The 57,283-nt window shown below is 52.3% G+C and carries 53 protein-coding genes and 3 pseudogenes (1 of these 56 only partly in view); 28 read left to right on the top strand and 28 right to left on the bottom strand.

What is annotated here, in order from left to right; all coding sequences use genetic code 11:
- The 3 genes and pseudogenes from fes to H2P46_RS11540 all read left to right on the top strand — a co-directional run.
- Window positions 1–489, top strand: a pseudogene (gene fes / locus H2P46_RS11530) (enterochelin esterase); it begins 728 nt to the left of the window's first position.
- A gap of 40 nt (window positions 490–529) precedes the next feature.
- Window positions 530–751: an MbtH family protein gene (locus tag H2P46_RS11535; protein ID WP_193405190.1), complete on the top strand. Its 222-nt coding sequence runs from the start codon at window positions 530–532 to the stop codon at window positions 749–751.
- Window positions 744–4,669 (top strand): annotated as a pseudogene (locus tag H2P46_RS11540) (amino acid adenylation domain-containing protein). The gene H2P46_RS11535 and the pseudogene H2P46_RS11540 overlap by 8 nt, the downstream one beginning before the upstream one ends.
- Before the next feature lie 29 nt (window positions 4,670–4,698).
- Here the strand turns inward: H2P46_RS11540 and H2P46_RS11545 are convergent.
- Genes H2P46_RS11545 through fepD form a run of 3 tightly spaced genes read right to left on the bottom strand, consistent with a single transcriptional unit; the run spans window position 4,699 to window position 7,459 of the window.
- Window positions 4,699–5,496 carry an ATP-binding cassette domain-containing protein gene (locus H2P46_RS11545; RefSeq protein WP_193405191.1) on the bottom strand — a complete coding sequence of 266 codons (798 nt, stop codon included), beginning with the start codon at window positions 5,494–5,496 and terminating at the stop codon, window positions 4,699–4,701.
- A complete protein-coding gene (gene fepG / locus H2P46_RS11550) occupies window positions 5,493–6,473 on the bottom strand; it encodes an iron-enterobactin ABC transporter permease (protein ID WP_193405192.1) in 981 nt (326 codons plus the stop codon). The genes H2P46_RS11545 and fepG overlap by 4 nt, the downstream gene beginning before the upstream one ends.
- On the bottom strand, window positions 6,470–7,459 hold the full coding sequence (fepD, locus tag H2P46_RS11555) for a Fe(3+)-siderophore ABC transporter permease (RefSeq protein ID WP_193405193.1): 990 nt from the start codon (window positions 7,457–7,459) through the stop codon (window positions 6,470–6,472). Before fepD ends, fepG begins: the two co-directional genes overlap by 4 nt.
- A gap of 146 nt (window positions 7,460–7,605) precedes the next feature.
- Here fepD and entS point away from each other — a divergent pair, with 146 nt between their 5' ends.
- A complete protein-coding gene (gene entS, locus H2P46_RS11560; protein ID WP_193405194.1) occupies window positions 7,606–8,853 on the top strand; it encodes an enterobactin transporter EntS in 1,248 nt (415 codons plus the stop codon).
- Here the strand turns inward: entS and fepB are convergent.
- Entirely contained in the window at window positions 8,848–9,816 is a 969-nt protein-coding gene (gene fepB / locus H2P46_RS11565) for a Fe2+-enterobactin ABC transporter substrate-binding protein (RefSeq protein WP_193405195.1), read from the bottom strand. The genes entS and fepB overlap by 6 nt on opposite strands.
- A gap of 177 nt (window positions 9,817–9,993) precedes the next feature.
- On the opposite strand from fepB, the gene H2P46_RS11570 reads away from it, so the two are divergent.
- From H2P46_RS11570 to H2P46_RS11590, 5 genes and pseudogenes are all read left to right on the top strand, one after another.
- Window positions 9,994–11,172 (top strand): isochorismate synthase, encoded by a 1,179-nt coding sequence (locus H2P46_RS11570; protein ID WP_193405196.1) that lies wholly within the window; start codon window positions 9,994–9,996, stop codon window positions 11,170–11,172.
- 10 nt (window positions 11,173–11,182) lie between these two features.
- Window positions 11,183–12,799 carry a (2,3-dihydroxybenzoyl)adenylate synthase gene (locus tag H2P46_RS11575; RefSeq protein WP_193405197.1) on the top strand — a complete coding sequence of 539 codons (1,617 nt, stop codon included), beginning with the start codon at window positions 11,183–11,185 and terminating at the stop codon, window positions 12,797–12,799.
- Between the two features lie 18 nt (window positions 12,800–12,817).
- On the top strand, window positions 12,818–13,672 hold the full coding sequence (locus H2P46_RS11580; protein ID WP_193405198.1) for an isochorismatase family protein: 855 nt from the start codon (window positions 12,818–12,820) through the stop codon (window positions 13,670–13,672).
- Complete coding sequence (gene dhbA, locus H2P46_RS11585) at window positions 13,669–14,427, top strand: 2,3-dihydro-2,3-dihydroxybenzoate dehydrogenase (RefSeq protein ID WP_193405199.1); 759 nt, start codon at window positions 13,669–13,671, stop codon at window positions 14,425–14,427. The genes H2P46_RS11580 and dhbA overlap by 4 nt, the downstream gene beginning before the upstream one ends.
- A 3-nt stretch (window positions 14,428–14,430) precedes the next feature.
- A pseudogene (locus tag H2P46_RS11590) lies at window positions 14,431–14,846 on the top strand (hotdog fold thioesterase).
- Between the two features lie 50 nt (window positions 14,847–14,896).
- Here the strand turns inward: H2P46_RS11590 and cgtA are convergent.
- The 3 genes from cgtA to rplU form a co-directional block, all read right to left on the bottom strand.
- Window positions 14,897–16,072 (bottom strand): Obg family GTPase CgtA, encoded by a 1,176-nt coding sequence (gene cgtA / locus H2P46_RS11595; protein WP_193405200.1) that lies wholly within the window; start codon window positions 16,070–16,072, stop codon window positions 14,897–14,899.
- A 244-nt stretch (window positions 16,073–16,316) separates the two neighbouring features.
- Entirely contained in the window at window positions 16,317–16,574 is a 258-nt protein-coding gene (rpmA, locus tag H2P46_RS11600) for a 50S ribosomal protein L27 (protein WP_006121751.1), read from the bottom strand.
- A gap of 15 nt (window positions 16,575–16,589) precedes the next feature.
- Window positions 16,590–16,901 (bottom strand): 50S ribosomal protein L21, encoded by a 312-nt coding sequence (rplU, locus tag H2P46_RS11605; protein WP_193405201.1) that lies wholly within the window; start codon window positions 16,899–16,901, stop codon window positions 16,590–16,592.
- 255 nt (window positions 16,902–17,156) lie between these two features.
- Here rplU and ispB point away from each other — a divergent pair, with 255 nt between their 5' ends.
- Both ispB and H2P46_RS11615 read left to right on the top strand, forming a co-directional pair.
- Window positions 17,157–18,128, top strand: coding sequence for an octaprenyl diphosphate synthase (ispB, locus tag H2P46_RS11610; protein WP_193405202.1), 972 nt, complete (start codon window positions 17,157–17,159; stop codon window positions 18,126–18,128).
- Window positions 18,129–18,374: 246 nt separating this feature from the next.
- A complete protein-coding gene (locus H2P46_RS11615) occupies window positions 18,375–18,716 on the top strand; it encodes a helix-turn-helix domain-containing protein (protein ID WP_193405203.1) in 342 nt (113 codons plus the stop codon).
- 56 nt (window positions 18,717–18,772) lie between these two features.
- Here H2P46_RS11615 and murA read toward each other — a convergent pair whose 3' ends face one another.
- From murA to mlaF, 7 genes are all read right to left on the bottom strand, one after another.
- Window positions 18,773–20,032 carry a UDP-N-acetylglucosamine 1-carboxyvinyltransferase gene (gene murA, locus H2P46_RS11620; RefSeq protein WP_193405204.1) on the bottom strand — a complete coding sequence of 420 codons (1,260 nt, stop codon included), beginning with the start codon at window positions 20,030–20,032 and terminating at the stop codon, window positions 18,773–18,775.
- A gap of 67 nt (window positions 20,033–20,099) precedes the next feature.
- Window positions 20,100–20,357, bottom strand: a complete 258-nt coding sequence (ibaG, locus tag H2P46_RS11625; RefSeq protein ID WP_193405205.1) for a BolA family iron metabolism protein IbaG — start codon at window positions 20,355–20,357, stop codon at window positions 20,100–20,102.
- A 113-nt stretch (window positions 20,358–20,470) separates the two neighbouring features.
- A complete protein-coding gene (mlaB, locus tag H2P46_RS11630; RefSeq protein WP_193405206.1) occupies window positions 20,471–20,776 on the bottom strand; it encodes a lipid asymmetry maintenance protein MlaB in 306 nt (101 codons plus the stop codon).
- A gap of 2 nt (window positions 20,777–20,778) precedes the next feature.
- Window positions 20,779–21,408 carry a phospholipid-binding protein MlaC gene (gene mlaC / locus H2P46_RS11635; RefSeq protein ID WP_193405207.1) on the bottom strand — a complete coding sequence of 210 codons (630 nt, stop codon included), beginning with the start codon at window positions 21,406–21,408 and terminating at the stop codon, window positions 20,779–20,781.
- Between the two features lie 17 nt (window positions 21,409–21,425).
- The gene (gene mlaD, locus H2P46_RS11640) at window positions 21,426–21,968 is read right to left on the bottom strand and encodes an outer membrane lipid asymmetry maintenance protein MlaD (RefSeq protein ID WP_193405208.1); all 543 of its coding nucleotides are present in this window, start codon (window positions 21,966–21,968) and stop codon (window positions 21,426–21,428) included.
- A gap of 4 nt (window positions 21,969–21,972) precedes the next feature.
- Entirely contained in the window at window positions 21,973–22,755 is a 783-nt protein-coding gene (gene mlaE / locus H2P46_RS11645; protein WP_193405209.1) for a lipid asymmetry maintenance ABC transporter permease subunit MlaE, read from the bottom strand.
- 4 nt (window positions 22,756–22,759) lie between these two features.
- The gene (mlaF, locus tag H2P46_RS11650; protein ID WP_193405210.1) at window positions 22,760–23,575 is read right to left on the bottom strand and encodes a phospholipid ABC transporter ATP-binding protein MlaF; all 816 of its coding nucleotides are present in this window, start codon (window positions 23,573–23,575) and stop codon (window positions 22,760–22,762) included.
- 226 nt (window positions 23,576–23,801) lie between these two features.
- Here mlaF and H2P46_RS11655 point away from each other — a divergent pair, with 226 nt between their 5' ends.
- The 11 genes from H2P46_RS11655 to npr all read left to right on the top strand — a co-directional run bounded on the left by H2P46_RS11655 (window position 23,802) and on the right by npr (window position 31,779).
- Complete coding sequence (locus H2P46_RS11655; protein WP_193405211.1) at window positions 23,802–24,782, top strand: calcium/sodium antiporter; 981 nt, start codon at window positions 23,802–23,804, stop codon at window positions 24,780–24,782.
- Window positions 24,783–24,798: 16 nt separating this feature from the next.
- Window positions 24,799–25,785 carry an arabinose-5-phosphate isomerase KdsD gene (gene kdsD / locus H2P46_RS11660; protein ID WP_193405212.1) on the top strand — a complete coding sequence of 329 codons (987 nt, stop codon included), beginning with the start codon at window positions 24,799–24,801 and terminating at the stop codon, window positions 25,783–25,785.
- Between the two features lie 13 nt (window positions 25,786–25,798).
- Window positions 25,799–26,365 (top strand): 3-deoxy-manno-octulosonate-8-phosphatase KdsC, encoded by a 567-nt coding sequence (gene kdsC / locus H2P46_RS11665; protein ID WP_193405213.1) that lies wholly within the window; start codon window positions 25,799–25,801, stop codon window positions 26,363–26,365.
- On the top strand, window positions 26,362–26,940 hold the full coding sequence (gene lptC, locus H2P46_RS11670) for an LPS export ABC transporter periplasmic protein LptC (RefSeq protein WP_193405214.1): 579 nt from the start codon (window positions 26,362–26,364) through the stop codon (window positions 26,938–26,940). Before kdsC ends, lptC begins: the two co-directional genes overlap by 4 nt.
- Complete coding sequence (gene lptA / locus H2P46_RS11675; RefSeq protein WP_193405215.1) at window positions 26,909–27,454, top strand: lipopolysaccharide ABC transporter substrate-binding protein LptA; 546 nt, start codon at window positions 26,909–26,911, stop codon at window positions 27,452–27,454. Before lptC ends, lptA begins: the two co-directional genes overlap by 32 nt.
- A 5-nt stretch (window positions 27,455–27,459) precedes the next feature.
- Complete coding sequence (gene lptB, locus H2P46_RS11680) at window positions 27,460–28,185, top strand: LPS export ABC transporter ATP-binding protein (protein ID WP_193405216.1); 726 nt, start codon at window positions 27,460–27,462, stop codon at window positions 28,183–28,185.
- 47 nt (window positions 28,186–28,232) lie between these two features.
- Complete coding sequence (gene rpoN, locus H2P46_RS11685; RefSeq protein WP_193405217.1) at window positions 28,233–29,666, top strand: RNA polymerase factor sigma-54; 1,434 nt, start codon at window positions 28,233–28,235, stop codon at window positions 29,664–29,666.
- A gap of 21 nt (window positions 29,667–29,687) precedes the next feature.
- The gene (gene hpf / locus H2P46_RS11690) at window positions 29,688–29,975 is read left to right on the top strand and encodes a ribosome hibernation promoting factor (RefSeq protein WP_193405218.1); all 288 of its coding nucleotides are present in this window, start codon (window positions 29,688–29,690) and stop codon (window positions 29,973–29,975) included.
- Between the two features lie 153 nt (window positions 29,976–30,128).
- Window positions 30,129–30,608, top strand: coding sequence for a PTS IIA-like nitrogen regulatory protein PtsN (gene ptsN / locus H2P46_RS11695; protein ID WP_193405266.1), 480 nt, complete (start codon window positions 30,129–30,131; stop codon window positions 30,606–30,608).
- Between the two features lie 47 nt (window positions 30,609–30,655).
- A complete protein-coding gene (rapZ, locus tag H2P46_RS11700; protein WP_193405219.1) occupies window positions 30,656–31,510 on the top strand; it encodes an RNase adapter RapZ in 855 nt (284 codons plus the stop codon).
- Entirely contained in the window at window positions 31,507–31,779 is a 273-nt protein-coding gene (gene npr / locus H2P46_RS11705) for a PTS phosphocarrier protein NPr (protein WP_193405220.1), read from the top strand. The genes rapZ and npr overlap by 4 nt, the downstream gene beginning before the upstream one ends.
- 3 nt (window positions 31,780–31,782) lie before the next feature.
- Here npr and mtgA read toward each other — a convergent pair whose 3' ends face one another.
- The gene (gene mtgA, locus H2P46_RS11710) at window positions 31,783–32,499 is read right to left on the bottom strand and encodes a monofunctional biosynthetic peptidoglycan transglycosylase (RefSeq protein WP_193405221.1); all 717 of its coding nucleotides are present in this window, start codon (window positions 32,497–32,499) and stop codon (window positions 31,783–31,785) included.
- Between the two features lie 877 nt (window positions 32,500–33,376).
- Entirely contained in the window at window positions 33,377–35,713 is a 2,337-nt protein-coding gene (arcB, locus tag H2P46_RS11715) for an aerobic respiration two-component sensor histidine kinase ArcB (protein WP_193405222.1), read from the bottom strand.
- Window positions 35,714–36,606: 893 nt separating this feature from the next.
- Here arcB and H2P46_RS11720 point away from each other — a divergent pair.
- Window positions 36,607–42,138 carry a glutamate synthase-related protein gene (locus H2P46_RS11720; protein WP_193405223.1) on the top strand — a complete coding sequence of 1,844 codons (5,532 nt, stop codon included), beginning with the start codon at window positions 36,607–36,609 and terminating at the stop codon, window positions 42,136–42,138.
- Between the two features lie 177 nt (window positions 42,139–42,315).
- Window positions 42,316–44,073, top strand: coding sequence for a sulfite reductase subunit alpha (locus H2P46_RS11725; RefSeq protein WP_193405224.1), 1,758 nt, complete (start codon window positions 42,316–42,318; stop codon window positions 44,071–44,073).
- 136 nt (window positions 44,074–44,209) lie between these two features.
- On the opposite strand, the gene sspB is transcribed toward H2P46_RS11725, so the two are convergent.
- The 5 genes from sspB to zapE form a co-directional block, all read right to left on the bottom strand.
- Window positions 44,210–44,695 carry a ClpXP protease specificity-enhancing factor gene (sspB, locus tag H2P46_RS11730; RefSeq protein ID WP_193405225.1) on the bottom strand — a complete coding sequence of 162 codons (486 nt, stop codon included), beginning with the start codon at window positions 44,693–44,695 and terminating at the stop codon, window positions 44,210–44,212.
- Between the two features lie 3 nt (window positions 44,696–44,698).
- A complete protein-coding gene (gene sspA / locus H2P46_RS11735; RefSeq protein WP_193405226.1) occupies window positions 44,699–45,340 on the bottom strand; it encodes a stringent starvation protein SspA in 642 nt (213 codons plus the stop codon).
- A gap of 329 nt (window positions 45,341–45,669) precedes the next feature.
- A complete protein-coding gene (rpsI, locus tag H2P46_RS11740) occupies window positions 45,670–46,062 on the bottom strand; it encodes a 30S ribosomal protein S9 (RefSeq protein ID WP_193405227.1) in 393 nt (130 codons plus the stop codon).
- A 15-nt stretch (window positions 46,063–46,077) separates the two neighbouring features.
- On the bottom strand, window positions 46,078–46,506 hold the full coding sequence (gene rplM, locus H2P46_RS11745; protein ID WP_067427471.1) for a 50S ribosomal protein L13: 429 nt from the start codon (window positions 46,504–46,506) through the stop codon (window positions 46,078–46,080).
- Window positions 46,507–46,741: 235 nt separating this feature from the next.
- On the bottom strand, window positions 46,742–47,869 hold the full coding sequence (gene zapE / locus H2P46_RS11750; RefSeq protein ID WP_193405228.1) for a cell division protein ZapE: 1,128 nt from the start codon (window positions 47,867–47,869) through the stop codon (window positions 46,742–46,744).
- A 178-nt stretch (window positions 47,870–48,047) separates the two neighbouring features.
- Here zapE and zapG point away from each other — a divergent pair, with 178 nt between their 5' ends.
- The 3 genes from zapG to degS all read left to right on the top strand — a co-directional run bounded on the left by zapG (window position 48,048) and on the right by degS (window position 51,087).
- On the top strand, window positions 48,048–48,452 hold the full coding sequence (gene zapG, locus H2P46_RS11755; protein WP_193405229.1) for a Z-ring associated protein ZapG: 405 nt from the start codon (window positions 48,048–48,050) through the stop codon (window positions 48,450–48,452).
- 110 nt (window positions 48,453–48,562) lie between these two features.
- Window positions 48,563–49,936: a serine endoprotease DegQ gene (degQ, locus tag H2P46_RS11760; protein WP_193405230.1), complete on the top strand. Its 1,374-nt coding sequence runs from the start codon at window positions 48,563–48,565 to the stop codon at window positions 49,934–49,936.
- Window positions 49,937–50,025: 89 nt separating this feature from the next.
- On the top strand, window positions 50,026–51,087 hold the full coding sequence (gene degS / locus H2P46_RS11765; RefSeq protein ID WP_193405231.1) for an outer membrane-stress sensor serine endopeptidase DegS: 1,062 nt from the start codon (window positions 50,026–50,028) through the stop codon (window positions 51,085–51,087).
- Window positions 51,088–51,239: 152 nt separating this feature from the next.
- Here the strand turns inward: degS and epmA are convergent, their stop codons facing one another.
- From epmA to efp, 4 genes are all read right to left on the bottom strand, one after another.
- Complete coding sequence (gene epmA / locus H2P46_RS11770) at window positions 51,240–52,217, bottom strand: elongation factor P--(R)-beta-lysine ligase (protein ID WP_193405232.1); 978 nt, start codon at window positions 52,215–52,217, stop codon at window positions 51,240–51,242.
- Between the two features lie 378 nt (window positions 52,218–52,595).
- Window positions 52,596–52,730, bottom strand: coding sequence for an entericidin A/B family lipoprotein (locus tag H2P46_RS11775; protein ID WP_193405233.1), 135 nt, complete (start codon window positions 52,728–52,730; stop codon window positions 52,596–52,598).
- A gap of 102 nt (window positions 52,731–52,832) precedes the next feature.
- On the bottom strand, window positions 52,833–52,964 hold the full coding sequence (locus tag H2P46_RS11780; protein WP_193405234.1) for an entericidin A/B family lipoprotein: 132 nt from the start codon (window positions 52,962–52,964) through the stop codon (window positions 52,833–52,835).
- Window positions 52,965–53,018: 54 nt separating this feature from the next.
- A complete protein-coding gene (gene efp, locus H2P46_RS11785; protein ID WP_193405235.1) occupies window positions 53,019–53,585 on the bottom strand; it encodes an elongation factor P in 567 nt (188 codons plus the stop codon).
- 43 nt (window positions 53,586–53,628) lie between these two features.
- Between efp and epmB the strand changes: the two genes are divergently transcribed.
- The gene (gene epmB, locus H2P46_RS11790; RefSeq protein WP_193405236.1) at window positions 53,629–54,657 is read left to right on the top strand and encodes an EF-P beta-lysylation protein EpmB; all 1,029 of its coding nucleotides are present in this window, start codon (window positions 53,629–53,631) and stop codon (window positions 54,655–54,657) included.
- Window positions 54,658–54,712: 55 nt separating this feature from the next.
- Here the strand turns inward: epmB and H2P46_RS11795 are convergent, their stop codons facing one another.
- The 3 genes from H2P46_RS11795 to H2P46_RS11805 all read right to left on the bottom strand — a co-directional run bounded on the left by H2P46_RS11795 (window position 54,713) and on the right by H2P46_RS11805 (window position 57,251).
- Window positions 54,713–55,066, bottom strand: a complete 354-nt coding sequence (locus H2P46_RS11795; protein WP_193405237.1) for a DUF4156 domain-containing protein — start codon at window positions 55,064–55,066, stop codon at window positions 54,713–54,715.
- A gap of 193 nt (window positions 55,067–55,259) precedes the next feature.
- The gene (gene groL / locus H2P46_RS11800) at window positions 55,260–56,909 is read right to left on the bottom strand and encodes a chaperonin GroEL (protein WP_193405238.1); all 1,650 of its coding nucleotides are present in this window, start codon (window positions 56,907–56,909) and stop codon (window positions 55,260–55,262) included.
- Between the two features lie 48 nt (window positions 56,910–56,957).
- Window positions 56,958–57,251: a co-chaperone GroES gene (locus H2P46_RS11805; RefSeq protein ID WP_193405239.1), complete on the bottom strand. Its 294-nt coding sequence runs from the start codon at window positions 57,249–57,251 to the stop codon at window positions 56,958–56,960.
- Window positions 57,252–57,283 lie beyond the last annotated feature (32 nt).

The following is a 57,283-nucleotide window of genomic DNA, read 5'->3' on the forward strand; positions in this document are numbered from 1 at the left end:
TGACATCATCGATCGTGAGCACCGCACCCGTGAACTGACCTGTAATCCCGATTTCTGGCTGGCGATTCAGGAAGAGCTGCTACCACAAGTCCAGCAATGGGCCGCGCATCGTCGCGACGCAGTTAATACCGTCGTCGCAGGACAAAGCTTTGGTGGATTGTCATCGGTCTATGCGACGTTGCGTTGGCCTGACACCTTTGGCGCAGCGGTCGCTTATCGGGCTCTTTCTGGTGGCCCGAGCGTGGCAATGCCAACGGCTGGCTACCGCAACAGTTACAACAAGGTTTACTGGCCGCCGCGCCGCGCCGCTTTTATCTTGAAGCGGGCAAGCGCGAGCGCCTGATACTGGCGGCGAATCAACAACTTCAAAAAGACCTGATTTCCACCGGACATCAGGTTAATTATCATCCGGTCGAAGGCGGCCACGACGCGCTTTGCTGGCGCGGCGGCCTGCTGAACGGACTGAAAGCAATGTGGCAATACCTGTAATTCGCTTATCTCGCTCGCCTTTTACGAGCAGGAGACAGACATGCAACACCTGAACCCGTTTGACGATCCGCAACTGGATTGTCACGTGCTGCAAAATGCGCAGCAGCAATACAGTTTGTGGCCCGCCTTTAAGGCGCTTCCACTCGGATGGCAAACCGTATTTGGTCCGCAACCGCAGGCAATCTGCCTGAGCTGGTTGAATGAGAACTGGCGCGACATTCGTCCGGTGACTGAAAACACAAACCGGAGCGACAATGTCTGAAACTCTGATGAGCCGAAACCGCACCAAAATCAATACGCTGCCGTTGGTTGCCGCGCAGCCTGGGATCTGGATTGCCGATCAGCTGTCGAAGCATCACAACGCCTATGCGGTGGCGCACTTTATTGAGTTGCGTGGCGATTTGGACAGTGCGCTGTTAGCTAAAGCTATCGTTGCCGGCATGAAGGAAGCGGATACGCTGAATATGGCGTTTGGCGAACAGGATGGCGAGCCACAACAGTGGTCTGCCCCCCAGGCGTTTAGCGAGCCGAAAATCATTGATTTGCGTCATGAAGCCCATCCCGATACTGCTGCGCGTGCGCTGATGCGTCAGGATATGTCCAGCGATCTGCGCGTGTTAAGCGGTGCGCCACTTTATCATCACAGCCTGATACGCCTGGGCGATCAACACTGGTATTGGTATCAGCGTTATCACCATCTGGTGGTCGATGGTTTTAGTTTTACCGCTCTGACTCGCCGTATCGCCAGTCTGTATAGCGCCTGGCAGCGTAAAGACCTGCCGGAACCCACCCCTTTTGTGGCCTTCAGTGAAGTGGTTGAGGAGTATCAGCGCTATCAGGAATCCGCCACCTGGCAGCGCGACCGTGCGTTCTGGCGCGAAAAAGGCGCTCAGCTACCGCCCCCCGCCTCGCTGTCTACGCAGCCATTAGCCGGGCAAAGCGCCAGCACCGATCTGCTGCGTCTGGAACTGGCGCTGGATCGCCCTTTCTTCCAGACGCTGTTATCACACACCCAACAACATCATCTCAGCGCAGCAGATACCGCCTTTGCGCTGGTGGCGCTGTGGCTGGCGCGCCTGAGCGGGCAAAACGATTTTGCCGCAGGCTTTATCTTTATGCGCCGTATTGGCTCGGCCGCGCTGTGCGCCACCGGTCCGGTGATCAACGTGCTGCCAATGGCACTGCATTACGATCCCGCACAGCCATTAAGCGCGCTGGCCATGCAGCTGGCGAAGGAAGTAAAGAAAATGCGTCGCCATCAGCGCTTTGACGCTGAACAGGTACAGCGCGATTTAGGTCGTCTGGGTGATAGCGATCCGCTTTATGGCCCGGTAATCAACCTTAAAATGTTTGATTACCGGCTGGATTTCGCTGGCATTAAGGGTATCACGCATCAGCTGGCTTCCGGCCCGGTACGCGATTTAGAAATCGCCATTTACCTCAGCGAACAGGGTGATTTAACGATTGAGCTGCTGGCAAATGCCGAACGCTACAGCGAAAGCATGCTGAAGCAGCATCTTAACCGCTTCCCTCTGCTGCTGAAACAGCTAGCGACACAGCCAGAACGAGCCTGTGGCGAGCTGGATCTGTTGATGCCGGATGAACATCAGCAGCTGACAGCGATCAATCAAACCGGGGTAGCCTTACCCGCCGAAACCTTATGCAGTCTGCTTATCAGGCAGGCGCAGCGGACCCCCTATGCACCGGCGCTGTCTGATGCGTGTCACCAGCTAAATTATCAGGAAATGCAGCAACAGGTTCAGGCGCTAGCGCAGCAACTTATCGCCAGAGGCGTTCAGCGCGGCGATATTGTCGCCGTGGCGCTGCCGCGCTCGGTATTTCTGTCGCTGTCATTGCAGGCGATCATTCGCGTTGGCGCAGCCTATTTACCCCTGGATACCGGCTATCCAGACGATCGTCTACAGCTAATGCTGGCAGACGCCGCACCAAAAACGCTGATTACCAGCCGTGAATTAGCCGATCGTCTGGCTGCTATTTCGCCGGTAGAAGCGATGTTCTACGATGCACTGCTGACGCCCGTAGCTGAGAGCATGTCACAAATGCCGCGCCCGCAGGATGGGGCTTACATTATTTATACCTCCGGCTCTACGGGGCGCCCGAAAGGCGTGCTGGTGGGCCATGAAGCGATTGTCAATCGACTGATGTGGATGCAGGATCACTATCCGCTCGCCGCTGACGATGTGGTATTACAAAAAACTCCAGGCAGTTTCGACGTTTCTGTCTGGGAGTTTTTCTGGCCGTTAACGGTAGGTGCACAACTGGTGATGGCCCCGCCGGATGCGCACCGTGATCCAGAAGCGTTGCAACAGCTATTCGCCCATTTTCGCGTTACCACGACACACTTTGTGCCATCAATGTTAGCGGCCTTTGTTGCCTCGTTGCAGGACAAAACCGCCGTGGCGCATTGTGCCAGCTTGCGGCGCGTATTCTGTAGCGGCGAAGCGTTGCCAACCGAGCTGTCACGGCAATGGCAAGCGCTTACGCAAATCGAGCTGCATAATTTGTATGGCCCAACCGAAGCGGCGGTGGATGTCAGTTATTATCCGGCCTTCGGTGCTGAACTGGCCGCGGTTGAGGGCGCCAGCGTGCCCATCGGCTTCCCGGTCTGGAATACCGGCTTACACATTCTTGATGCAGGCTTACAGCTCGTTCCGCCGGGCGTGGCAGGCGATCTTTATCTGACCGGTATCCAGTTGGCGCACGGGTATCTTGATCGCCCCGATCTGACTGCCAGCCGCTTTGTCGCCGATCCTTATAGTAACGGCACGCGCATGTACCGCACAGGCGATGTGGCGCGCTGGCTGTCAAATGGTGCGGTGGAATATCTGGGCGTAGCGACGATCAGTTAAAGATCCGTGGTCAGCGTATTGAACTGAATGAGATCGACCATGCGCTTGCTGCCCTGCCTGGCGTGGAGCAAGCGGTTACGCACGCCGTGGTGCTGGGCGGCAGCTCAGCGCAGCAAGGCGATGCGCGACAGCTGGTTGGCTATGTCGTCGCCAACCAGCCAGTTGATCAAGAAGCAATGCGTAAAGCCCTTGCCGCGCAATTACCCGCGCACATGGTGCCGGTAGCCATCGTGCAGCTAGAGGTTTTCCCGCTCAGCAGCAACGGCAAGCTGGATCGCAAAGCGTTGCCGCTGCCGCAAAGCCGTGCCGCAGAAGCGGGGCGCCCACCCCATCCTGGCCTGGAAACCACGCTTGCAAAGGCGTTTGCAGCCTTGCTGGAACGTGACAATATTGGCGCTCAGGACGACTTTTTTGCCCTTGGTGGTCATTCGCTGTTAGCAATGCGCCTCGCAGCACAGTTGCGACGTAGCCTGAATCAGCCCGTTTCTGTCGGGCAAATTATGGTGGCCTCGACAGTGGAAAAACTCGCCGCCTTGCTGAGCAGCGAAGATGCCGCAGCTGGACGCGCAGGGTTTGAAGCGGTGCTGCCGCTACGAAAAGGCGCTGGCCCAACGCTGTTCTGCTTCCACCCCGCCTCCGGTTTTGCCTGGCAATTCAGCGTATTACAACGTTATCTGGATAAACGCTGGTCGCTGATGGGCATACAATCACCCGATGTTGACAGTCCACTCAATCAGGGCGGACATCTAGATGAGATGTGCGATGCGCATCTGGCCACAATTTTACAGCAGCAGCCTCATGGTCCTTACTATTTCATCGGCTATTCCCTGGGTGGCACTTTAGCGCAAGGTATTGCGGCTCGTCTTGAGGCGCGCGGGGAAGACGTTGCGTTTCTTGGCCTGCTCGATACCTGGCCACCAGAAACCCAGAACTGGGACGAGAAGCGCGGTGAAAACGTGCTGGATCCGGCGGTACTGGAAGAGGTCAATCGCGAGCGCGAGCAGTTTATCGCTGCACAGCGTCAGCAGGCGGGTGAAGGCATGGAGGCAATGTTTAATACCATTGAAGCTAACTACGCCAGCTCGGTACGCTTGCTGGCAACGGCGCGCAGTGCGCGTTTCAATGGTCGCGCTACGCTATTCTTAGCCAGGCAGACACAGCAACCAGGCCAGGATGCGCATCGCGCCTGGGCGCCATATGTGGCAGAGCTGGAAGTATGGCCGCTGGATTGTGCGCATGTTGATATTATCTCGCCACGCATGTTTGAACAGATTGGTCCGCGCTTGCAGCAGCTGTTAGCCCGGTTTTGATTATTACGGGCGGAGATTTCCGCCCTTTTTCATTCATTCTGTCGTCCCAGCGGCACAATCATTGGGGTGTGAGCGACCGGATCCTCAATAATCACGCAGCGTAAGCCATAAATGGATTCAATCAGCGTCGGCGTAATAATTTCGCTGGGCCTGCCTTCGGCAATGATTTTTCCGTGACGCATCGCAATCAGATGCGTGGCATAACGGCAAGCCTGATTAAGATCATGCAGTACTACCACGAGCGTGCGTCCGTGCTGTTGATTCAAATCCTGCATTAATTCCAGCAGTTCAATCTGATGGGTAATATCCAGCCAGGTGGTGGGTTCATCCAGCAGCAGCAGCGGCGTTTGTTGTGCCAGCACCATGGCAATCCAGACACGCTGTCGCTGGCCGCCAGAAAGCGTATCCACCTGCTGATTCCCCAAATCGGCGACACCGGTTGCCAGCATTGCCTGCTGCACTGCTACTTCATCTTCTTTTCGCCAGCGACCAAACAAGGGCTGATGCGGATAGCGCCCACGCGCAACCAGTTCGCTGACGCTGATCCCGGCAGGCGCATGAGAACTTTGCGGCAGCAGGCCCAGGCGGCGCGCCACGTCTTTCGTTGCGTAGTGCGCGATGGCTTCACCATCCAGCATGACATGCCCTTTTAGCGGGCTGGCCAGGCGACTTAACGTGCGTAATAGCGTGGATTTACCGCAGGCATTGGGACCGATAATCACTGTCAGCTCCCCATCGGGAATTGCCACCGACAGATTTTCCGCCACGATTTTTTTATCGTAACCCAGCGTCAGCGCATCACCCTGTAATCGTGAGGTTATGGTCATTGGTGTCGCGCCTCCCGCACCAGTAGAGCAATCAGATAAAGCCCGCCAAGGCTGACAGTAATTACGCCAACCGGTAATTGATAAGGCAGGAAAAAGTGCTGCGCAGCGTAATCCGCAGCCGTCAGCAATAGCGCGCCACACAAGGCCGCAAGCGGCAAGATACCTTTGACACCGCCCCCCAGGCGACGAGCGATTTGCGGGGCCAGCAGGGCAATAAATGAAATGGGACCGACCAGCGCCGTGGACGCGGCGGTTAATACCACACCCAGCAGCATCAGCCAGATACGGCTGCGCTCAACCGGTACGCCCAGTGCGCAAGCCGTGTCGTCCCCCATTTCCAGCAGGCGCATACGTCGCGCTAACAACGCCGTTACCCCCATAGCCAGCAGCAAGACAATAATCACCGGCGTCGTTCTGGCCCAGGTTATACCGTTCAGCGATCCGGCGCTCCACAAACCCGCACTGAGCGCCGCTTCCAGCGAGGCGCTGATAATCAGCCAGCTATTGAGTGCCATTAACAAGGCGCGCACGCTTATCCCGACAATAATCAGTCGAAAAGTGTCAACGCCGTTTCGCCAGGCAAACAGATAAACCACGGCTGCGGTAATCAATCCTCCCAGTAGCGCTGCCAGCGTCATACCTTCAATGTTCTGCTGAAACAGCACGAGCGCCACTAACACCCCGCTGTAAGCGCCAGTGTTAAAACCCAAAATGTCCGGGCTGCCAAGCGGATTACGCAATAGCGACTGAAAAATCGCCCCGCTGATGCCGAGCGCCGCGCCCGTTAACAGCGCCATTAATACGCGCGGCAAACGCCACTCAACCACAATCAGCTGAATATTACTGGGCGCATCCCCGCTAATGACCTGCCACAACTGCTCAGCGGAGATCGGCAATGCCCCGCGCGTTATGGCGAAAAATGACAGCAGCATGCACACCAGTAGCAGGCCGACGCTGTTGATCATCACCCTGCTCATACTTGTCCTCTGCCCAGTTTGCGTCGTACCAGAATAATTAACGCTGGCGCGCCAAGAATCGCGGTGACAACAGACACGCGCAGTTCCCCCGGCACCAGAATACGGCCCAGAATATCAGCAGCCAACAGCAGACAAGGCGTCATAAATAAGGTGCCGGGCAGCAGCCAGCGATGATCATTACCCACCAGCCAGCGCGCCAGGTGCGGCGTCATCAGACCAACAAAAGCAATCGGCCCAACGGCGGCCGTGGCCGCGCCGCTCAGCAAGGCAATCGCCAGCAACCCAAAAAGCTGAGTGCGGACTACGCGTGTACCGAGCGCGGTTGCCATGTCCCCGCCCATGCTCAGGCTATTTAACGACCTTGCCAGCAGTAACGCTATCACGCCGCCAATCACAACCGCCGGAATCGTCGTTTTCAACATGGCAAAATTACGTATATCAAGCGAACCGCTGTGCCAGAAGCGCAGATGATCGTAAATGTCAGGATTAAGCAAAGATAAACCGGAAGTTAAGCCTTCCAGCACCGCCCCAAGCGCCACACCCGCTAATGTCAGGCAAACCGGATTGACACGACCGCCGCCAGGCGCGCCGATTAATGTCACCAGCAGAGAAGCGATCAGCGCACCCGCAAAGGCAAAGCCGAGCCAGTCGAGCGGCGAATCGGCACCAAACAGCGCAATGCCAATCACGATGGCAAAGCCCGCCCCGGCATTCACGCCCAAAACTCCCGGATCGGCCAGTGGATTACGCGTCAGGCTTTGCATCAACGCACCAGCAAGCCCCAGCGCAATGCCCGCAAGCAGGCCCGCTAAGGTACGCGGCAAACGCGCATCACGTACAATCACGCAATCGGCGCTGGTACAGTCAGAAAGCAGCGCGTGGATGACATCATGAAAGGCAATGGATTTTGCCCCCAGCATTAAACTGAACGCAAGAAGCAGCAATAGCAGCATCCCTGAACCTGCTATCGCACGAAGTTGGCGCATAACGTATTAAACCTTTACTGATCAACGACACCGCAGGCAAATCATTTTTGATAATGATACTTGTTATCGTTATTAGGCGTATTTTTGTATGTTACCATGACTTATTCACTCGATGACGAGGAAAATCGGCGTTTCAAGGCGAAAAAATGAACAAACCCTCCCACTTTATCGATCTCAGCCTGCTTAAAACGCATTCCGCTTTTCGCGCCGTGTTTATTGCGCGCTTTATTTCCATTGTCGCACTGGGCATGCTGGCTGTTGCCGTGCCGGTGCAAATCCAGCAACTCACGAATTCACCCTTGTTGGTGGGATTAGCAGTGACACTGGCAGGCGCAGGCATGTTTATCGGGCTGCTGACCGGCGGCGTATTAGCCGATCGCTATGAACGTCGCCGCCTGATCCTCTTTGCCCGCTCGACCTGTGGCCTGGGCTTTGTCGCGCTATGCATTAACGCCTTATTGCCTGCCCCTTCAGTGGTTGCCGTGTTCGTGCTGGGTTTGTGGGACGGCTTCTTTGGCGCGATTGGCGTTACGGCGCTATTAGCCGCGACGCCAGCGCTGGTGGGCCGTGAAAATCTTATGAAAGCCGGAGCGATTACCATGTTGACGGTGCGCTTCGGGTCCATTCTTTCGCCTGCGGTTGCCGGATTAGTGATCGCGCATGGCAGTGTGGCGTGGAATTACGGTTTAACCGCTTTCGGGACATTACTCACCGTGTTAACGCTGTTGAAATTACCCGCTTTGCCGCCACCGCCACAACCGCGTGAACATCCGCTCAAAGCGCTGGCAACCGGCGTGCAATTTCTGTTTGCCAGCCCGCTGGTGGGCATGGCGGCATTCATTGGCGCTCTGGTGACGTTAGCCAGTGCGGTACGCGTCCTTTATCCCGCGCTAGCCCCGCACTGGCAGATCGATATAAACCAGCTCGGTTTGATGTATGCGGCGGTGCCGCTTGGTGCGGCCATCGGCGCGTTGGCCAGCGGCCGCCTGGCCCATTCTCCACGTCCCGGCGTGCTGATACTGGCAAGCGCGTTTGCCGCCTTTGTTGCACTGGGCCTGTTCAGCCTGATGCCGCTTTTTGAGCTGGGATTGCTGTGCCTGGTAGCGTTTGGCTACTTCAGTGCGATCAATAGCCTGGTGCAGTACGCCATGATTCAGGCACTGACGCCGGATGCGCTGCTGGGACGAATCAACAGCCTGTGGACGGCGCAAAACGTCACCGGCGATGCCATTGGTGCTGCCATTATCGGTTCAATGGGTTCGTTGCTGCTACCGCAACAGGCGGCAAGCCTGTTTGGTTTTGCTGCCGCACTGTTGGGTCTGTTGATGTGGCGGGGTATGAGGCGCTTACGCCAGTATCAGCCGCCCGCGCCGACACTGGCGGAACAATTATGATTTAACGAATAACTGTTCCAGACGCGTCAGCAAACGGCTGGCGCTGTAATAATCGAGACGAAAAGGCTCTAAGCCCAGCGCATAAACCTGCTTATTTTTCACCGCCGACGTTTGTGCCAGGAACGGATTATTTATTACCGCGTGAGCGGTTTTATCCTCGGCAGCGAATAGCATATAGCTGTTACCGTTCAGGCCCGCCGCCAGGTTCTCGCCTGAAAGCTGAATGATGTCTTTACGCTGACCCATGCTGTGCCCCTGCTGAATATTGGCGGGCGGTGTCGCTAACTCAAAACCTAGCTGCTGCAATAGCTTGCCCTGTGCAGATTCAGCGGTCCACAGATTTACCGCCCGGCCATCACCATTCCATACCATGGCAGAAACGGGTTGAGGCGGCAGTGTCAGCTTACTTTTTAATGCATTTTCACGCTCGTCAAACGCCTTTATACGCGCTGCCGCTTGCGCTTCATGGCCGGTAGCCTCGCCCAGTACGCCAACTAACTGCTGCCAGCTTTTGTCGTCATAATTCACGACCAATGTTGGCGCGATGGCAGAAAGCTGATCGACTAATTTAATGGCCGAATCATTACCGGTTGCACTCACCACAATCAAGTCAGGTGCCTCAGCAGCGATGGCTTCAGCACTTGGCTCACCAATATATAAACGCTTAACTCCACGCTGTTTCGCGACCTCTCCCCATTGACGAAAGAAACCTTGTGCATCGGCAAGGCGACTATTCGGGGCCGTCGCGCCGCTGGCAATCACCGGCGCGTCAATTGCCAGTAAGGAGCCGGTTAATGTAACGCTAGTGGAAACAATACGCTTTGGTGGCTGCGGTAAAGTGACGCTGCCGTTGATCCCCTGGATAGTGCGCGGCCAGCCGTTTTCAGCTTGCGCGGCGTGACTCCACAGCACGCTGCTGATGAAGAAAAATACAATGAAAGTGCAAAAACCACGTTTATACATAAGATCCAGTCCACCTTTTGCTGTGACATTAACCCTGCTGGATATGCTGATTTAGCATGAAAACGCAGTAGAAATGCCGCGAATTTATTGACACCTCAGGCTAATCAACGTAGCTTACAGAGCCACAATACAAATGATAATCATTATTAATTTTCTTATCATTTATAAGTGGAAATTATGGTGGAAACATTGACGTTTGAAAATCCTTTGTTGCAGGATTTCTCGGCCCTGTGTCGGGGCTTTCTGTTTACTTCGCCGTGGCGCAGCCTGACAACTCAAGGTTGTTTCACTACCATCACAACGCCAGTTAAAGATGGCGATGTGTTAACCGGCAATTTTCAACAACAATTGCAGCACCATTTTGCGTCGGCAAGAAAACAGGGCATCGCCAACCCGATTCTGGTGGGTGCAATCCCGTTTGACGTCAACCAGCCTGCTGCACTGCTTATTCCTGAGACATATCAAACCTTTAATCACGCCGATTTGAAAGTGCCTGCAACGGTGGCTGAAGCAGCCCTGCCCCAGGTGCGCCGCCGTACCGCCGTGCCGGACCACGCGGAGTTTACCGATATGGTGGCGCAAGCTGTCGCTGCCACCCAGCAAGGCGAGCTGGACAAAGTGGTGTTGTCGCGCCTGATGGATATCGTCACCGGGCAGCCAGTTGATACTGCCGCGCTGATGCAGCGTATTGTGGCGCAAAACCCCACCAGTTATCACTTTCACTTGCCGCTGCCGCAAGGCGGTGCGCTGGTTGGCGCCAGCCCGGAACTGCTGCTGCGCAAGCAAGGGCGGGATTTCAGCTCTTGTCCGCTGGCGGGTTCGGCACGTCGTGACAGCGACAGTCTACGGGATCGCGCGGCGGGCGAAACCCTGATGAATTCCGGTAAAGATCGCCACGAGCACAAACTCGTTACCGATGCGATGCGCGAAACGTTGCAATCGCGCAGCCGTTTGCTGTCGGTGCCGAACGTACCGTCGCTGATCACGACCTCGACCTTATGGCATCTCTCGACACAAATTGACGGCGAAGCGTTAAACGAACACGAAAATGCTTTATCGCTGGCTTGCCTGCTGCATCCAACCCCCGCATTGAGCGGTTTCCCGCATCAGCGTGCGCAACGTCTGATCCAGCAACTGGAACCCTTCGAACGCCAGCTTTTTGGCGGCATTGTGGGTTGGTGTGACGATCAAGGCAACGGCGAATGGGTCGTTACTATCCGCTGCGGCACGGTAAATGGCGCACGTGTTCGTCTGTTTGCCGGGGCAGGGATTGTTGCTGACTCGCAACCTGAATCAGAATGGCGTGAAACCGGCGTCAAACTCGACACAATGCTTCGCGCATTTGGACTGCAATAAAAGGTAGGTTATGACAATCTTATACAGCCGCTGGCCGGACGATCTGGCCGCTCGTTACCGCGAAAAAGGGTACTGGCTTGATGTACCGATGACCGATATTCTCACGCGCCATAAAAACAGCGATGCCGTGGCGGTGATTGAGGGTGATCGCCAGTTTAGCTACCGTCAGCTCAACGATATGAGCGACAACCTGGCGGCAGCACTGCAAAGACGCGGCCTGAAAAACGGCGATACCGCGCTGGTTCAGTTAGGTAACGTGGCGGAGTTTTACCTGACGCTGTTTGCCCTGTTCAAAATTGGCGTTGTACCCGTCAATGCGCTGTTTAGTCATCAACGGACCGAGCTCAGCGCGTATGCTGACCAGATTGAGCCGAAGCTGCTGATTGCCGATCGCAGCCACGCACTGTTTGTTGATGATCGCTTTATTGAACAGCTTTGCCGCGATCATACTTCGCTTCAGCAGATCATCCTGCATCACGATACCCAGCCGGAAAATACCCTTGAAGCCTTACTGGCGGAAGCCGCTGAAAATTTCAGCGCAACACCAACCGCGGGTGATGAAGTGGCATTTTTCCAGCTTTCCGGCGGCAGTACCGGCACGCCGAAACTGATCCCGCGTACGCATAATGATTATTATTACAGCATCCGCGACAGCGATAAGATTTGCGGCGTAACCGCTGAAACCCGCTATCTGATCGCCCTGCCCGCTGCGCACAACTTCCCGATGAGTTCACCCGGTGCGCTTGGCGTGTTTTATGCCGGTGGACGCATCGTTCTGGCGGCCGATCCAAGCGCGACGCTGTGTTTCCCCCTGATCGAAAAGCATCAGATTCCCGATCCCGGCCTGGTGCCGCCCGCCGTTAGTTTGTGGCTGCAGGCCATTCAGGAGTGGGGAACCAACAAACAGCTGGCTTCTCTGCAACGCATTCAGGTTGGCGGAGCGAAATTAGGCGAAACCCTGGCAGCGCGTATTCAGACTGAAATGGGCTGTAAGCTGCAACAGGTGTTTGGCATGGCTGAAGGCCTGGTTAATTACACCCGTCTGGATGATGATGAAAAAACCATTCTGACGACCCAGGGTCGCCCGATTTCAGCCGATGATGAAGTGTGGGTTGCTGATGAGAAGGGTAATCCGCTGCCGGTAGGTGAGGTAGGCCGCCTGATGACGCGCGGTCCTTACACCTTCCGTGGTTATTACAACAGCCCGGAACACAACGCGACGAGCTTTGATGAAAATGGCTTTTATTGTTCCGGCGATCTGATTGAGATGACGCCCGATGGCAACATCATCGTGCAGGGCCGTGAAAAAGATCAGATCAACCGCGGCGGCGAAAAAATTGCGGCGGAAGAGGTCGAAAATTTACTGCATCGCCATCCTGATGTGATTCATGCCGCCCTGGTTTCAATGAATGACGAGCTGATGGGTGAAAAAAGCTGCGCTTATGTTGTCGCCAGCCAGCCGCTCAAACCCGTCGTGCTGCGTCGTCATCTGCGCGAGCTGGGCGTAGCCGAATTCAAGCTGCCTGACCGTATTATCTGTGTAGATGCCCTGCCGCTGACACCCGTCGGCAAAGTGGACAAAAAGCTTCTGCGTCAAAAACTTGCCCATCAACAAGCGCAAGCCTGATTTGTTCTGGAGATTTTTATGGCTATTCCAAAATTGGCCTCATATCCGCTGCCAACCGCCACCGACTTACCGGACAATAAAGTGAAATGGGCGATGCAGCCCAATCGCGCGGCGTTACTGATTCATGATATGCAGGCCTATTTCCTTAACTTTTGGGGCGAAAACAGCCCGCTGATTAACCAGGTCATTGAAAACATTGTGCGCCTGCGCCGCTACTGTAAAACACAGGGAATTCCGGTGTTTTATACCGCACAGCCAAATCAGCAGAGCGATGAAGATCGTGCCCTGCTCAATGATATGTGGGGGCCGGGCCTGAACAAGCATCCCGACCAGCAGAAGATCGTTGACGACCTGGCGCCTGACGCAGACGATCATGTTTTGACAAAGTGGCGTTACAGCGCGTTTCATCGTTCGCCGCTGGAAGCAACCCTGCAGGAAATGGGCCGCGATCAGCTGATCATTACCGGCGTTTACGCTCATATCGGCTGCCTGACCACGGCGACCGATGCGTTTATGCGTAATATTCAGCCCTTTATGGTGGCGGATGCGCTGGCCGATTTCACCCGTGACGAACATATGATGGCGCTGACCTACACCGCTGGCCGCAGCGGCAAAGTGGTCATGACCGCCGACCTGATGCCGCTCCCGCTCAGTAAAGACGACCTGCGTGCGCTGATCCTGCCGCTGTTAGAAGATGACGATGTGCCAGAAGATGATGAAAATCTGATTGATTACGGTCTGGATTCCGTCCGTGTTATGTCGCTGGCGGCGCGCTGGCGTCAGGTTCACAGCGATATAGACTTTGTCAGCCTGGCGAAAAATCCAAGCATTGATGGCTGGTGGGCGCTGCTGTCGCGGGAGCCTGCAAAATGAGCCATTCATTCGATTTCAGCGACAAAATTGTTTGGGTAACCGGCGCCGCGCAAGGCATTGGTTATCATACGGCGCTGGCCTTTCATCAGGCGGGCGCAAAAATCGAAGCATTTGATCTGCACTTTCACGACCAGGATTATCCATTTCCATGCCACACCCTGGATGTCGCCAGTCCCGATCAGGTGAAAACCGTTTGTCAGCACGTACTGGCTGCACAACCACGCATTGATGTGCTGGTAAACGCCGCCGGTATTTTACGCGTTGGCGCAACGGATGAGCTGACCTTCGCCGACTGGCAAACGTGCCTGGCGGTGAATGCCGGGGGCGCATTTAACCTGTTTCAGCAAACGCTGCCGGTGTTTCGCGAACAACGCGCTGGGGCAATCGTCACCATCGCCTCTAATGCCGCGCATGCACCGCGTATCGGTATGTCGGCTTATGGCGCCTCAAAAGCCGCGTTGCGTAGCCTGTGTTTGACTGTTGGCCTGGAAATGGCGCCCTACGGCGTGCGCTGCAACATCGTTTCGCCAGGATCGACAGATACCCATATGCAACGCAGCCTGTGGCACACGCCAACGGGCGAACAGGAAATGATCGAAGGTTTCCCGGAGCAATTTAAACTTGGGATCCCCCTGCGCAAGATCGCTAAACCGCAAGAGATCGCGGCTAACGTGCTGTTCCTCGCGTCAGATCTGGCCAGTCATGTGGTGCTGCAAGATATTGTGGTCGACGGCGGCGCGACATTAGGAGCCTGATATATGGCAGCGATCTGGAAAAAATCTATCCATTTAGATGCGCTTAATGCGCTGGGCGAAAATTCGCTGGTGGCACATCTGGGGATCGTCTTCACCGTGATAGGTGATGATTATCTCGAAGCCACGATGCCGGTAGACGCACGCATCAGCCTTTTGGCCTGCTGCATGGCGGGGCATCGGTAGTGCTGGCTGAATCGATGGGTTCAATTGCAGGTTATCTGTGTGTTGAAGAAGGCAGCAGCGTGGTGGGTGTTGAAGTGAATGCCAGCCATCATCGTGCCGTTTCCAGCGGGCAAGTGCGTGGCATTTGCCGCCCACTGCATTTAGGTTCGCGTAGTCAAACGTGGCAGATTGAGATTCGTAATGGACGGGAACAATTGTGCTGTAGCGCGCGGCTAAGTGTGGCGGTGCTGGGGTAATAATGAAACTTGCCCCAGGAACGGGGCAAGTTTTGATGAGACTTTACTGCTTAACGCTGATAGATAATTTCGACGCCTTCGTCGTCATCTTCATCCCAGTCGTCGTCCCACTCTTCATCTTCTTCTGCTTCAACCGTATTCTCAATGGTTTCACGATGGTAATCATCCCACATGAACTCCACTTTCTCTGGCTGCTTCTCTTCAGTTTCTGCTTCTTTCGGATTCGCGTTAATAAAGCTCATCACGTCCCAGCATAAATCGCTAACGCCATTGCGGCTGGCCGCAGAAATAAGGTAATACTTGTCTGTCCAGCCCAGCGCTTCGGCAATCGCCTTCGCACGCGACTGCGCTTCTTCTTCGCTCAGCAGATCAGTTTTGTTGAATACTAACCAGCGCGGCTTGTTGAACAGTTTTTCGCTGTATTTTTCCAGTTCACCAAGAATAATGCGGGCATTTTCCACCGGATCGGTTTCGTCGATAGGGGCAATATCGATCAGGTGCAACAAAACACGACAGCGCTCAAGGTGTTTCAGGAAGCGAATGCCTAAACCTGCGCCTTCCGCTGCACCTTCAATCAAGCCAGGAATGTCGGCCACCACGAAGCTTTGTTCCGCATCCATACGCACGACACCGAGGCTTGGCACCAGAGTCGTAAATGGGTAATCGGCGACTTTTGGCTTCGCCGCTGAAACGGCGCGGATAAAGGTGGATTTACCGGCATTCGGTAAACCCAACATCCCAACGTCTGCCAGCAGCATCAGCTCCAGTTGCAGATCGCGTTTCTCACCTGGCGTCCCCATGGTTTTCTGACGCGGAGAACGATTCACCGAAGATTTAAAACGCGTGTTACCCAGACCGTGCCAGCCACCTTTGCCGACCATCAGCTTCTGCTCATGGCGCGTCATATCGCCCAGCGTTTCACCGGTTCCCTGATCAATAACACGTGTTCCCACGGGCACTTTAATAACGATGTCTTTGCCGTGTTTACCGGTACAGTCACGGCTCTGACCGTTCTGACCGCGTTCAGCGCGAAAAGATTTTTCGAAGCGATAATCAATCAGCGTGTTCAGGTTTTCGTCAGCAATCAGATAAACATCGCCGCCATCGCCACCGTCGCCACCGTCAGGACCACCTTTAGGGATGTATTTTTCACGGCGGAAGCTGACGCATCCATTACCGCCATCACCTGCAACAATCAGGATTGTCGCTTCATCAACAAACTTCATTTTCTTTCTCCGTCACACAATCGTTTACAGCACGGCTGTAAACGGGTCCGCCAGGGTCTTCTGCGCTGACCAGCGGCGGATAAAATCAGGATTGGCTTTCGCCAGTGCGTACATAAAGTGTACAGCAATCTTTTGTGATACGTCGCCCTTAAGGCGACCAGGCACAGAATGTAAAAAGCCCCGCAGGAGCTGCGGGGCCTTCAATTCGTGCGGTCAGACGTCAGGCGTCTGCGTCACGGCAACCTTACTCAGCAACGATGCTGATATATTTACGGTTGTTCGGACCTTTAACTTCGAATTTTACTTTGCCGTCTGCGGTAGCAAACAGGGTGTGATCACGACCACAGCCTACGTTGTTACCCGCGTGGAATTTGGTACCACGCTGACGAACGATGATGCTACCTGCCAGAACAGATTCACCACCGAAACGCTTAACACCCAGACGTTTTGCGTTGGAGTCACGACCGTTTCGAGTCGAGCCACCAGCCTTTTTATGTGCCATTTCTCAGATCTCCTGTTAGGCAGTGATGCCAGTGATTTTCACATCAGTGAACCACTGACGGTGGCCTTGCTGCTTACGGTAGTGCTTACGACGACGAAACTTAACGATTTTAATTTTCTCGCCACGACCGTGAGCAACGATTTCTGCCTTGATCACACCGCCTGAAACCAGTGGCGCGCCGATTTTCACGTCTTCGCCATTTGCAATCATCAGAACCTGATCAAACTCAATGGTTTCACCGGTTGCGATGTCCAGCTTTTCCAGGCGAACGGTCTGACCTTCGCTTACTCGGTGTTGTTTACCACCACTTTGGAAAACCGCGTACATATAAAACTCCGCTTCTGCGCTTGCCTTTCAGTTCATCAGGCGGCGCGCTAAATATTCACAATAGGGCGCGAATTCTACGCAAAACTCCAGGAGAAGACAAGAGCACTTTGCACTCTCTTGCAGAAAAAAAACACAGGCTGAACGCAAATGTTTCTCAAGCGAAAAATTCAAGTACAATCAGTAACAGATTACCTGAACGCTGGCTGGGTAAAAGCCCCTACCATGGCAGAAAACGAGTCATAGCTGAAAAGACGAATGAACTTAGAACAGATTAATGAATTAACCGCGCAGGATATGGCTGCCGTTAACCAGACCATCCTCGACCAGCTGAATTCAGATGTCTCGCTCATCAATCAGCTGGGATATTACATTATCAGTGGCGGTGGAAAGCGCATCCGTCCCATGATTGCCGTGCTTTCCGCACGAGCAATGGGTTATGAGGGCAGCCTGCATGTCACCAATGCGGCGTTGATCGAATTCATTCATACCGCCACGCTGTTACATGACGATGTGGTGGATGAATCCGATATGCGCCGTGGCAAAGCCACTGCGAATGCCGCATTTGGCAATGCAGCAAGCGTGCTGGTTGGCGATTTTATTTATACGCGTGCGTTTCAAATGATGACCAGCATGGGTTCGCTGCGCATTTTGGCGTTGATGTCTGAAGCGGTGAATGTAATTGCTGAAGGCGAAGTCTTGCAACTGATGAACGTCAACGATCCTGATATTACCGAAGAGAGCTACATGCGCGTTATTTACAGTAAGACCGCGCGCCTGTTTGAAGCGGCATCCCAGGCCTCGGCGATCCTTGCTGAAGCTACGCCTGCACAGGAAAAAGCCTTGCAGGATTATGGACGCTATCTCGGTACGGCTTTCCAGTTAATTGATGATCTACTAGACTACAGCGCCGACGGTAAGACATTAGGCAAAAACACCGGTGACGATCTCAGCGAGGGCAAACCGACCTTACCGCTGCTTCACGCGATGCAGCACGGTACGCCAGAGCAAGCAAAAATGATCCGGGAAGCCATTGAGCAGGGTAACGGGCGTCATTTACTGGAACCGGTACTTGAAGCTATGCGTCAATGTGGCTCCCTGGAGTGGACCCGCACCCGGGCTGAGCAGGAAGCGGATAAAGCCATTACGGCCTTACAGGCCTTGCCTGAAACGCCGTGGCGTAGCGCGCTGGAATCGCTGGCGCACATGTCAGTGCAACGCGATTTCTGACTTTCTCACGGAGCCGGTCATCGGCTCCGCTTTTCCAGATATTCTCCTTTTCTCTTCAGCGATTTACATCCGTTGCAAATCTTTTGCGCTAATCCCCTCAGTTCTATGTGTTTAATTCGATCTTAACTGGAAATTAAAGGAAAACATTTGTTATAAATATCCATAAGTTTCCAGTTGAGATAGCAAAAGGAAGCCGGGATCGCCCCAGGGGGGTGACGCCATAACAAGGAAAAGGAGAACAGGATTATGCACAAAGGGAATGAGGACTGGCATTCTGCCGATATTATCGCAGCTCTGCATAAGCGCGGCACTTCGCTTGCAGCGTTATCACGTGAAGCAGGATTAAGCTCATCAACGTTAGCCAACGCCTTATCGCGCCCGTGGCCTAAAGGTGAATGGCTCATTGCCGATGCGATCAACGTCCATCCCGCGGTGATCTGGCCAAGCCGTTATTATGATCCCGTTACGCATCGCTTAATAGATCGAAAAAAACGTATTCGACTGGTGAAAAGTCGTGCTTCTGCAGAAAAGGAACATGAGCTTTATACCTTTCAACCGCCGAATAAAAACAAACCGGGTCAGCGATAAAAAAAACCAGCCACGGAAACCGGGGCTGGTTTATTTGACTCATGCTTTGTCAGCAATTATTCGCCGCTGACACGCTCTATGTCAGCGCCCATCGCTTTCAGTTTATCTTCAATATGTTCATAGCCGCGATCGATATGATAGATGCGATCCACAAACGTGGTGCCTTCAGCTATGCAACCAGCCAGCACCAGGCTTGCCGAGGCGCGTAAGTCAGTTGCCATTACCTGTGCACCCGAGAGCGTTTCAACGCCATGGCAGATCGCCGTATTACTTTCGATTTCAGCATGCGCGCCCATGCGAATCAGCTCAGGAATATGCATAAAGCGGTTTTCGAAAATAGTCTCGGTGATCAGGCCCGTACCTTCTGCAACCAGATTCAACAGCGTGAACTGCGCCTGCATATCCGTTGGGAAGCCAGGATGCGGCGCAGTGCGTATGTTCACCGCTTTCGGGCGTTTGCCGTGCATATCAAGGCTAATCCAGTCTGTACCGGTTTCAATGTCGGCACCGGCATCACGCAGTTTCGCCAGCACCGCATCTAGCGTGTCAGGCTGTGTGTTGCGACATGTGACCTTCCCCCCTGAGATAGCGGCTGCGACCAGAAACGTCCCCGTCTCAATACGATCTGGCAGGACACTGTAAACACCGCCTCCTAAGCGCTCGACGCCTTCAATGGTGATTTTATCGCTGCCTGCACCGCTGATTTTCGCGCCGAGCGTGTTAAGGAAGTTAGCGGTATCAACAATTTCCGGCTCGCGGGCGGCGTTTTCAATGACGGTCGTGCCGGTTGCCAGCGTAGCTGCGCTCATAATGGTGACCGTCGCGCCAACGCTGACTTTATCCATGACAATAAGCGCACCTTTCAGACGCCCCTCAACCGAGGCTTTGACGTAGCCTTCTTCCAGCTTGATCTCTGCACCCAGTTGCTCAAGGCCAGTAATGTGCAGATCGACTGGACGGGCACCGATAGCGCAACCACCTGGCAGTGAGACCTGCCCCTGACCAAAACGCGCAACCAGCGGCCCAAGCGCCCAGATAGAAGCGCGCATGGTTTTAACCAGATCGTAAGGTGCGCAGAAAACATTCATAGCGCTGGCATCGACGTGCACGGAACCATTGCGTTCAACCTTAGCACCCAGCTGACTCAACAGCTTCATGGTGGTATCAATGTCCCGCAGCTTCGGCACATTTTGAATCTCGACCGGCTCTTCAGCCAGTAACGCAGCAAAAAGAATAGGCAGCGCGGCGTTCTTCGCCCCGGAGATGGTAACTTCACCACTTAAGCGGGTGGGGCCTTGCACACGAAATTTGTCCATTAACACGGCTCTCAATTAACTAACTAAAGATCGGGCTTGCCAGGGGCAAGCGCGCCACGCTGAAGACTCAGAAACCATTCAGTTTACGGTCACGCGCCCATTCAGCGGGAGTATAGGTTTTGATGGAGACAGCATGAATACGGTTATCCGCGATGTATTCCATCAGCGGCGCGTAAACAGCCTGCTGTTTTTTCACGCGGCTCAATTCGCCAAACAGCTCGCCTACAGCGATAACCTGGAAGTGGCTGCCGTCATTGCTCATCACATGGACTTCGTCCAAAGGCAGCGCTTGCATCAGCACGGCCTGAATTTCACTGTTTTCCATTGTTTTTAACTTCACTTGATAATAATAAGGCTGCCATCTTAGAGGAAAGCGCCTGACTCTTAAATACGCAAAAGCCCCTGCATAAAACAGGGGCTTAATTTAACAGAAGGAAATCAGGCGTTTTTATCTACAGAAACAATAATCTGTTGCAGATTGTAAAGAGTTATGAGTGATTGCAATTTATCGCTGATGCCGCTGAAACGCGGCGTGGTGCCCTGGGCGCGGGCTATTTCACGCAAATGTACCAGCAGAGCCAGTCCCGCACTATCAACACGATCCAGCGCGGCCACGTTGATAACGTCAACATCCTTGATTAGCGTTTCTCGCTGCTGCCACAGGGACAGCAGCGTATTGCGATCAAGTTCACCACTTAATAACAGTGTGCTGGCGTTACGCTGCCAGCGAAGTGATTCACGCATGGTTACTGTTTATCCAGCGTAATTGGCTGAGCGGCAGAACGTTTCAGCTGCGCGGTCAGGCCCTCAATGCCTTTCGTGCGCAACAGATCGCTCCACTCATTTTGCTTGGTCGTGATCATACTAACGCCCTCCGCAATCATGTCATATGCCTGCCAGTTTCCTGTCTGGCTATTTTTACGCCATTGAAAATCCAGACGAACCGGCGGACGGCCATTTGGATCGATAATCGTCACGCGAATTGCCAGGATATTCGCATCGCCAATTGGCTGCTCTGGCTGGATTTGGTAGGTTTGACCGTGATACAGCGCCAGCGCCTGCCCGTAAGCTTGCGCCAGATAATCACTAAACGCACTGAAGTAAGCTTCACGTTGCGCGGGGGTCGAGTCACGATAGTAACGGCCTAACACCAACGCGCCGGCGTATTTAATTTGCACATATGGCAACAGCTCCTGACGCACGATTTCACGCAGATAGTTCGGGTCCTGCTTAATTTTTGGCTGTTCCGTTTTCAGGCGCGTAAAGGTTTTCTGCGCCGCTTCGTTCATCAACTTATAAGGATTGCTTTGATCGGCTGCGTTAGCCGCCAGCGGTGCTACCACCAGCATGGCAATCATCAGTAAACGTTTAAACATCGTGTGTGACCTCTTTCTTAAGGTTGAACCGGTGCCGCAGGGGCGTTATTGCTTCCCTGCGTATCCTTATGATCGTTATTGTCTTTATTATCGCCGCTCTTATACAGGAACTGACCAATCAGATCTTCCAGTACCAGCGCTGATTTGGTATCTCGCAACGTATCGCCATCTTTCAGCATCGCCGAGCCAAGTTCAGGATCGTCAAAGCCCAGGTTTAACGCCAGAAACTGCTCCCCTAACAAGCCCTGGGTACGAATCGCCAGCGAACTGGTATCCGAAATTTTATTCGCGTACTGATCGCTGATGTCCATGGTAACGCGCGGCAACAGGGTTTTGGGTTCGAGAGAAATATCGGTGACGCGCCCAATGACCACACCACCGACTTTAACTGGCGAGCTGACTTTCAGGCCGCCGATATTATCGAAGGTGGCGTAGAGCTTCCAGGTCGGATCGGTACCAAGCGATTTAAGATCTGCTACGCGCAGACAGAGAAAGAGCATAGCGATCAGCGCCATAATCAAAAATACGCCAACCCAGATTTCGCTTTTTTTGCTTTGCATTGCATCAATTCCCAAACATCAGTGCTGTCAGCACAAAATCCAAACCGAGCACCGCCAGTGAAGCATGCACCACGGTGCGCGTCGTCGCGCGGCTGATCCCTTCAGAAGTCGGGATCGCATCATAACCATTAAATAAGGCAATCCAGGTTACCGTCACTGCAAAGACGGCGCTTTTGATGATGCAGTTAACCACGTCGGTACGAAAATCGACGGCGTGTTGCATTGCTGACCAAAAGAATCCCGGATCGATACCCTTCCAGCTCACGCCGACCAGCGCGCCACCAGCAATGCCAACGGCGGTAAAAATAAGCGCCAGCAAGGGCATACTGATAAACCCGGCCCAGAAACGGGGCGAAACGACCCGACGCAGCGGATCTACCGCCATCATTTCCATACTGGAGAGCTGTTCGGTGGCTTTCATTAAGCCGATTTCTGCCGTTAATGCCGAGCCTGCACGGCCCGCAAACAGCAGCGCCGTGACCACCGGTCCTAACTCACGCAGCAACGATAATGCCACCAGCATACCCAGGCTGGTTTCTGCGCCATAGGTGGTAAGCACCAGATAGCCTTGCAGGCCAAGCACCATACCGATGAACAGACCGGAAACCACGATAATCAGTAACGACAGGACGCCGACGCTGTAAAGCTGCTTTACCAGCAACGGCGCGTGTTTGCGAAACGCCGGTTTGCCCACCAGCGCATGGAATAGCATTAAGCCTGCGCGGCCAAAGGTGGCGCAGGTTTCAATTCCCTGGCGTCCCAATAACGCCAGTGCCTTCAATAACATCAGATTAGACTCTCCCTGTGCCGGTTAAATCGGCAAGATAATCGCCGGCCGGAAAACGAAATGGGACAGGTCCATCCGCATCCCCATCAATAAACTGGCGCACGCGGGGATCGGGATTTTCCCGTAATTCCGGCGTGCTGCCCTGGGCAATGATTTTTTTTCCCGCCACGATATACGCGTAATCCGCAATACTTAATACTTCCGGTACGTCATGCGAGACCACAATGCAGGTCAGGCCCAGCGCATGGTTCAGTTCGTCGATCAATTTAACCAGCACTCCCATAGTAATTGGGTCCTGGCCCACAAACGGTTCGTCGAACATCATCAATTCGGGTTCTAGCGCGATAGCACGTGCCAGTGCAACACGACGCGCCATCCCCCCCGACAACTCTGCCGGTTTCAGTTGTGCCGCGCCACGCAGGCCGACCGCTTCCAGCTTCATAAGAACCGTGCTGTGTAGCAGAGCCGGGGGCAGCTGCGTGTGTTCACGCAGTGGCCAGGCCACATTTTCGTAGACGGTTAAATCGGTGAACAGGGCGCCGGACTGGAATAACATGCTCATTTTTTTACGCGCTTCATACAATTTAGCGCGTGAAAGCGTGGGGATATTTTCGCCACGGAACCAGATTTCGCCGCCATTCGGCTGCAACTGACCACCGATCAAGCGTAGCAAAGTTGTTTTACCAATGCCTGACGGCCCCATTATTGCCGTCACCTTACCTTTCGGCACGGTAAGCGAAATGTCATCAAAGATTTTGCGATCTCCGCGCGAAAAACTCACGCCACGAACCTCAACCAGATTCGTTTGCTGCTGGATCATTATTACCTCTTAGGCAGATCGGGCGTAAACATGGGGTACGATGGTAGCTTGTTCAACCTTAATGCACGATAGCTTTACAGAAACTTACCGCGGAGATTTGGCGAAAACGGGCATAAAATTTACTTTTTCCGTTTAGACGGTCAAAATCAGCGCCTGTTTCACCACACAGCTTCTGTAATCAGTCGGACAAAGCGTGCCGACATGGATTTTCACGCAAGGATTTTTAATGTTCGTCGCTACCGCACTATTGATTATCGGTCTGCTTTTACTGGCGTATGGTGCCGATCGTCTGGTGTTTAGCGCCTCAATACTTTGCCGCTCTTTTGGCATGCCGCCCTTGATCATTGGTATGACAGTGGTCAGCATTGGCACATCGCTCCCGGAAATCATTCTCTCTTTTTCCGCGGCTCAACATGGTCAGATGGATCTGGCGGTGGGTACTGCACTCGGTTCGAACATTACTAATATCCTGTTGATTTTAGGCAGGGCGGCATTACTGCATCCACTTACCGTCCATTCAAATTTAGTGCGTCGCGAACTGCCGTTAATGCTGCTGGTCTCATTATTGAGCGGCATAACGCTGTTTGATAATGAGCTTAGTCGACTTGATGGTTTGGGCTTAATTGCACTTGCCGCCATCTATTTGATCGTGGTGATCCAGATTGCGCGCAAAGCTGAGCGCAATAATAACGACACGCTGACGCGTGAACAGCTGGCTGAACTTCCACGCGAAGAGAGCGGCAACACCGTCGCTTTTCTTTGGCTGGCAGTCGCACTGATTATTTTACCGATGTCGACGCGTATGGTGATCGACAACGCCACGGTGTTTGCCGACTATTTCGGCGTCAACGAATTAGTGATGGGTTTAACGCTGATTGCGGTTGGCACCAGTTTGCCAGAGCTGGCTACCGTGCTTGCAGGTGCGTTGAAAGGTGAAGATGATATTGCTATCGGTAATTTGATTGGTGCCAATATTTATAATGTTGCCATTGTGCTGGGCTTACCAGCGTTAATTCATCCTGGCAGCATAGATTATCACGCCTTTGCACGCGATTACTGGGTGATGCTTGGCGTGAGCGCACTATTTGCTCTGCTCTGCCTGCTACGCCGCCGTCGTATTGGTCGCGCCGCAGGCACACTTTTACTCTGTGGGTTCATCGTCTGGATGACGCTGCTGTGGTTGCAGCCTGCGTTTATCGACGGCTAAAAAGGATAGATTTTCCATGTCACATCAGCAATCAATCGGTGATTTTGATTTCCAGCGAGCAGGTAAAACCGTGCTGCGTATTGAGCGCGAAGGGCTGGAACAGCTCGACCAGTATATCAATGAAGATTTTGCACGCGCTTGCGCCATGATTTACCACTGCAAAGGCAAAGTCGTGGTGATGGGGATGGGAAAATCGGGCCATATCGGCAAAAAGATGGCCGCCACCTTCGCCAGCACCGGCACTCCCGCGTTTTTTGTCCATCCCGGTGAAGCCAGCCACGGCGATCTGGGGATGGTTGGCCGTGATGATGTGATTATCGCTATTTCAAACAGCGGTGAATCCAACGAAATTCTGGCGCTGATCCCGGTCATTAAACGTCAAAAAATTACGCTTATCTGTATGACCAGCCGGACAGAAAGCGCCATGAGCCGCGAGGCCGACGTGCATTTATGCGTCAAAGTGCCGCAGGAAGCCTGCCCGCTTGGCCTCGCGCCGACCAGCAGCACCACCGCGACCTTAGTCATGGGCGACGCCTTAGCCGTTGCGCTGTTAGAAGCACGGGGCTTTACGCCAGAAGACTTTGCCTTGTCGCATCCCGGTGGCGCATTGGGCCGTAAGCTGCTGCTTCATGTCAGCGATATTATGCACAGCGGCGATGAAATACCGTACGTTGATCACCATGCCTCTTTACGGGATGCGCTGCTGGAAATTACCCGTAAAAATCTCGGTTTGACCGTGATTGTTGACGATCTGATGAAAATTGAAGGTATTTTTACGGATGGTGATTTACGCCGCATCTTTGATATGGGAATTGATTTCCAGCACGCGACCATTGCAGAAGTGATGACGCGTGGCGGTATTCGTGTTCGCCCCAACGTGCTGGCGGTGGATGCGTTGAATCTGATGCAAACCAAAAATATCACTGCGCTGCTGGTGGCCGATGACGATCGTCTGCTCGGTGTGGTACATATGCATGACATGCTACGCGCCGGCGTAGTCTGAACAGGAAAAGAGAATGCCGTTGGAAACTGCCCTAATAGAAACCTGCTACGGCCCGGTTCGCGCCGATGTCATGACGCGCGCCAGTAACATTCGCCTGTTGATTTGTGATGTCGATGGTGTGATGTCAGATGGCGTTATTTTCATGGGAAATAACGGTGAAGAACTCAAAGACTTCAACGTGCGCGACGGGTATGGCATTCGCTGTCTGCTGACCTCTGATGTGGAAGTGGCTATTATAACTGGCCGCAATGCCCGTCTGATGGAAGATCGTTGTAAAACGCTCGGCATCCGTCATCTTTATCAGGGTCAGTCGGATAAGCTTTTGGCCTATCGCGAACTTCTGGATAAACTGTCGCTTTCCGACGAGCAGGTCGCCTATATCGGTGACGACTTGATCGACTGGCCGGTAATGGCCAAAGTGGGTTTGAGTGTGGCGGTAGCGGATGCACATCCTGTTTTGCTGCCGCGCGCTAACTACGTGACGCGTATTGCCGGTGGACGCGGTGCGGTACGTGAGTTATGTGACCTGATCTTAATGGCACAGAACAAATTTGAGGATGCCAAAGGGCAATCAGTATGAGTAAAAGCAGGCGTTGGATAACGCTGATTCTGATCTTAATTGCACTGATCCTGATTGGCTGGAATCTGACCAATCAGGATGATCCGGGCACGCCCGTGGCTGCCGATAATCAGGCGCCCACTTATACCAGCGCTGACTCCAATACGGTGGTGTACAACCCGCAGGGTGCTTTGGCGTATAAGCTGGTGTCAGACAAAGTCACCTATTTTTCCGTTGACGAGCTGAGCTGGTTCGATAATCCCGTGATGACCACGTACGACGAAAATAAAGTACCAACCTGGTCAGTACGTGCAGACAAAGCAAAGCTGACCAAAGATCGTATGCTTTATCTGTACGGACATGTTGAGCTCAATACGCTGACGCAGGATTCACAGCTTCAGCGTATTAAAACCGATAATGCGCAGGTAAACCTTGTCACTCAGGATGTTACCTCTGACGATCAGGTGACCTTGTATGGCCGCAGCTTTAACTCCACCGGTATGAAAATGCGCGGTAATTTACGGACAAAAAACGCTGAGTTAATCGAAAAGGTCAAAACTTCTTATGAAATCCAAAATGAACAAAAACAACCTTAAGTATTTACTGGCAAGCGTAATGCTTGCGACCAGTGTTCCAGCGCTGGCTTTGACCGGTGACTCGGATAAACCCGTAAATATCGACTCGCAGAACCAGGCGCTGGACCTGCAAGGTAACGTCGCAACGTTTACCGGCAACGTTATCGTGACTCAGGGTTCTATCAAAATCACGGCTGACAAAGTGGTGGTGACGCGTCCGGGCGGTGACAGTAAAAAAACTATTGTTGATGGTTACGGCACGCCAGCAACGTTCTATCAAATGCAGGACAGCGGCAAACCGGTGCAGGGCCATGCAGCAAAACTGCATTATGAGCTGGCTAACGATTTCGTTGAGCTGACCGGCAATGCCTATATCGAGCAGCAAGACAGCAATATCAAAGGTGATCGCATTACTTATCTGGTTAAAGAGCAGAAAATGCAGGCTTACAGCCAGGGCCAGAGCAAGCGCGTAACCACGGTACTGGTGCCATCGCAATTGCAAAATAAGCCCAACAGCGGAAAGAAGAGTAACTGATAGCTATGGCCACATTAATCGCAGAAAACCTGGCGAAGGCATATAAAAGCCGTCGCGTAGTAGAAGACGTCAGCCTGCAGGTAAAATCCGGCGAGATTGTCGGCCTGCTGGGCCCTAACGGTGCGGGTAAAACCACCACCTTTTACATGGTTGTTGGCATTGTGCCACGCGATGCCGGCCGCATTATTATTGATGATGAAGACATCAGCATTTTGCCACTGCATGCCCGTGCTCGTCGTGGTATTGGCTATCTCCCGCAGGAAGCCTCTATTTTTCGCCGTCTGAGCGTGTTCGACAATTTAATGGCGGTGTTGCAGATTCGTGATGATCTGACTGAAGAGCAGCGTCAGGATCGCGCCAAAGAGCTGATGGAAGAATTTCACATCGAACATCTGCGTGACAGCATGGGACAGGCATTGTCTGGGGGTGAACGTCGCCGCGTCGAAATTGCGCGTGCCCTGGCAGCTAATCCCAAATTTATCCTGTTGGATGAGCCCTTTGCGGGCGTTGACCCTATCTCGGTTATCGACATCAAAAAGATCATTGAGCATCTGCGTGATAGCGGCCTTGGCGTGCTGATTACCGACCATAATGTTCGTGAGACCCTGGCAGTATGTGAACGCGCATATATCGTCAGTCAGGGCCACCTCATCGCCCACGGTACACCCACAGAAATACTTGCTGATGAGCAGGTTAAGCGGGTTTATTTGGGCGAAGAGTTCAGACTCTGATAAGGTGTGGCTAATACTGACGTTTGCTGAGGAAAATCAATCCTGTCATGAAGCAAGGTTTACAACTCAGGCTCAGCCAACAGCTGGCGATGACACCCCAGCTGCAACAGGCTATCCGGCTGTTGCAGCTTTCGACGCTTGAACTTCAGCAAGAGTTACAGCTCGCGCTGGAAAGTAATCCGCTGCTTGAACAAACCGATGTACATGAAGAAGTCGACGCCCACGACTATCAGGAAGCCGAAGCGCTGGATACACGTGAAGCGCTTGAGCAAAAAGATATGCCGGAAGAATTGCCACTCGATGCAACCTGGGACGAGATTTATACCGCAGGCACGCCGTCAGGCACTGGCACCGATTATCAGGATGATGAATTACCCATTTATCAGGGTGAAACGACCCAATCGCTGCAGGATTATTTGATGTGGCAGGTTGGGCTAACGCCTTTTACTGATAACGACCGCGCGATTGCCACCTCTATCGTTGATGCTATTGATGATACGGGCTACCTTACTGTTTCGCTTGAAGAGATCCTTGACAGCATCGGTAACGAAGAGCTGGAACTGGATGAGGTTGAAGCCGTATTAAAACGCATCCAGCGTTTTGATCCGATAGGCGTGGGTTCCCGTGATTTACGTGATTGCCTGCTGGTGCAGCTATCACAATATGCGCCTGATACGCCGATGCTGGCCGAAGCGCGTTCGATCGTCAGCAATCACCTTGATCTGCTGGCGAACCATGATTTCCGCAGTCTGATGCGTATGACACGTCTCAAAGAAGACGTGTTAAAAGAAGCCATGATACTGATTCAATCACTGGACCCCCGTCCGGGACAATCGGTCAATACTGGCGAGCCGGAATATGTTATTCCTGATGTGCTGGTACGTAAGATCGGATCCCGCTGGACGGTTGATCTTAATGCGGACAGTCTGCCGCGTTTGAAGATTAATCAGCACTATGCCGCGATGGGCGGTTCGTCACGCAATGACAGCGATAACCAGTTTATTCGTAGCCATTTGCAGGAAGCCAAATGGCTGATTAAAAGCCTGGAAAGCCGTAATGATACTTTGCTGAAAGTGACGCGTTGTATTGTTGAACAACAACAGGATTTTTTTGAACAGGGCGAAGAATTTATGCGTCCTATGGTACTGGCGGATATTGCCCAGGCCGTTGAAATGCATGAATCGACGATTTCCCGCGTAACCACGCAAAAATATTTGCACAGCCCGCGTGGTATTTTTGAATTGAAGTATTTTTTCTCCAGTCACGTCAATACCGAAGGTGGCGGCGAAGCATCGTCCACCGCGATTCGCGCACTGGTCAAAAAATTAATTTCGGCGGAAAATCCAGCCAAACCCTTGAGCGACAGTAAGCTCACCACCATGTTATCTGATCAAGGGATCATGGTGGCGCGTCGAACCGTCGCTAAATATCGCGAGTCTTTATCCATCCCGCCATCAAATCAGCGTAAACAGCTGGTTTGAAAGAAATGAGAAGGAAGACCTATGCAGCTAAACCTCACGGGGCAACACGTTGAAATCACTGACTCACTACGTGAATTCGTCAGTGGGAAATTTGCCAAACTGGAACACTATTTTGATCATATCAATCAGGTTTATATTGTTCTGAAAATTGAGAAGGTCACTCAAATTGCCGATGCGACTTTACACGTCAATGGTGGCGAGCTGCACGCCACATCGGAAGCGGAAGATATGTATGCGGCTATTGACGGGTTGATTGATAAACTCACTCGTCAACTAACCAAACACAAAGACAAACTGAAAAAACACTAACCTTCACGCTGGCAGAGCGCTTATCGCGCTAACGCGGACAGGATGGGGCGGATTAACCGCCCCGTTTTGTCATCTATGCCAGCGCCATCTGATGTCAGCATAAACGTGACATGCCTGCCTCAGTGGCTATGTGAACTCGCAAGTGAAACGATGATGAACAACGATCTGACCCTGGAATTGAGCTCAGTACTTTCGCTGGACTGCACCCGCAGCGGCGTACATTGCCAGAGCAAAAAACGTGCGCTGGAAATTATCAGTGAACTGGCCGCTAAGCAGCTCAACCTGCCGCACCAAACGCTTTTCGAAGCCATTCTTACCCGTGAGCGCATGGGAAGTACCGGCATTGGCAACGGGATTGCTATTCCTCACGGTAAGCTGGAGGAGGATACGCTTCGCGCCGTTGGCGTGTTTATCAGCCTTGAACAGCCTATTGCCTTTGACGCGGTGGATAATCAGCCGGTCGATCTGTTGTTTGCCCTTCTGGTCCCGGCAGATCAGTGCAAAACGCATTTGCATACCCTTTCTTTGGTAGCAAAAAGACTGGCAGATAAAACGGTCTGTCGCCGCCTGCGTGCGGCGCAGAGTAATGAAGAACTCTACGCCATCATTACCGAAAATCAGCCAGAACAATAAAGCGTCACTACCGGCCCCGCGCCGGTTTTAAAACGGGAGAGAAGGTCATGGTGCTGATGATCGTTAGCGGTCGGTCAGGGTCAGGAAAATCAGTGGCACTGCGTGCACTGGAAGACATGGGATTTTACTGCGTTGATAACCTGCCGGTGGTGTTATTGCCAGCGTTAGCAAACTCGCTGGCCGAGCGCAATATCTCCGCAGCCGTAAGCATTGATGTGCGTAACATGCCAGAGTCGCCGGAAATCTTCGAGACTGCGCTGAACAATTTGCCTGATACGTTTTCACCACAGCTGCTATTCCTTGACGCCGATCGCAATACCTTGATCCGCCGCTATAGCGATACGCGTCGCCTGCATCCGCTTTCCAGTAAAAATCTGTCACTGGAAAGCGCGATCGATGAAGAGAATGATCTGCTGGAGCCGCTGCGCTCACGTGCCGATCTGATTATCGATACCTCAGAAATGTCAGTGCATGAGCTGGCAGAGATGCTGCGCACGCGTCTGTTGGGTAAACGTGAACGTGAACTGACCATGGTTTTTGAATCATTCGGCTTCAAACATGGTATTCCGATTGATGCCGATTACGTATTTGATGTGCGCTTTTTACCCAACCCGCACTGGGATCCTAAACTGCGCCCTATGACAGGTCTTGATCGTCCGGTTGCCGCGTTTTTAGATCGTCATACGGAAGTGCACAACTTTATCTATCAGACGCGCAGCTATCTGGAGCTGTGGCTGCCGATGCTGGAAACCAATAATCGCAGCTACTTAACCGTGGCAATCGGTTGTACCGGTGGCAAACATCGTTCGGTATATATCGCTGAACAATTAGCTGATTACTTCCGCTCCCGCGGTAAAAATGTGCAGTCTCGCCATCGTACGCTGGAAAAACGCAAATCATGACCATCAAACAAACGGTAGAAATCAAAAACAAGTTGGGTATGCACGCCCGCCCGGCTATGAAGCTGTTTGAATTAGTCCAGAGTTTTGATGCAGAGGTGCTGTTGCGAAATGAGGCGGGCACAGAAGCTGAGGCCAGTAGCGTCATTGCGCTCTTAATGCTGGATTCTGCCAAAGGCGGTCATATTGAAATCGAAGCCAGCGGCCCGGAAGAAACCCAGGCGCTGGCGGCGGTTATTGAGCTGTTTGAAGCGGGCTTCGACGAAGAATAAGTCCTAAAGCCTGTTACGTTGCAGAAACCTTTCGCCGCCTAACTGGCGCATTTGCCGCATGATCCATTGCTGACGCTGGCGAATGTACCCCGACGGCGCATCAGCGTGAAAACGAATGGGATTGGGCAACACAGCAGCAAGTAGCGCCGCTTCCGACATCGTCAGGCGGCTGGCCGGTTTATGGAAATAGCGCTGCGCGGCAGCCTCCACGCCAAACGTCCCCGCGCCGAATTCAGCAATATTCAGGTAAACCGTAAGTATGCGGCGCTTAGTCCATACCGTTTCGATCCCTACCGTCAGCCCCGCCTCCAGCCCCTTTCGTAGCCAGCTACGTCCATCCCATAAGAACAAATTTTTCGCCGTTTGTTGTGATAAGGTCGATGCGCCACGCATTCTTTCATCGCGGCTGTCTAATACCGATTCAATCGCCGCCATATCAAAACCCCAGTGTACCGGAAACTTCTGATCTTCAGAGGCAATAACCGCTAATCCTATCCACGGGGAGATGTCGTCGTGCCCAACCCAGTCGGAATGTGCCACATAATCGAAATGACCGCTGAACCAGGCACCGAGTTGACGTTCAACCATGACGGCTGAAAAAGGGACCGGCAGAAATGAGAAAAGCAGAATCCCCGCTAACCATCCTCCTAACACTGCCAATATTATGCGTAAAGTTAGAGACTTAATTCGCTGCCCTGGGCTTCCTTTATACTTGTTCATGCAATGTTCTCTTACTTGTTTTAAGCATTAATCAATCACTGCGTTAACGACTGGATTAAACGCCAATTTTCCGGCAAAAAATGGCTGCCTTACTGAGCAGCTTCTGTACGAATCACGACAAAAAGCGGGAATTTCACTGAAACAGATCGAATCACTTCAAGCACTTCCGTTAAAAAGGAATCGGTTCCATCACGTTGTCGTATTTAGCTAATTTTTAAGTAAATACTTAACGATTTATGATATACGCGCCTGAGAAAGTTTAGTGTTATTTAACTATAATCGCATTCCTTGTTCTATATTCTTCTTTGCCTGATCAAAAAATTACGATTATCGAGAAAATTCTGGCCCTTTACCATCTACTAAACAGCAAAATACGTTCAAATTTTAACCGGAATTCATCAGAAAATTAATTGCCATAACTGTTAACTGGAAATTTCTCCGCCAGCTTTCCAAAAAGTTTTGGATAAACACTAAACGATTCAGCACTGGGCTTTACTTATCAACCTGTTAACGACAGAAATCGCCCTTTTTACAGGATTGTTATCCATTTGGTGCATGGGCATTTCGTTTAACATGATTCGGTGATGTAAAAGCGAGCAAAAAAGCCAGCGAATGATCAAAATTAGCGCAATACAACGCGTAAATTAATTCCTTACTTGACTGTGTTGCCAAATTAATGTTTTCTGTATTTAAACGCTGCTCAACATCACACATTTTAATGAATCTTGTCACAAACTACGATGAATTTGCTAAACTGATTTCAGTGTTAACCAATACCACGCTGTTGCGCTCAAATCCTCTAAGTATAGCAACAGCGCTTTTTTCCCTGGTGTTGGCGCAGTATTCGCGCACCCCGGCCTCGGCTGGGGTCATTTTTTTAGGGCTTTTCCTTTTCAGCAACCCATTCGCGTAATACCTGTACCTCGTGACGCCATTCGTGCTTCAACTCGTCAATCCATTCCGTTACCTTATCCCACCAAGCTGGCAACTCGGGGCTTTGAATTTGTTTCGCCAGCATCTGCAGATGTTGTAGCCCTACCGATCCCGCCGCGCCTTTAATTTTATGTCCCTCTTCGGCAATGCCTTTCTGGTCACGTGCCATCAGATTAGAATCCAGCACATCCAGATACCCTGGCATCATCTGCTCAAACATAGACAGACTTTGGGTAATCAGGCCAGGGCCAACCAGTTCGAGGTATTGTTCGAGCATCGGCACATCAAGCAGCGTGTGGGTTTTATCTTCCACCGGCGCGCTTTCTCCTTCATCAGCCTCGTCCTGGTCATCCCAGAATTTCTTAATAATCGCCGTTAAAGCCGGAACGGCCAGCGGTTTGCTCAACACCTCATCCATTCCGGCGTCCAGATACTCTTTCTTATCTTTCAGCACGTTGGCGGTCAGCGCGACCAGTGGCGGCAATGGCCCGTTTTGGTACTGCTGATGAATCGCACGAGAAACATCCAGCCCCGTCATATCGGGCAGCTGGATGTCCAGCAGAACTAAATCAAACTCCAGCGGATCAAACATCGCCAGCGCCTCGCCGCCGGTCATGGCGACCTCAACGCTACAGCCAAGCTTTTCAAGCACCGAACGCGCGACAATCACGTTCAGCTCAATATCCTCTACCAGCAGCACGTGCAACGCGGGTAGCGGCATAGGATCATCGATACCGTCATCTTCAACTTCTTCGGCAACCCGAGGTGCTTTGATCACGACAGTAAAGCAAGATCCTTGCCCCGGCGCGCTATCCACGCTGATGTCGCCGCCCATTGCCTGCGCCAGTCGACGCGACACCGCAAGCCCTATGCCGGTGCCGGTTGCGGGTTTGCCGCCGTGCTGATCTTTCACCTGATAGTACATGGCGAAAATTTTGTCCTGCTCCTCCTGACGGATGCCTAAGCCAGAATCCTGTACCTCAAAGCGCAGCGTTTCATCCTGTTCATACGCGACGCGCACGACAATTTCACCCTGTTGCGTGAACTTCACCGCATTCCCAATCAAATTCCACAGGATTTGACGCAGCCGGGTACCATCGGTAGCGATCTTATGCGGCAGTGGCAACTGCGGAGCCATAACAAATTTCAGCCCTTTCGGCTGTGCCAGCAGGCCAGAAAGATTTTCTAAATCGGCAAGGAAGCTGGTGAAATCAACCGGCTGGTTATCGAGTTGTACTTTACGACGCTCGATTTTATCGACTTCAATCACGTCATTAAAAATATTGCCGAGCGTAATAGCCGAAACGTGGATGGTTTTGAGGTATTTAAGCTGCTCCTGGTTGAGATCGGTGTCCAGCAGGATACGACTCAAACCGACAATGCCGTTAAGCGGCGTACGCAGCTCATGGGTGATGGTAGAGATAAAAACGGTTTTCTCCCGGCTGGCATTCTCTAACGCGTCCTGATAGCGCTTACGCTCGGTTATATCACGGCCAAACCCCATCAGCCCGCTGCGTTTACCTACGCGATCGTAATACGGCACTTTACGAATTTCAAAGCAGGCTTTACGCCCATCTGGATATTGCAGCCACTGCTCATAAGTCAGCGCGACATTATGGCGAAACACTTTTTCATCCGTTTCCAGGACTTTTGTCGCCGCATCGTCGTCATAAATATCGCGCGGCGTCAGTCCAATCAGCTGCTTCTCGCTTTTTCCGGTCAGTAACTCCATTGCGCGGTTACAGCCAGAAAATTGCTTATCAATGTTGCGGTAGAAAACCAGATCGGGCGAAGCATCAAGAAAGGATCGTAAAAAGGAGGATTGCTGCTCCAGTTCGATCTGCGCCTGCTCACGTCGCGCCACTTCTTCCCGTAGCTTGTCCATCACATGTTCGCGGGCCAGCTCCGCTTTTTTACGGTCAGCAATCTCCTGGTTCAGCTGGGAAATCGTTTCTTTCATCTGCTGGTTGAGCTCCAGATCGCGGGTACGCATCTCTTCCAGCTTATCTACCAGCCGCGCCAGCCGTTGACGCGAATCTTCCAGCTGATCAACCACTACCGACAGAAAATAGACCGCCCACGGCGTGATGAGCAGGCCAAAGAATACCGATCGCACCATATCGATACTTTCTACATGCCCGCGCAGCACCAAGGTAACCGCCATTTGTACAATCATCGCCAGCACGACCAGCGCCGAGGCTAATAGCAACGAAAAGCGAATCAGGCCGAGCTTAACCATCAAATCAACGTAATATTGTGCCAGCAGGCGAATTTGTTTCATAAAGACTCCCTGGATGAGAAACAGGCACATAATAGCGTAGTTGTACCGCCGCTGGCTTTACGCATCTGAGGCAGATAGCGGAAGGGTTGCGCTGTTTTGGTGCGACACACCGGCTGATCGCCGACGTTTATGACATATGCATTAAATCCCTTGACTAATTGTGCTAACTGAATAATCTGTAGGGCCGCCAGCTTAATGGCAAATAAATTAGCTTCTTATTTTTTTCAATATCCTGGCAGCGTCCTGTTGCACAGGCACATCCTTATTTTTGCATACCCATTCATCTTAAGCGTAATTTTAAGCAGATTCCCATTGATTAATTTTACTTATAACGTCGCCCTGTTTCATTCAAATATGCCGCTATAAGAAAAACAGATACATCCTGTGCATGAAGGGGCCGCAGCAGCATTTCATGCTAATAAAGACCTTATCACCAGCATGGTGCAGAGATTTGGACGCTGCACCACAGTGAGACAGTTCACATTTATTGGCCTTTTCCCAGCCGGTTAACCCTACCCTATTTTCCATTAAAAACCTTAAATTACAGATGGTTAACCTCAAAAAAGCCCGGTTAACGACTATAACTTATCTTATTTGACCTGTATCGCCTTTCCCGATAAGTTGGAAATCCGCTGAAAGCTTTCCTGACGGGCCAGTGTCTCGCCATATCTATGCAATAAGAAGACTCCCCCATGGTGTAAGTCATCTCCTTTAAGAGACCGGAAATCAAAGAGCAGCTCAATTAAGGACGTTTTAAACCTGTCTGGAGTGAACTGCCCGGAGCAATAACGCCCGTTCGACAGAGCGAGCTGCTGAATATGAAACTGCGCCTGTTGGCGCTTAGTTATTGAAATAATGCAGGTAATGTCAAAAGCAGTTTAAGGAGACCCTCAATGTCCACTCAAAAACCTAATTCCTATGGCTTGTATGACCCAGCAGCAGGGAGTGATAGCTGTGGTGTAGGTTTCATTACCCGTAAGGACGGCGAGCAGACCCATGAGATCCTGCAGATGGCGCATGGCGCCCTTTGTACCGTACCTCACCGCGGGGGCATGTCGGCTGAAGGCGTCGGTGACGGCGCTGGGGTAAACGTCGATCTTTCATTACATTTCTTTCGCAAGATAACCGGTCAGGCGCTGGAAGCCGGACGCTTTGGCGTGGGTAATTTCTTTGTACCAAAAGATGCCAGGCTGCGCGCGAATGCAGAACGTCTGGTAGAAGAGACGCTGACCCACTTTAATCTGCCGATCATGATGAAACGTGACATGCCGCTTGACAGCAGCGTGACGCGTCCGGCTGCTGTGCAGTTCCAGTTACCCATCGTGCAGTGGATTTTCTCTGCACCGCAGGATGTGGTCGATCAAAATGACTTCGAACAACGCATCTACCGCGCCCTGCTGGCTATCGAAGCCCGTGCCTTTACTGAAAGTGAATTTGGCGGACTCTATCCGCTGTCGCTCTCTTCCCGTACCCAGGTATTTAAGGCGCGTCTGAATTCCAATGAAGTGATTCCTTACTTTAAAGACCTGACCGATCCCGATCATCAGGTACGCGGGTTATTCTTCCATACGCGTTTTTCAACCAATACCGATCCCCATACCACCATGGCGCAGCCGTTCCGGCTGATGGCCCATAATGGTGAGCTCAACACCGACCGTAAAAACCGTATTGCGGAATCGGCGCTGGCGCTGGCGCGTGGTAAGAAGATTGTGCGCCCAAAAGGCCAGTCAGACAGTTCGCGCCTCGATCAAAGTATTCACAGCCGCTTAATGGAAGACAGTCTTGATTTGATTACCGCAGTGGTTTCTATGATGCCGCCAGCCTGGGAAAACGATACGTCTTTAACCAAAGACGTTCGCGATATGCTGGAGTACTTTTCACTGTACGAAGAGAAGAACGATGGCCCGGCTGCGCTGATTTTCGGTAACGGTGAAGTGATTGGCGCACGCCTTGATCGCCTTGGCCTGCGTCCGCTGCGTTCGGTTGAAACAGCGGAATATATCGGTGCGATGTCGGAAGCCGGTCAGATTGCCTTTCCGCCTGAAAGCGTTCTGCGTCGTGGCCGTATTGAAGCAGGCGGTATGCTCTACTTCGATCATCGCGAAAAACGCAGTTACACCACGCACCAGGCGCTGGAAAAACTGGCGGCGGAAAAAGATTATTCTGCCCTGCTGGCTAAATCCCGCGTTGGCCTGAACGATCTACCGGTGATCCCGGCCGAGAAGCAAGGCTCACCATTGCGCTATCGGGGCGATCTCAAAGCCTATCAACGCTTCGTGGCGTACTACTACAATCAGGAAAGCTTCAAATTCATGATGGACCCCATGCTGACAACCGGCGCAGAGAAAATCTCCGCGATGGGTTACGGCAACGCCATCAACGGCTTATCTGATCACGAAGGCGGCGTAGCGCACTATTTTTCCCAGCGCTTTGCCCAGGTAACCAACCCGCCGCTGGACTCAATTCGTGAAGTGGATGGCATGACGCTGCGCGTAGCGCTGGGGGCAAAACCGCATCTGGGCCGCAGTAAAGGGCGTCAGATCATCGTGCCAACACCGATCCTCAGCCATCTCGATATGCTGCAACTACGCGAGCAGAATGTCGCGCCTTATGCGCGCTTCGAAATGCTGTACGAACCCGTAACCGGCAAAGATTTACTGAGCCGCACCGCGAATGCCAATGCGCTGGAAAAAGCCATTGATGATTTGGCGCAGCAGGTGGTGGATTTCGCTCGTTCCCAAGGCGGAATCGCCGTGATCACCGATCGCCACGTCTCCTCAACCCAGGCAGCCATTCCCATGCTGCTAGTGGTTTCCGCCATTAATCAGCGTCTGGTACAGGAAGGTTTGCGTCTTGATGTCTCGCTGGTAGTAGAAAGCGGCCAGAGCATTTCTTCACACCATATTGCTGCCGCGTTGGGCTTTGGCGCATCCGCTATTTATCCGCTTGGCGTACAGATGCGCGCCGAAGAAAAATATGGTGAAGGTGAAGAAGGTAATAAAGCCTTTAAACGCTATGCGAAAGCGGCTGAAAAAGCGCTGATGAAAACCATGGGCAAAGTTGGCCTGTGTACCGTTGAAAGCTATAGCTGCGGTGAGTTTTTTGAACCGAACTTCCTCAACACCGACGATCCGGTGCTGAAAAAGTATTTTCCAAATATCAAAACACCGGTTGGTGGTGCAGGCTTTGCAACTATCGCGCAGATGGCCGTTGACTGGCACCAGAGCGCGCTGAAAATTCAGGGCGAATCTGATGTTCCGTTACTCGGCCTGTTTAAAGAGCGTGCTGAGGGGGCGGGCCACTCTTACGGCACTATCGCCGTTCGTACTTTTATTGATATGACTGAAGAACCTATCCGGTTTGCTGATAAAGCGCGTGAAGAGGATAACTTTATCCGACTGATGACGCTGGCCAAACTGGATAATGCATTTGGTATCAAAGCCGACTCTTTCAAAGACAGCAGCTTTGAGCGTATCCCCAATGAAGTCATCAATAGCTTTGCGATTACCGCGGATTATCGTCAGTTCTCCAGCCTGATGTATGAAGAACGTAAACGCCGTCCGGCCGCGCTACGCGATATTTTGGCCTTCCCGGCCGATTTGACGCACATTGACAGCGAAGCTGAGTTCCGTCGCAAACTGGGGCGTTATTCACTCACCAATAATGGTTTTGCTACCCGCGGTTTGGTATGCGAAGCGGTTGATGGCAGCCTGAATCATTTTACGCTGCATCTGACCGATGCCATTAAAGGTTTAAAACCAGAAAGCGAGCGTCTCGCCGCACTGGCACAGGCACTGAAATCCCGCTTCAATGACGAAATTGAAAGCACCGAGGTGGTAAATGAGAGTTTACACGTCGTCGCTTATGGCAAAGCCGCTGAGTATCTGTCGCGTATTTTTACCAGCCTGCCTTCGTTGCCTCTGAACGAAGTTCAGCCGGCCTGCGAAATCACGCGTACTTTTGCTTCCGGTGCGATGAGTCACGGCGCACTGGTGGCACCAGCGCACGAAGCAGTCGCGCATGGCACCAATATGGTGGGCGGCATGAGTAACTGTGGTGAAGGTGGCGAACACCATTCACGTCACGGCACCATTCGCGCATCACGTATTAAACAGCTGGCTTCGGGCCGTTTTGGCGTATGGGCAGCCTATTTAGCCGACCCGATGCTGGAAGAGCTGGAGATCAAAATTGGTCAGGGTGCGAAACCAGGCGAAGGCGGCCAGTTACCGGCACCGAAAGTAACTGTGGAAATTGCGGCCGCACGTGGCGGCACTCCAGGCGTGGAGCTGGTTTCACCGCCGCCGCACCATGACACTTACTCTATCGAGGATTTGGCGCAGCTTATCCACGACTGTAAAGCTGCACGCGTCCGCGTCATCGTTAAACTGGTTTCTTCTGAAGGCATCGGCACGATTGCTGTCGGCGTAGCAAAAGCGGGCGCCGACGTGATCAACGTCGCGGGTAATACTGGCGGCACCGGCGCAGCGTCGGTGACCAGCCTGAAGTATACCGGACGCGTAGCGGAAATCGGCATTGCCGAAGTGCACCAGGCGCTGTGCGCTAATGGCTTGCGCGAGAAGGTTCAGTTGCGCTGTTCTGGCGCGCAGCAAACCGGTAGCGATGTCGTAAAATCGGCGCTGCTGGGTGGCGACAGCTTTGAGTTCGGTACTACCGCGCTGATGATGCTGAAATGCGTGATGGCGAAAAACTGCAACGTTAAATGCCCGGCTGGTTTGACTACCAATGCCGAAGCGTTTGATGGCGATCCGCGCCAGCTGGCGCAGTATTTTATGAACGTGGCGCATGAAGTGCGTGAAATTCTGGCCCGCATGGGCTTGCGTTCGCTGCGTGAAGCGCGTGGGCGTTCTGATCTGCTGCACCTGATGGATCACCCACTGGAAGTCGGCAGACTCGACCTGCGTGCAATGTTAACCGTAGTGCCAGAACTAAAAATCGATCATCCGGTTTATCTGGAAAAAGATTTCGAATTAGACGATGCCTGGGTTGAGCAGCTGAATAATGAACTGGTTACTCAGGGCAAAAACGACGTTGCACTGGGCCATAACGTCACGCTCAACAACCGTAATAAGAGTGTCGGCGGGCAGTTAGCGATTGATATTGAGCGTATGCTGAACCACATGCTGACGGCAGATCAATGGCAAGCGATGCCAGCCGTCTTGCAGGATGATCGTGGGCGTCGTTACCTGGCACCAGAAACGGTGAAGATCACCACTTCCGGCTCGGCGGGACAGTCTTTTGGCGCTTTCTGCAACGACGGTATGCAGATGAAACATTACGGCACCTGTAATGACGGCGTAGGTAAAGGCCAGTGTGGCGGCGAGTTAGCCATTATGTCACCAGGCGGCGGCGCGCAGGACAGCGATGGCAACGTGCTCATTGGTAACTTTGCACTGTTTGGCGCCACAGGCGGACGTCTGTTTGTGCAGGGCCAGGCGGGTGACCGTTTCGCCGTACGTAACTCAGGCGCAACGGCGGTAGTCGAAGGCGTGGGGGATTTCTGCTGCGAGGACATGACTAACGGTGCCATCCTCAACCTTGGCACCTTCGGTAAAGGCTTCGGTAATGGTATGAGCGGCGGCTTCGCCTATCAGTACGATCCTTATGGATCGCTTGCCAGCTACGCTGCCGGTGATTCGGTGCTGTTCGGTTCTATTGCCGCACAGGACGAAATGGCGCAAACGCACAAGCAAGCGGTGCTGACGATGCTGAACTGGCATCTGGAAGCAACCCACTCGCCGCGTGCAGCCTGGCTGCTTGAAAACTGGGAAACGGAATGCCAGCATTTCATCTACGTAATGCCGCGTTCACTGCTGCTGTATCAAGACGGTGGCGAGATCCTGAAAGCAAAATCACGCAAAGATTTGCTGGAAGAGCTATCAACGGCACTGGCCGGGCATCAGGTTGCGAAGTTCAAATCAGCCTGGCGTGATGGTAAAACGATTGCTGATGGCGCAGTACCGGCTTATGGCGCAACCGACACGCTGGAAATGTTCGTGCTGCTAAACAACTATACCGTGCTGAGCTTTGCCCAGCAGCTGGCGCTGGGTAAATTACCGAAAGGCACAGCTGTGGAAGATCCGGCGGTGGAAAAAGCGGTACGTAATCTGCTGATGACCGAGGACTTTTCGCTGATCAGCAAATTGCAGCGTCATGCCCGCTCCGCAATTGAGAGCTATAGCGATGACGAACTGGCCAGCCTGATTGGCACCAAGCGCATGACGGATTATAAAGCGGCGCTGAAGCAACGTAACATTCGCTCAATGGACAGCCTGGCAACGTATGGCTGGATCATGTATCAGGATGCCTGTAACCGTGAAGTTCTGGGCCATCTTCCTGATTTTGAAGAGCTGTTCGCACGTGCTGCCTTGCCAGAAATCGCGGCTGCTGTCGGCAAATTGTCTTGAAAGCAACACACACGAATATGAACATTAATAATTACCCTGAATAATTCGGGTTGCAGGACGGCGGTAGCCCCGCGAATTCCCCAGGCACAGAGTGACGCTGCGCCTGGGGTAGACAGGCTCCTGACCTACCTGCAGCGCGAACTATGACGGATAAAACGGGATTGAGTAAAAGCACCCATGAAAATTCCTTACATTCCTGAAGATGCGCCGTTTAATGGTGATCAGAAATATTGGCTGGCGGGATTTCTCGCCGGTCTCCACTCCCGTCTGTTAGTGTTAGAAGACAAGCAGCAGGTCGCGGCCGGTACTGGCACAGCCGCCACAACCCAGCTGCATATTCTGTACGGTTCCCAAACCGGCAACGCAGAAGCGCTGGCACAAACTGCGGCTAAATCAGCCCGTGCTAAAGGGCTGGTGCCGGTCGTTCAGGCGCTGGGTGAAGTCGATCTGGAAGTGTTCGCCACAATGCGCCATGTGCTGATCGTCACCTCGACCTATGGTGAAGGTGAGATGCCAGACAACGCGCAGCTGTTCTGGAATGCTATCTCTGCCAGCACCGCGCCACGTCTGGAAGAGATGCACTTCGCCGTGTTAGCCATTGGTGATACCGGCTACGATGGGTTTTGCCAGGCCGGTAAATTTATTGATATGCGTCTGGAGCAGCTGGGTGCGAAGCGTGTGGTTGAGCGTATTGATTGCGACATCGATTATGAAGAGCCCTCTAGCGAATGGCTGAATAACTCAATGCCGCAGTTTGCAGCAAGCGCTGGTAGCAGCGGCACCGTGCTGGAAAGCGCACCAGAAGCCCCGGTAATCCCCGGCAGCAATAAATCCAATCCTTATGCTGCCGCGCTGGTGACCAATAAGCGCCTGTCGGGTGAGCAGTCCGCGAAAGACATTCGTCACTTTGAATTTGATTTGACCGATAGCGGCCTCAAATACGAAGCGGGCGATGCGCTGGGCATTATTCCTGTCAACGATCCTTCGCTGGTTAGCCTGCTGCTGACGCAGTTAAATGCGGATTATCAGACACCGGTTCCAGGTTTCGACAGAAATTTGGGCGATCTGCTGACCTATCAGTTTGAAATTTCAGAACCGTCACGCAAGCTGATTGAGTGGGTAGGTCAAAACACCACTAATCAGGAATTGCGTCACGTTTTACAGCATGACGATAAAGATGCACTGAGCGTTTGGTTGTGGGGCAAGGACACGCTGGATCTTCTGCAACTTGAGCTGACGCGTTCGCTGTCGGTGCCTGAGTTTGTTGCTCTGCTGCGTCCATTGCAGCATCGCGCTTACTCCATCTCTTCCAGCTCGAAAGCACATCCAAATCAGGTGCATTTGACGATAGCCTCTGTGCGTTATCACAGCGGTGGGCGTAACCGCAGCGGTGTCTGTTCGACCTATCTGGCCGAACGTGTGCGTCGCGGTGAAAAGCCGGCCATCTTCATTTCGCCTAATAAAGCCTTCCGCGTGCCGCAAAATGCAGATGCGCCGCTGATCATGGTTGGACCGGGTACGGGTATCGCGCCATTCCGTGCTTTCCTGCAAGAGCGCCAGGTAACAGGTGCGGCGGGTAAAAACTGGTTATTCTTCGGCGATCAGCACCAGGAGCACGACTTTGTTTACCGTGAAGAGCTGACTGAATGGCAGCAAAGCGGCCTGCTGACCCGCCTTGATCTGGCATTTTCACGCGATCAGGATAAGAAAATCTACGTGCAGAGCCGCATGCTGGAGCAAGGTGCAGAACTCTATGCCTGGCTGCAGGAAGGGGCATATTTTTATGTATGTGGCGATGCGTCACGTATGGCGAAGGACGTCGATAATGCGTTGTATGAAGTGGTTCGTCAGTATGGCGGCCTTTCAAGCGAGCGCGCTGCGGATTACATCGATCAGCTGAAAAAAGAGAAGCGCTACCTGCGTGACGTTTATTAATCGCTAGCGCTGTTAATCAGTACAAAAATCCGGGTAACGCGAGTTCCCGGATTTTTTGTTGTAATGCATTTCATTCACAACAGGCACAAAAAAATGCCCATCAATAATTGATAGGCATTCCATGTTATTTTTTAGCTTATTTCACTACCCGCAGTGAAGGTCGCCCACCACGCGGCGGTGGATCATCATCAGGCGGCGTTTCATCATCGCTGGCATCGTCAGGACGATCGCCATCAATAACGGACATGACAGTCTCTTCCTGTTCTGCTGAATCTTTCTGGCTGGAAAGTTCATAAGCAGGTTCAGGTTCGAACATGGTGCCAGCGCCGTTTTCACGCGCATAAATTGCCAGAATCGCTGCCATCGGCACGTTTACCTGACGCGTAACGCCACCAAAACGTGCGTTGAATGACACCTGATCGTTGGATAAATTCAGATTGCCGACCGCGCGTGGCGCGATGTTGAGAACAATCTGTCCATCTCGCGCGTACTCAAGCGGTACCTGAACGCCAGGCAAATTAATATCAACCACCAAATGCGGCGTTAACTGATTGTCGAGCAACCAGTCATAGAAAGCGCGTAGCAAATAGGGACGACGAGCAGTGAGTTGCGACATTTCCATACGTTAGCCCCGGGCGTGCAGGCGCATTTCACGTTCGGCTTCGGTCAGTGAAGCAAGGAATGAGTCACGCTCAAATACGCGATTCATATAGCCTTTCAGCTCTTTCGAACCTGAACCAATCAGATCAATACCCATTGATGGTAAACGCCACAGCAGCGGAGCCAAATAGCAGTCAACCAGGCTAAATTCTTCACTCATAAAGAAGGGGGTACGCCCAAACAAGGGTGCAATCGCCAGCAGCTCTTCACGCAACTGCTTGCGTGCTGCTTCAGCTTCCTGACCCGTGCTGTTCTCAACCTTTCTCATCAGGCTGTACCAGTCCTGCTCAATGCGGTGCATCATCAGGCGGCTTTCACCACGCGCAACCGGGTAAACCGGCATTAACGGCGGATGCGGAAAACGCTCATCCAGATATTCCATGATGATACGCGATTCATAAAGCGTCAGCTCACGATCTACCAGCGTCGGCACTGTGCGATACGGGTTGAGGTCAATCAGATCCTGCGGCAGGTTATCCATTTCGACCTGCTCGATCTCTACGCTGACACCCTTTTCCGCCAGGACAATACGCACCTGGTGGCTGAAAATGTCAGTAGGACCAGAAAACAGCGTCATTACCGAACGTTTGTTGGCAGCGACAGCCATGAAAACCTCCAAGTTTGTTCACAAAAAGTTACTGCGAATAGCCAACCACTCGGCGACTCACCTGCTTATAGAACTCGCACGCAGCCCGCGTTAGCTGCGTCGTACTGACGTCCCAACAGCGGGGAAGCGCATAACGCGCCGGCTCAACGGGCGCAAAGTGACACAGAGTTTACCAGATTTTAAGCAGCTTGTGGGCGAGGATTGAATTTTTGCGGGCATTTTGCGAGCGATGTTGACGTTTTAACGTGAGTTTATGTAAAACGCTCAAAAGTAAAAAACCCGCCGAAGCGGGTTTTTTGTGCCAACTGACACTGCCGAAGCAGCAACAATTAACGTTTGGAGAACTGCGGACGACGGCGTGCTTTACGCAGACCGACTTTCTTACGTTCAACCTGACGCGCATCACGGGTAACGAAGCCCGCTTTACGCAGATCGGCACGCAGTGACTCGTCGTATTCCATCAGAGCGCGGGTGATACCGTGACGGATCGCACCGGCCTGACCAGAAATACCACCACCTTTAACAGTGATGTACAGATCCAATTTACCAACCATATCAACCAGCTCCAGCGGCTGACGCACGACCATGCGTGCAGTCTCGCGACCGAAGTACTGCTCCAGAGAGCGCTGGTTAATAACGATGTTTCCGCTACCCGGCTTGATGAAGACGCGTGCGGATGAGCTTTTGCGGCGACCAGTGCCGTAGTTTTGAGTTTCAGCCATTGCCTTTAATCCCGATTAAATGTCAAGAACTTGCGGTTGCTGTGCCGCATGGTTGTGCTCGTTGCCCGCGTAAACTTTTAGTTTACGGTACATAGCACGACCCAGCGGGCCCTTCGGCAGCATGCCTTTAACCGCGATCTCAATCACACGCTCAGGACGGCGAGCAATCATCTCTTCAAAAGTCGCCTGTTTGATACCACCGATGTGACCAGTGTGGTGATAGTAAATCTTGTCAGAGCGCTTGTTGCCGGTTACAGCAACTTTCTCAGCGTTCAAAACGATGATGTAATCACCGGTATCAACGTGCGGCGTATATTCCGCTTTATGCTTACCACGTAGACGGCTGGCCAGTTCAGTCGCCAGGCGACCTAAAGTTTTGCCAGTTGCGTCAACAACATACCAGTCACGTTGGACGGTTTCTGGTTTAGCTGTAAAAGTTTTCATCGAAAAGCTTACCCAAATTAAGTTACACGTTGGTGAAATCCCAAACGCTTAAGTAAACGATTGAGGCTCACACGACCATTTTGACCAGCAAGCCACCCCTTCGGATAGAGTTACTGGAACACAAAGGATTCGGGAAAAAATCCGTTTGCTGTAACGTGGGGTCGCAAGATTATAGAGAAGTCGATGACAAAAATCGAACCCTATTTCAGCATTTATCCACTTTATTGTTTATTGCTTAAGGCAGATGCGGCAAACGCAGATACTCCTCACTTTGCATTTCCTGCAGGCGCGACAGACAGCGCTGATATTCAAACTTCAGACGCGTTCCCTGATAAATTTCAAATAATGACGTTTCCGCTGCCACAACCAGTTTGACGTGGCGCTCATAAAACTCATCAACCAGCGCGAGAAAACGACGCGCCTGATCTTCGGTTTTATAAATCATCACCGGCACGTTATACAGCAATACGCTGTGGAAACGGCGCGACAGCTCAATATAGTCATGTTGACTACGGCCTTCGCCACACAACGTAAGGAAGTCGATCGCCAGCACGCCTTCGCTGACGCCAAGTGTCGTCATAGTGCGATGATTAATTTCCAGCACGGGTGCGTCTTTTCGCTGGCTACCCGAAAGACCCTGAAACATATATTCCATAGCCGCATACGTTTCTTCATTGAGCGGAAACTTCCACAGATGCGCAGAGGTTAACGTACGCAGACGGTAATCGATGCCCGCGTCCACGTTCATTACGTCGCAATGCTTTTTTATCTGTTCAATCGCGGGCAGAAAACGGGCGCGCTGCAGGCCGTTTCGATACAGCTCGTCTGGTGGAATATTTGATGTGGCAACCAGCGCAATGCCCCGTTCGAACAGCGCTTCCATTAACGTGCCAAGCAGCATGGCATCGGTAATATCCGAAACGAAAAATTCATCAAAGCAAAGAACATCGGTTTCCGCTTTGAAGCGATCGGCAATGATTAACAGTGGATCGCTTTGTCCTTGCAGCATCGTTAACTCTTCGTGTACCCGCAGCATAAATCGATGAAAATGCAAACGAAGTTTACGGTTGCCAGGAATAGACTGAAAAAACAGATCCATGACCCAGGTTTTACCGCGGCCCACACCGCCCCACATATACAGCCCGCGCACAGGCGGCTGTGCTTCACTTTTCTCTTTGCCCAGCAGCTTTGACAGACGGCCAAACAGGCCCTGAGCGGTTGGCGCTGAGGTTTGCTGACGCGCCACCAGCCCTTGTTGGAGCATGTCTAATCGCGTGATCGCTTCGCGTTGTACGTCATCGGGCTTAAAATCGCCTTGCGATAGCGCCTGCTCATAACGTGCAAGCGGAGATGAAGTTTGCATTGTTCTCTCACAGTCCCTGAAATTTGTCTTATTCACACAGCAGTTGTCGAAAAAAAGGCCGCTCTACACTAAGCCATGCCGCTCCAGAGTTCCACATCCATAAGATTAACGGGTATAGTGGCTACTATTGAAAAGGTGCACTGCCCTACGGAACAACGGAAATTACACGGGAGTCATTATGACCTGGGAATACGGGCTAATTGGTTTAGTTGTAGGTATTATTGTCGGCGCGGTTGTAATGCGTTTTGGCAACAAGAAGTTGCGTGAGCAACAGAGCATGCAATATGAGCTTCAAAAGACAAAAGCAGAACTGGCGGATTACCGCGAAGAGCTGACCAATCACTTTGCCCAGAGTGCTGAGCTGCTGGATAACATGGCGCGTGATTACCGTCAGCTATATCAGCACATGGCTAAAGGCTCAAACGACTTGCTGCCCAATCTGCCGGGCGAGAAAAACCCGTTTGCTTATCAGCTGACCGAAGCGGAAGCCGATAACGATCAAGCGCCGGTCCAGATACCGCGTGATTATTCGGAAGATGGCGCGTCCGGTTTATTACGGAGTGACCGCGCAGCACGCGATTAATCTTTTTGGGGCGCAGCAAGCCTGCGTCCTTTGTTTCTGCGAACCCTGGCCTCAAACGACTGTCACACTCTTTTATTCCTCCCACTTTTTGCAGCGAGAGCGTTGTAGCAATGAAAAAACAAGCACGACTGTTTAGCGCATTAGCCTTGAGTATTGGGATAAGCCTTGCCGCCGCACCAGGTGCGATGGCGACGCTGCCAGCACAAATTCAGGGTCAGCCGCTTCCAAGCCTGGCGCCGATGCTGGAGAAAGTGCTGCCCGCTGTGGTGAGCGTTCACGTTGAAGGCACCCAGACTGACGCCCAGGGCCAGGATATTCCTGAGCCGTTAAAACGTTTCTTTGGCCAAATGCCGGGTAACAATAATCAACCTCAGCTCTTTGAAGGGTTAGGGTCTGGCGTCATTATTGATGCGGCCAAAGGCTACGTATTGACCAATAATCACGTGGTAAATGGCGCCGACAAGATTAACGTCCAGCTCGGTGATGGCAGCGAATATGACGCTAAACTGATTGGTCATGATGAGCAAACTGACATTGCGCTAATACAAATCGAAGGCGCGAAAAACCTGACCCAGATAAAAATGGCTGATTCAGATCAGCTGAAAGTGGGTGATTTCGCCATCGCCATCGGCAATCCATTTGGTTTAGGCCAGACGGCAACCTCAGGCATTATTTCTGCGCTGGGCCGCAGCGGTCTGAATCTTGAAGGTTTGGAAAACTTTATCCAGACAGATGCTGCAATTAACCGCGGCAATTCAGGCGGCGCGCTGGTAAATCTGAACGGCGAACTTATCGGCATTAATACCGCCATTCTGGCCTCAAGCGGCGGCAACATCGGTATCGGTTTTGCTATTCCAGCCAATATGGCAATGAATCTGGCGCAGCAGCTGATCAAATATGGCGAAGTAAAGCGCGGCCAGTTAGGCATTAAAGGCACGGAAATGACCGCCGATATGGCGAAAGCCTTTAAGGTTGATGCGCAACGTGGTGCCTTCGTTTCAGAAGTTCTGCCCCAATCAGCGGCGCAAAAAGCGGGAATTAAATCCGGCGATATTATTACTTCGGTAAATGACAAGCCCATTACCAGCTTTGCCGAGTTGCGCGTCAAAATTGGCACCACTGCGCCGGGTGAACACGTAAAACTGGGTCTGCTGCGTGAAGGTAAGCCCTTAACGGTGAACGTCACGCTGGAGCAAAGTGCACAAACAACCGCCAGCGCCCAGTTGATGTCTCCGGCCTTGCAGGGAGCCACGCTAAGCGATGGGCAAACGAAGACCGGTGATAAAGGCGTGCAGGTCGATACCATCGAAAAAGGCACGCCAGCCGAACAGGTTGGCTTGCAGAAAGATGATGTGATCGTTGGCGTCAACCGCAACCGCATTCAGTCCCTTGCAGAAATGCGTAAAGTATTGGCAGGTAAACCGCCAGTACTGGCCCTGAATGTGGTGCGTGGTGACGAAAGTATTTATCTGCTACTGAGATAAACCGCCTGTTACGACGGACACAAGCGCGTGTGTGTCCGTCGCTCTCATGTTATTCTCACCAGCGATCTTCTCTGGCGTGATTTAACACCATGTTTCTTAAACTTTTGCGTTCAGTGGTGTTGGGCCTGATTGTTGCGGGTATTTTACTTGCAGCCTTGCCTGCACTGCGTATGGGCAGCGACGCCCTGCATATTCAGGCTGACAGTAATAACGAATCCCCCTTTAGCTTTAATCAAGGGGTGCGTCGTGCCGTGCCTGCGGTTGTCAACGTTTACAACCGCAGCGCCCACGGCAACAACAATCGTGGCATCACCACGCTGGGTTCTGGCGTGATCATGAATGCAAAAGGTTACATCCTTACTAATAAGCACGTTATTAATAACGCCGATCAAATTATCGTCGCGTTACAGGATGGCCGCTTCTTCGAAGCCACATTGATTGGCTCCGATGCCATGACCGATTTGGCAGTGTTAAAAATTACTGCGTCAAGTCTGCCCGTCATCCCTATCAACCCGAAACGCATTGCCCATATCGGTGACGTAGTGATGGCGATTGGTAACCCTTACAATCTTGGTCAAACCGTGACGCAAGGCATTATCAGTGCAACGGGCCGTGTAGGGTTAAGTTCCTCCGGCCGCCAGAATTTTCTGCAAACCGATGCTTCAATTAACCAGGGTAACTCCGGCGGTGCGCTAATTAATTCGCTGGGCGAACTGATGGGCATCAATACGTTAACGTTTGATAAGAGTAATGACGGTGAAACCCCAGAGGGGATTGGCTTTGCTATCCCCACCGCGCTGGCGACAAAAATCATGGACAAGCTGATCCGCGATGGTCGCGTCATTCGTGGTTATATCGGGATTACAGGTCGTGAATTGCCGCCATTACATGGACAAGGCAGCAACCTTGATCGCGTGCAAGGCATTATTGTCAGCGTGGTGACGCCAAATGGCCCGGCCGATAAAGCCGGTATTCAGGCCAATGACGTATTACTGAACGTCAATGGCAAACCGGCGGTTTCAGCGCAGGAAACGATGGATCAGGTAGCAGAAATTCGCCCTGGATCGATGATTAATGTGCAGGTTTTACGTAACGATAAAAAACTTACGCTGCCGGTAATGATTCAGGAGTTTCCAGACAGCAGTAGATAGTGCGGTAAAAAACGCGTTGAATCAGCCAGTTCGCTAATCATAGTGCGGTCGATCGTAAAGGAACCTGATCTCCTGGATATCGACCTCGCCATAGCCGGACGCCTTACCCTTCAGTGAGCGATTTCTTTTCGTCCCGCGCAGAGATGCCGCAGTTAACAGCGTTCCACCGGAAAAGCGATAACTTCACTTAACGATTCCGCTTTCAGTGCCAGCATAATCAAGCGATCCACGCCCAGCGCCACACCCGAACACGCCGGCATCCCATGCGCCAGCGCGTCCAGTAAATAAGTATCAACCGGATGCTGTGGCAAGCCACGGGCAGCACGGCGGCGATTATCCTGCTCAAAACGTTGTCGCTGCTCACGGCTGTCGGTCAATTCACGGAAACCATTCGCCAGTTCAATGCCCTTGTAATACACCTCAAAACGCTCTGCTACGCGATGATCTTCTGTACTGATCTCCGCTAACGCCGCCTGGCTCGCCGGAAAGTGATAAACAAAGCACGGCTTCTCCTGACCAATTTTGGGTTCAACGCCCAGCATGAACAGCAGCATCAGCAGCGTATCGCGATCGTCTTCTGCACGTGCCAGCTCGCCCTCGCCCAGTTTCTCTGCAACTTCACGCAGCTGCGCTTTGTCGGCTGACAGCGGATCGATTTCAAGGTGACGAATAAAAGCCTGTTGGTATGAAAGCGATTCGGCGCTGTCGCATTCCAGCACCTGCTGCATCAAATCATCGACTTCATTCATCAGGCGATACATATCATAGTGCGGGCGATACCACTCCAGCATAGTGAATTCAGGATTGTGATGGCGTCCGGCTTCTTCATTGCGGAAACTGCGCCCCATCTGATAAATCGGACCGCTACCTGCCGCCAGCAGGCGCTTCATATGATATTCCGGGCTGGTCATCAGCCAAAGATCGCGCCCTTGCGCAGCACCAGGCCCCACAAATCGCGTCTGGAAAGGCACCAGATGAACGTCAGTAATGGTTGCCTGACTCATGGCGGGCGTATCAACTTCTAATACGCCACGATCGGCAAAAAAACGCCGTATTTCCGCTACGATAGCGGCGCGTTTCAACAAATTAGCAATGGGTGCGCTAGGTTGCCAGCTTGCCGTTTCGCTCATGATGATGACTCCTGATACAGATAAGGGAGGGAAGTCTACCCGTATTGCCTGTAGCAAACAATCTCATGCCGACGCCGTCAAAAATCCGCTGATCCTCTGCTTTAAGCGGTTAAGTCACACCAAACCGCCCATGCCAGCATTAGCGATTTTTTCCGTGGCCCAATATAACCTCGCCTGATTAAATCCTTGTCATACGCCGGTATACGGCCCAAAGAGAATGATTCAGGCATTCTGCCGCCAATGCCTCAGCTTACCGGCATAAAGCAAAAACAGCTTAGCAGGCACGTCAGGTCGGTCTCCCGACAGATAAGTTAATGCAGATAACGTAGCGAAACGAAAGAAGATCCGGTACGAAACCGTGTTTCGCACCGGTTGATATTACTGAGTGCTGCGCTGAATAGCCTGGCCGCCCGCCTCTACATCTTCCCCCACGCCACGCGTAGTGTTACAAGCCGACAGCAGTGAAGAGAGCACCAGTACAGAGAAGATCGCGACAATACTTTTCTTTAACATGGTAATTTCCTTTTTTGGTTGCAGTAAAAGTACAGCGTTTTAAGCATAGCCCGAATTCGAGGTGCTGCTGCTACCGGTACAACAAAAGGAAAGAGTGAAAAATTAGTTTGCTGCGCGCGAAATGGCGCCACCTAAATGGGAGACATCTTCGCCAAAACCGTGGAATGTGTTGCAGGCGCTCAACGCGGAGGAGACCAGCAACGCGAACGCGATAAATTTTGCCAGTTTTTTCATTTTTTCTTAACCCACGCAGTAAAAAGCGCACCGAATGATGCGCTTTTTAGGGACTTATTTTACGCGTGACACATATTCGCCAGAGCGCGTGTCAACTTTAACCACTTCGCCCTCTTGAACGAACAATGGCACTTTCACCACAGCACCGGTTGACAGCTTAGCTGGCTTACCGCCAGTCCCTGCGGTATCACCTTTCAGGCCAGGATCGGTCTCAACGATTTCTGCTTCGATAAATTTCGGTGGCTGAACCGCGATTGGGCGGCCGTTCCACAGCGTCACGATACATTCAGCATTGTCCTGCAACCATTTCGCTGCGTCAGCAACCGTCTTATCTTCAACCTGGAATTGCTCGAAGCTTTCCGGGTGCATAAAGTGGTAAAACTCACCGTCGTTGTACAGATAGTTCAGATTGGTATCCATAACGTCTGCGCCTTCGGCAGAGTCGGTGGATTTGAACGTTTTCTCAACGCGGGAACCCGTCAGCAGGCGACGCATTTTAACGCGCGCAAAAGCCTGACCTTTGCCCGGCTTAACGAACTCACTGGATTCGATGGCATACGGCTCGCCTTCGAACATGATTTTAAGACCGGGACGGAAATCGTTGCTAGAATAAGTCGCCATGAAGGCCCTCTACGAAAATTGATACTGGTACTTAGCCAAAAAAATGGCACACATTGTAACCCTAAATACACCTTCCAGAGAAGATTGGTTGCAGCAACTTGCTGATGTTGTCACTGAACCTGATGAATTACTGCGAATTTTAGCCCTTGATCAGCATGCAGAACTGGTACAAGGTGCAGAAGCGCGGCGCCTTTTTGCGCTGCGCGTGCCGCGTGCGTTCATTGCCCGAATGAAAAAAGGGGATGGAAACGATCCGCTGCTGTTGCAGGTACTGACCAGTCGTCAGGAATTCATTGATGCGCCAGGTTATAGCACCGATCCGCTGGATGAACAAAGCAGCGTTGTGCCCGGTTTACTACATAAGTATAAAAACCGTGCGCTTTTACTGGTAAAAGGGGGCTGTGGGGTAAATTGTCGCTACTGCTTCCGCCGCCATTTTCCTTATCAGGATAACCAGGGCAATAAACGCAACTGGCAGACTGCGCTGGATTATATTGCAGCCCACCCGGAACTGGATGAGATCATTTTCTCCGGTGGCGACCCGTTAATGGCAAAAGATCATGAACTGGCATGGCTGGTTAACGCGCTGGAAAATATTCCACACCTGAAACGTCTGCGTATTCACAGCCGTCTGCCCGTAGTGATCCCCGCCCGCATCACCGAGTCATTATGCCATCTGTTGGGTGAAACGCGCTTGCAGGTTCTGCTGGTCTCACATATCAATCATGCGCAGGAAATAGATGATGATCTGTACGACGCAATGCACAGGCTAAAACGCGCAGGGGTAACATTACTCAACCAAAGCGTACTGCTGCGTGGCGTTAACGATAAGGCGCAAACGCTGGCTGCTTTAAGCAATGCGTTGTTCGACACCGGTATACTGCCCTATTACCTGCACGTGCTGGACAAAGTGCAAGGCGCAGCACATTTCTTTGTTTCTGATGAAGAAGCGCGAGCGCTAATGCGTGATTTATTGCCGCTGGTATCAGGGTATCTGGTGCCGAAGCTGGCACGCGAAATTGGTGGAGAGCCGAGCAAAACCCCGCTCGATCTGCAATTACGACAGGAATAAAAATGGCCGGCGTAACATCCGGCCATCTGCAACAGATCTTCGCATAAAATTATGCCTAGCTTTGCGGGCATTTATACACTTGACCACTCATTTTGCTGTCGAGCGGGGCAAAGGCTGACAGCAGATTCTGTGTCGGGCTGGTTGCGCCATAAATGATGTTGCCCCCCATTTCCGCAGCGCGATTACGCAAATCGTTAGCGGCGCCACGCAGTGCGCTGGTATCGCCGCCTGCACCACTCAGCCAGTTGCTTTGTGAGCCGGTAATATTCCCCAGAAGCTGACATTCGCTGCCGGGTTGCTGATCGGTAAAGGTGACTCGTTGACCGCCAGCAGATAATTGAGTTGAGCTGCTACAGCCCGCCAGCAATAACGCGCCAGCCGCCAGTCCGAGCAAGAGGTTAATCCGCATTGTAATCCCCATTTATTATCATCAGTTTTGGGTGGCAGCGTAGCAGAAAAGCGCACTTTTTTTCTGAACATTCATTGCCCTAATCCCGTTAAGCCGAACTATTGCGCCACTACTTATACTATTTTCCGTCCCAAAAGAAAAACCCCCGACCGTTTCCGATCGGGGGTTTCGCGACTTAAGCAGTCAACGGCAATTACATCATGCCGCCCATACCGCCCATGCCACCCATACCGCCAGCACCCGCACCTAAATCAGGCGCATCGCCTTTTGGCAGGTCGGTGACCATACACTCGGTGGTGATCATCAGACCAGCCACAGAAGCCGCGTACTGCAGCGCAGAACGGGTCACTTTGGTTGGATCCAGGATACCGAAGTCGATCATGTTGCCATATTCTTCAGTCTGCGCGTTGTAACCGTAGTTACCGTCACCCGCTTTCACATTGTTCGCAACCACTGAAGGCTCTTCACCGGCGTTAGATACGATCTGACGCAGCGGCGCTTCCATTGCGCGCAGCGCAACTTTAATACCGACGTTCTGGTCTTCGTTCTGACCTTTCAGATCGGTCAGCTGTGCGGCAACGCGAACCAGCGCCACACCACCACCTGCAACCACGCCTTCTTCAACGGCTGCGCGGGTCGCATGCAGGGCATCTTCAACGCGGGCTTTTTTCTCTTTCATTTCAACTTCAGTTGCTGCGCCCACTTTCAGAACGGCTACGCCGCCTGCCAGTTTCGCTACACGCTCCTGCAGTTTTTCTTTGTCATAATCAGACGTTGCTTCTTCGATCTGCTGACGAATCTGGGTAACACGGCCCTGGATTGTCGCTTCTTCGCCCACACCATCAATAATGGTGGTGGTATCTTTGTTGATAACAACGCGTTTTGCCTGACCCAGATCTTCCAGCGCTGCTTTTTCCAGCTCCATGCCGATCTCTTCAGAAATCACGGTGCCGCCAGTCAGAATAGCAATATCCTGCAGCATAGCTTTACGACGATCGCCGAAGCCCGGTGCTTTAACCGCAGCCACTTTCACGACGCCACGCATGGTGTTAACCACCAGCGTTGCCAGTGCTTCACCTTCAACATCTTCAGCGATGATCAGCAGGGGTTTGCCCGCTTTCGCGACGGCTTCCAGTACTGGCAGCATTTCGCGGATGTTAGAGATTTTTTTGTCAGCTAACAGAATGAATGGGCTTTCCAGCTCAACCGCACCCGTTTCTGGCTTGTTAATGAAGTACGGAGAGAGGTAACCGCGGTCAAACTGCATACCTTCAACCACATCCAGCTCATCTTGCAGACCGGTGCCTTCTTCAACGGTGATGACGCCTTCTTTACCCACTTTTTCCATCGCCTGAGCGATCAGTGTACCAACGCTTTCATCAGAGTTAGCAGAAATAGTCCCTACCTGCGCGATTGCTTTTGAATCAGAGCAAGGTACAGACAGCGTTTTCAGCTGCTCAACAGCTGCGGTAACCGCTTTGTCGATGCCGCGCTTCAGATCCATTGGGTTCATGCCCGCAGCTACCGCTTTCAGGCCTTCGTTTACAATAGACTGAGCCAGTACAGTTGCGGTGGTGGTGCCGTCGCCTGCCGCGTCATTCGCTTTAGAGGCCACTTCTTTCACCATCTGCGCGCCCATGTTTTCGAACTTGTCTTCCAGCTCAATTTCACGCGCAACAGAAACACCATCTTTCGTGATAGAAGGTGCACCAAAAGATTTGTCCAGCACGACATTACGGCCTTTTGGACCCAAGGTAACTTTTACTGCATCTGCCAGTACGTTTACGCCACGCAGCATTTTTACGCGTGCGTCATTACCGAATTTTACGTCTTTAGCTGCCATTTCAAATATCCCTTAAATTCGTTTCGTTCAGTGAATTACGCGTAAAGATTACGCCTCAACAATTGCCAGAATGTCGCTCTCAGAGATAATCAGCACTTCTTCATTGTCGATTTTCTCGGTTTTTGCGCCGTAACCTTCGTTAAAAATGACTACGTCACCCACTTTCACGTCCAGTGGCTTAACTTCGCCGCTTTCCAGGATACGGCCATTGCCGACTGCCAGCACTTCAGCACGCGTCGATTTTGCCGCTGCTGAGCCGGTCAGAACGATGCCGCCAGCTGATTTGGATTCAACTTCTTTACGCTTGACGATAACGCGATCGTGCAATGGACGAATTTTCATTTGATAGCTCTCCTTTGAGAAGTCCAATCATT

Source organism: Mixta mediterraneensis, from assembly GCF_014946725.1.
In the GTDB taxonomy this organism is placed as follows: Bacteria; Pseudomonadota; Gammaproteobacteria; order Enterobacterales; family Enterobacteriaceae; genus Pantoea; species Pantoea mediterraneensis.

Excerpts from the sequence above, each read along its gene's own strand:
- H2P46_RS11535 (WP_193405190.1), top strand. The coding sequence starts at position 530 with ATGCAACACCTGAACCCGTTTGACGATCCGCAACTGGATTGTCACGTG.
- H2P46_RS11545 (WP_193405191.1), bottom strand. The coding sequence starts at position 5,496 with ATGACCATAACCTCACGATTACAGGGTGATGCGCTGACGCTGGGTTAC.
- fepG (WP_193405192.1), bottom strand. The coding sequence starts at position 6,473 with ATGAGCAGGGTGATGATCAACAGCGTCGGCCTGCTACTGGTGTGCATG.
- fepD (WP_193405193.1), bottom strand. The coding sequence starts at position 7,459 with ATGCGCCAACTTCGTGCGATAGCAGGTTCAGGGATGCTGCTATTGCTG.
- entS (WP_193405194.1), top strand. The coding sequence starts at position 7,606 with ATGAACAAACCCTCCCACTTTATCGATCTCAGCCTGCTTAAAACGCAT.
- fepB (WP_193405195.1), bottom strand. The coding sequence starts at position 9,816 with ATGTATAAACGTGGTTTTTGCACTTTCATTGTATTTTTCTTCATCAGC.
- H2P46_RS11570 (WP_193405196.1), top strand. The coding sequence starts at position 9,994 with ATGGTGGAAACATTGACGTTTGAAAATCCTTTGTTGCAGGATTTCTCG.
- H2P46_RS11575 (WP_193405197.1), top strand. The coding sequence starts at position 11,183 with ATGACAATCTTATACAGCCGCTGGCCGGACGATCTGGCCGCTCGTTAC.
- H2P46_RS11580 (WP_193405198.1), top strand. The coding sequence starts at position 12,818 with ATGGCTATTCCAAAATTGGCCTCATATCCGCTGCCAACCGCCACCGAC.
- dhbA (WP_193405199.1), top strand. The coding sequence starts at position 13,669 with ATGAGCCATTCATTCGATTTCAGCGACAAAATTGTTTGGGTAACCGGC.
- cgtA (WP_193405200.1), bottom strand. The coding sequence starts at position 16,072 with ATGAAGTTTGTTGATGAAGCGACAATCCTGATTGTTGCAGGTGATGGC.
- rpmA (WP_006121751.1), bottom strand. The coding sequence starts at position 16,574 with ATGGCACATAAAAAGGCTGGTGGCTCGACTCGAAACGGTCGTGACTCC.
- rplU (WP_193405201.1), bottom strand. The coding sequence starts at position 16,901 with ATGTACGCGGTTTTCCAAAGTGGTGGTAAACAACACCGAGTAAGCGAA.
- ispB (WP_193405202.1), top strand. The coding sequence starts at position 17,157 with ATGAACTTAGAACAGATTAATGAATTAACCGCGCAGGATATGGCTGCC.
- H2P46_RS11615 (WP_193405203.1), top strand. The coding sequence starts at position 18,375 with ATGCACAAAGGGAATGAGGACTGGCATTCTGCCGATATTATCGCAGCT.
- murA (WP_193405204.1), bottom strand. The coding sequence starts at position 20,032 with ATGGACAAATTTCGTGTGCAAGGCCCCACCCGCTTAAGTGGTGAAGTT.
- ibaG (WP_193405205.1), bottom strand. The coding sequence starts at position 20,357 with ATGGAAAACAGTGAAATTCAGGCCGTGCTGATGCAAGCGCTGCCTTTG.
- mlaB (WP_193405206.1), bottom strand. The coding sequence starts at position 20,776 with ATGCGTGAATCACTTCGCTGGCAGCGTAACGCCAGCACACTGTTATTA.
- mlaC (WP_193405207.1), bottom strand. The coding sequence starts at position 21,408 with ATGTTTAAACGTTTACTGATGATTGCCATGCTGGTGGTAGCACCGCTG.
- mlaD (WP_193405208.1), bottom strand. The coding sequence starts at position 21,968 with ATGCAAAGCAAAAAAAGCGAAATCTGGGTTGGCGTATTTTTGATTATG.
- mlaE (WP_193405209.1), bottom strand. The coding sequence starts at position 22,755 with ATGTTATTGAAGGCACTGGCGTTATTGGGACGCCAGGGAATTGAAACC.
- mlaF (WP_193405210.1), bottom strand. The coding sequence starts at position 23,575 with ATGATCCAGCAGCAAACGAATCTGGTTGAGGTTCGTGGCGTGAGTTTT.
- H2P46_RS11655 (WP_193405211.1), top strand. The coding sequence starts at position 23,802 with ATGTTCGTCGCTACCGCACTATTGATTATCGGTCTGCTTTTACTGGCG.
- kdsD (WP_193405212.1), top strand. The coding sequence starts at position 24,799 with ATGTCACATCAGCAATCAATCGGTGATTTTGATTTCCAGCGAGCAGGT.
- kdsC (WP_193405213.1), top strand. The coding sequence starts at position 25,799 with ATGCCGTTGGAAACTGCCCTAATAGAAACCTGCTACGGCCCGGTTCGC.
- lptC (WP_193405214.1), top strand. The coding sequence starts at position 26,362 with ATGAGTAAAAGCAGGCGTTGGATAACGCTGATTCTGATCTTAATTGCA.
- lptA (WP_193405215.1), top strand. The coding sequence starts at position 26,909 with ATGAAATCCAAAATGAACAAAAACAACCTTAAGTATTTACTGGCAAGC.
- lptB (WP_193405216.1), top strand. The coding sequence starts at position 27,460 with ATGGCCACATTAATCGCAGAAAACCTGGCGAAGGCATATAAAAGCCGT.
- rpoN (WP_193405217.1), top strand. The coding sequence starts at position 28,233 with ATGAAGCAAGGTTTACAACTCAGGCTCAGCCAACAGCTGGCGATGACA.
- hpf (WP_193405218.1), top strand. The coding sequence starts at position 29,688 with ATGCAGCTAAACCTCACGGGGCAACACGTTGAAATCACTGACTCACTA.
- ptsN (WP_193405266.1), top strand. The coding sequence starts at position 30,129 with ATGAACAACGATCTGACCCTGGAATTGAGCTCAGTACTTTCGCTGGAC.
- rapZ (WP_193405219.1), top strand. The coding sequence starts at position 30,656 with ATGGTGCTGATGATCGTTAGCGGTCGGTCAGGGTCAGGAAAATCAGTG.
- npr (WP_193405220.1), top strand. The coding sequence starts at position 31,507 with ATGACCATCAAACAAACGGTAGAAATCAAAAACAAGTTGGGTATGCAC.
- mtgA (WP_193405221.1), bottom strand. The coding sequence starts at position 32,499 with ATGAACAAGTATAAAGGAAGCCCAGGGCAGCGAATTAAGTCTCTAACT.
- arcB (WP_193405222.1), bottom strand. The coding sequence starts at position 35,713 with ATGAAACAAATTCGCCTGCTGGCACAATATTACGTTGATTTGATGGTT.
- H2P46_RS11720 (WP_193405223.1), top strand. The coding sequence starts at position 36,607 with ATGTCCACTCAAAAACCTAATTCCTATGGCTTGTATGACCCAGCAGCA.
- H2P46_RS11725 (WP_193405224.1), top strand. The coding sequence starts at position 42,316 with ATGAAAATTCCTTACATTCCTGAAGATGCGCCGTTTAATGGTGATCAG.
- sspB (WP_193405225.1), bottom strand. The coding sequence starts at position 44,695 with ATGGAAATGTCGCAACTCACTGCTCGTCGTCCCTATTTGCTACGCGCT.
- sspA (WP_193405226.1), bottom strand. The coding sequence starts at position 45,340 with ATGGCTGTCGCTGCCAACAAACGTTCGGTAATGACGCTGTTTTCTGGT.
- rpsI (WP_193405227.1), bottom strand. The coding sequence starts at position 46,062 with ATGGCTGAAACTCAAAACTACGGCACTGGTCGCCGCAAAAGCTCATCC.
- rplM (WP_067427471.1), bottom strand. The coding sequence starts at position 46,506 with ATGAAAACTTTTACAGCTAAACCAGAAACCGTCCAACGTGACTGGTAT.
- zapE (WP_193405228.1), bottom strand. The coding sequence starts at position 47,869 with ATGCAAACTTCATCTCCGCTTGCACGTTATGAGCAGGCGCTATCGCAA.
- zapG (WP_193405229.1), top strand. The coding sequence starts at position 48,048 with ATGACCTGGGAATACGGGCTAATTGGTTTAGTTGTAGGTATTATTGTC.
- degQ (WP_193405230.1), top strand. The coding sequence starts at position 48,563 with ATGAAAAAACAAGCACGACTGTTTAGCGCATTAGCCTTGAGTATTGGG.
- degS (WP_193405231.1), top strand. The coding sequence starts at position 50,026 with ATGTTTCTTAAACTTTTGCGTTCAGTGGTGTTGGGCCTGATTGTTGCG.
- epmA (WP_193405232.1), bottom strand. The coding sequence starts at position 52,217 with ATGAGCGAAACGGCAAGCTGGCAACCTAGCGCACCCATTGCTAATTTG.
- H2P46_RS11775 (WP_193405233.1), bottom strand. The coding sequence starts at position 52,730 with ATGTTAAAGAAAAGTATTGTCGCGATCTTCTCTGTACTGGTGCTCTCT.
- H2P46_RS11780 (WP_193405234.1), bottom strand. The coding sequence starts at position 52,964 with ATGAAAAAACTGGCAAAATTTATCGCGTTCGCGTTGCTGGTCTCCTCC.
- efp (WP_193405235.1), bottom strand. The coding sequence starts at position 53,585 with ATGGCGACTTATTCTAGCAACGATTTCCGTCCCGGTCTTAAAATCATG.
- epmB (WP_193405236.1), top strand. The coding sequence starts at position 53,629 with ATGGCACACATTGTAACCCTAAATACACCTTCCAGAGAAGATTGGTTG.
- H2P46_RS11795 (WP_193405237.1), bottom strand. The coding sequence starts at position 55,066 with ATGCGGATTAACCTCTTGCTCGGACTGGCGGCTGGCGCGTTATTGCTG.
- groL (WP_193405238.1), bottom strand. The coding sequence starts at position 56,909 with ATGGCAGCTAAAGACGTAAAATTCGGTAATGACGCACGCGTAAAAATG.
- H2P46_RS11805 (WP_193405239.1), bottom strand. The coding sequence starts at position 57,251 with ATGAAAATTCGTCCATTGCACGATCGCGTTATCGTCAAGCGTAAAGAA.